The organism is Streptomyces sp. NPDC047515, assembly GCF_040643055.1.
Lineage (GTDB): Bacteria > Actinomycetota > Actinomycetes > Streptomycetales > Streptomycetaceae > Streptomyces.
In genome coordinates, this window is sequence record NZ_JBEYTM010000048.1 from 1 (window position 1) to 57,671 (window position 57,671).

At 70.8% G+C, this 57,671-nt stretch carries 43 protein-coding genes and 4 pseudogenes (1 of these 47 running past the window's edge); 21 read left to right on the forward strand and 26 right to left on the reverse strand.

All coding sequences use genetic code 11. The annotated features are described in order from the left end of the window. Positions 1-94 precede the first annotated feature (94 nt). The 9 genes and pseudogenes from ABZ826_RS29915 to ABZ826_RS29955 all read left to right on the forward strand — a co-directional run. Positions 95-418: pseudogene (locus tag ABZ826_RS29915) on the forward strand (nitroreductase family protein); the annotation flags it as partial. Positions 419-828: 410 nt separating this feature from the next. Further along, a pseudogene (locus ABZ826_RS29920) lies at positions 829-2,378 on the forward strand (N-acetylmuramoyl-L-alanine amidase). A gap of 462 nt (positions 2,379-2,840) precedes the next feature. Further along, positions 2,841-4,280, forward strand: coding sequence for an MFS transporter (locus ABZ826_RS29925; protein ID WP_361455015.1), 1,440 nt, complete (start codon positions 2,841-2,843; stop codon positions 4,278-4,280). A 92-nt stretch (positions 4,281-4,372) separates the two neighbouring features. Further along, complete coding sequence (locus ABZ826_RS29930) at positions 4,373-5,944, forward strand: FGGY family carbohydrate kinase (RefSeq protein WP_361455018.1); 1,572 nt, start codon at positions 4,373-4,375, stop codon at positions 5,942-5,944. 75 nt (positions 5,945-6,019) lie between these two features. Beyond that, positions 6,020-7,693 carry a glycerol-3-phosphate dehydrogenase/oxidase gene (locus ABZ826_RS29935; RefSeq protein WP_361455021.1) on the forward strand — a complete coding sequence of 558 codons (1,674 nt, stop codon included), beginning with the start codon at positions 6,020-6,022 and terminating at the stop codon, positions 7,691-7,693. After that, on the forward strand, positions 7,690-9,243 hold the full coding sequence (locus ABZ826_RS29940; protein ID WP_361455024.1) for an FAD-binding oxidoreductase: 1,554 nt from the start codon (positions 7,690-7,692) through the stop codon (positions 9,241-9,243). The genes ABZ826_RS29935 and ABZ826_RS29940 overlap by 4 nt, the downstream gene beginning before the upstream one ends. A gap of 43 nt (positions 9,244-9,286) precedes the next feature. Further along, on the forward strand, positions 9,287-9,949 hold the full coding sequence (locus ABZ826_RS29945; protein ID WP_361455027.1) for a glycerol-3-phosphate responsive antiterminator: 663 nt from the start codon (positions 9,287-9,289) through the stop codon (positions 9,947-9,949). A 6-nt stretch (positions 9,950-9,955) separates the two neighbouring features. Further along, positions 9,956-10,258 (forward strand): putative quinol monooxygenase, encoded by a 303-nt coding sequence (locus tag ABZ826_RS29950; protein ID WP_361455030.1) that lies wholly within the window; start codon positions 9,956-9,958, stop codon positions 10,256-10,258. Continuing rightward, complete coding sequence (locus tag ABZ826_RS29955) at positions 10,255-11,394, forward strand: zinc-binding dehydrogenase (protein WP_361455033.1); 1,140 nt, start codon at positions 10,255-10,257, stop codon at positions 11,392-11,394. The genes ABZ826_RS29950 and ABZ826_RS29955 overlap by 4 nt, the downstream gene beginning before the upstream one ends. A 162-nt stretch (positions 11,395-11,556) precedes the next feature. Here the strand turns inward: ABZ826_RS29955 and ABZ826_RS29960 are convergent, their stop codons facing one another. From ABZ826_RS29960 to ABZ826_RS29975, 4 genes are all read right to left on the reverse strand, one after another. After that, a complete protein-coding gene (locus ABZ826_RS29960; protein WP_361455036.1) occupies positions 11,557-11,973 on the reverse strand; it encodes a nuclear transport factor 2 family protein in 417 nt (138 codons plus the stop codon). A 128-nt stretch (positions 11,974-12,101) separates the two neighbouring features. After that, positions 12,102-12,680, reverse strand: coding sequence for a dihydrofolate reductase family protein (locus ABZ826_RS29965; protein WP_361455039.1), 579 nt, complete (start codon positions 12,678-12,680; stop codon positions 12,102-12,104). A gap of 57 nt (positions 12,681-12,737) precedes the next feature. Further along, a complete protein-coding gene (locus tag ABZ826_RS29970) occupies positions 12,738-13,406 on the reverse strand; it encodes a class I SAM-dependent methyltransferase (protein WP_361455042.1) in 669 nt (222 codons plus the stop codon). Between the two features lie 253 nt (positions 13,407-13,659). Continuing rightward, a complete protein-coding gene (locus ABZ826_RS29975) occupies positions 13,660-13,926 on the reverse strand; it encodes a DUF664 domain-containing protein (RefSeq protein WP_361455045.1) in 267 nt (88 codons plus the stop codon). A 146-nt stretch (positions 13,927-14,072) separates the two neighbouring features. Between ABZ826_RS29975 and ABZ826_RS29980 the strand changes: the two genes are divergently transcribed. Next, the gene (locus ABZ826_RS29980; protein ID WP_361455048.1) at positions 14,073-15,272 is read left to right on the forward strand and encodes an MFS transporter; all 1,200 of its coding nucleotides are present in this window, start codon (positions 14,073-14,075) and stop codon (positions 15,270-15,272) included. Positions 15,273-15,745: 473 nt separating this feature from the next. After that, positions 15,746-16,933 (forward strand): 4-hydroxybenzoate 3-monooxygenase, encoded by a 1,188-nt coding sequence (locus tag ABZ826_RS29985; RefSeq protein ID WP_361455051.1) that lies wholly within the window; start codon positions 15,746-15,748, stop codon positions 16,931-16,933. A 94-nt stretch (positions 16,934-17,027) separates the two neighbouring features. Here the strand turns inward: ABZ826_RS29985 and ABZ826_RS29990 are convergent, their stop codons facing one another. The 9 genes and pseudogenes from ABZ826_RS29990 to ABZ826_RS30030 form a co-directional block, all read right to left on the reverse strand. Continuing rightward, positions 17,028-17,774 carry an urease accessory protein UreD gene (locus tag ABZ826_RS29990; RefSeq protein ID WP_361455054.1) on the reverse strand — a complete coding sequence of 249 codons (747 nt, stop codon included), beginning with the start codon at positions 17,772-17,774 and terminating at the stop codon, positions 17,028-17,030. After that, positions 17,771-18,465 (reverse strand): annotated as a pseudogene (gene ureG / locus ABZ826_RS29995) (urease accessory protein UreG). The gene ABZ826_RS29990 and the pseudogene ureG overlap by 4 nt, the downstream one beginning before the upstream one ends. 25 nt (positions 18,466-18,490) lie before the next feature. Further along, positions 18,491-19,156 (reverse strand): urease accessory UreF family protein, encoded by a 666-nt coding sequence (locus ABZ826_RS30000; RefSeq protein ID WP_361455057.1) that lies wholly within the window; start codon positions 19,154-19,156, stop codon positions 18,491-18,493. Next, positions 19,156-22,309 (reverse strand): annotated as a pseudogene (locus ABZ826_RS30005) (urease subunit alpha). Before ABZ826_RS30005 ends, ABZ826_RS30000 begins: the two are co-directional and overlap by 1 nt. Before the next feature lie 105 nt (positions 22,310-22,414). Then, positions 22,415-23,566, reverse strand: coding sequence for an XdhC/CoxI family protein (locus ABZ826_RS30010; protein WP_361455060.1), 1,152 nt, complete (start codon positions 23,564-23,566; stop codon positions 22,415-22,417). Between the two features lie 44 nt (positions 23,567-23,610). After that, the gene (locus ABZ826_RS30015) at positions 23,611-25,068 is read right to left on the reverse strand and encodes an NCS2 family permease (RefSeq protein ID WP_361455063.1); all 1,458 of its coding nucleotides are present in this window, start codon (positions 25,066-25,068) and stop codon (positions 23,611-23,613) included. Between the two features lie 267 nt (positions 25,069-25,335). Next, positions 25,336-27,720 carry a molybdopterin cofactor-binding domain-containing protein gene (locus tag ABZ826_RS30020; RefSeq protein WP_361455066.1) on the reverse strand — a complete coding sequence of 795 codons (2,385 nt, stop codon included), beginning with the start codon at positions 27,718-27,720 and terminating at the stop codon, positions 25,336-25,338. Between the two features lie 2 nt (positions 27,721-27,722). After that, positions 27,723-28,316: a (2Fe-2S)-binding protein gene (locus tag ABZ826_RS30025; protein ID WP_361455069.1), complete on the reverse strand. Its 594-nt coding sequence runs from the start codon at positions 28,314-28,316 to the stop codon at positions 27,723-27,725. 2 nt (positions 28,317-28,318) lie between these two features. After that, the gene (locus ABZ826_RS30030) at positions 28,319-29,209 is read right to left on the reverse strand and encodes a xanthine dehydrogenase family protein subunit M (protein WP_361455072.1); all 891 of its coding nucleotides are present in this window, start codon (positions 29,207-29,209) and stop codon (positions 28,319-28,321) included. A gap of 259 nt (positions 29,210-29,468) precedes the next feature. Here ABZ826_RS30030 and ABZ826_RS30035 point away from each other — a divergent pair, with 259 nt between their 5' ends. The 3 genes from ABZ826_RS30035 to ABZ826_RS30045 all read left to right on the forward strand — a co-directional run bounded on the left by ABZ826_RS30035 (position 29,469) and on the right by ABZ826_RS30045 (position 32,694). Then, positions 29,469-31,214, forward strand: a complete 1,746-nt coding sequence (locus tag ABZ826_RS30035) for a PucR family transcriptional regulator ligand-binding domain-containing protein (protein ID WP_361455075.1) — start codon at positions 29,469-29,471, stop codon at positions 31,212-31,214. Positions 31,215-31,377: 163 nt separating this feature from the next. Then, entirely contained in the window at positions 31,378-32,163 is a 786-nt protein-coding gene (locus ABZ826_RS30040; protein ID WP_361455078.1) for a hypothetical protein, read from the forward strand. A 186-nt stretch (positions 32,164-32,349) separates the two neighbouring features. Beyond that, on the forward strand, positions 32,350-32,694 hold the full coding sequence (locus tag ABZ826_RS30045; protein ID WP_361455081.1) for a hypothetical protein: 345 nt from the start codon (positions 32,350-32,352) through the stop codon (positions 32,692-32,694). 62 nt (positions 32,695-32,756) lie between these two features. On the opposite strand, the gene ABZ826_RS30050 is transcribed toward ABZ826_RS30045, so the two are convergent. After that, the gene (locus ABZ826_RS30050; RefSeq protein ID WP_361455084.1) at positions 32,757-33,533 is read right to left on the reverse strand and encodes a GntR family transcriptional regulator; all 777 of its coding nucleotides are present in this window, start codon (positions 33,531-33,533) and stop codon (positions 32,757-32,759) included. 146 nt (positions 33,534-33,679) lie between these two features. On the opposite strand from ABZ826_RS30050, the gene ABZ826_RS30055 reads away from it, so the two are divergent. Continuing rightward, positions 33,680-34,528, forward strand: coding sequence for a (2Fe-2S)-binding protein (locus tag ABZ826_RS30055; RefSeq protein WP_361455087.1), 849 nt, complete (start codon positions 33,680-33,682; stop codon positions 34,526-34,528). A 191-nt stretch (positions 34,529-34,719) separates the two neighbouring features. Next, positions 34,720-35,793 (forward strand): DUF2637 domain-containing protein, encoded by a 1,074-nt coding sequence (locus ABZ826_RS30060; RefSeq protein ID WP_361455090.1) that lies wholly within the window; start codon positions 34,720-34,722, stop codon positions 35,791-35,793. Between the two features lie 45 nt (positions 35,794-35,838). On the opposite strand, the gene ABZ826_RS30065 is transcribed toward ABZ826_RS30060, so the two are convergent. Then, a complete protein-coding gene (locus ABZ826_RS30065; protein WP_361455141.1) occupies positions 35,839-36,201 on the reverse strand; it encodes an ATP-binding protein in 363 nt (120 codons plus the stop codon). A 510-nt stretch (positions 36,202-36,711) separates the two neighbouring features. Between ABZ826_RS30065 and ABZ826_RS30070 the strand changes: the two genes are divergently transcribed. Continuing rightward, on the forward strand, positions 36,712-37,104 hold the full coding sequence (locus tag ABZ826_RS30070; RefSeq protein ID WP_361455093.1) for a ribonuclease domain-containing protein: 393 nt from the start codon (positions 36,712-36,714) through the stop codon (positions 37,102-37,104). Between the two features lie 91 nt (positions 37,105-37,195). Beyond that, on the forward strand, positions 37,196-37,585 hold the full coding sequence (locus ABZ826_RS30075; RefSeq protein ID WP_361455096.1) for a barstar family protein: 390 nt from the start codon (positions 37,196-37,198) through the stop codon (positions 37,583-37,585). A gap of 78 nt (positions 37,586-37,663) precedes the next feature. On the opposite strand, the gene ABZ826_RS30080 is transcribed toward ABZ826_RS30075, so the two are convergent. After that, entirely contained in the window at positions 37,664-40,066 is a 2,403-nt protein-coding gene (locus tag ABZ826_RS30080; protein ID WP_361455099.1) for a collagenase, read from the reverse strand. A 359-nt stretch (positions 40,067-40,425) separates the two neighbouring features. Between ABZ826_RS30080 and ABZ826_RS30085 the strand changes: the two genes are divergently transcribed. Beyond that, the gene (locus ABZ826_RS30085; RefSeq protein ID WP_361455102.1) at positions 40,426-41,898 is read left to right on the forward strand and encodes an aminopeptidase P family protein; all 1,473 of its coding nucleotides are present in this window, start codon (positions 40,426-40,428) and stop codon (positions 41,896-41,898) included. Positions 41,899-41,986: 88 nt separating this feature from the next. Here the strand turns inward: ABZ826_RS30085 and ABZ826_RS30090 are convergent, their stop codons facing one another. The 3 genes from ABZ826_RS30090 to ABZ826_RS30100 form a co-directional block, all read right to left on the reverse strand. Beyond that, on the reverse strand, positions 41,987-42,712 hold the full coding sequence (locus ABZ826_RS30090) for a GntR family transcriptional regulator (RefSeq protein WP_361455105.1): 726 nt from the start codon (positions 42,710-42,712) through the stop codon (positions 41,987-41,989). An 88-nt stretch (positions 42,713-42,800) separates the two neighbouring features. Next, a complete protein-coding gene (locus ABZ826_RS30095) occupies positions 42,801-43,745 on the reverse strand; it encodes an ornithine cyclodeaminase family protein (RefSeq protein ID WP_361455108.1) in 945 nt (314 codons plus the stop codon). Then, positions 43,742-44,743 (reverse strand): proline racemase family protein, encoded by a 1,002-nt coding sequence (locus ABZ826_RS30100; protein ID WP_361455111.1) that lies wholly within the window; start codon positions 44,741-44,743, stop codon positions 43,742-43,744. The genes ABZ826_RS30095 and ABZ826_RS30100 overlap by 4 nt, the downstream gene beginning before the upstream one ends. Between ABZ826_RS30100 and ABZ826_RS30105 the strand changes: the two genes are divergently transcribed. Then, entirely contained in the window at positions 44,720-44,854 is a 135-nt protein-coding gene (locus tag ABZ826_RS30105; protein ID WP_361455144.1) for a hypothetical protein, read from the forward strand. The two genes, ABZ826_RS30100 and ABZ826_RS30105, sit on opposite strands and share 24 nt — an antisense overlap. Before the next feature lie 73 nt (positions 44,855-44,927). Here ABZ826_RS30105 and ABZ826_RS30110 read toward each other — a convergent pair whose 3' ends face one another. The 4 genes from ABZ826_RS30110 to ABZ826_RS30125 form a co-directional block, all read right to left on the reverse strand. After that, positions 44,928-45,836, reverse strand: a complete 909-nt coding sequence (locus ABZ826_RS30110) for a dihydrodipicolinate synthase family protein (protein WP_361455114.1) — start codon at positions 45,834-45,836, stop codon at positions 44,928-44,930. A gap of 127 nt (positions 45,837-45,963) precedes the next feature. Then, positions 45,964-47,442 carry an FAD/NAD(P)-binding oxidoreductase gene (locus ABZ826_RS30115; RefSeq protein WP_361455117.1) on the reverse strand — a complete coding sequence of 493 codons (1,479 nt, stop codon included), beginning with the start codon at positions 47,440-47,442 and terminating at the stop codon, positions 45,964-45,966. Next, positions 47,423-47,749: a (2Fe-2S)-binding protein gene (locus tag ABZ826_RS30120; RefSeq protein ID WP_361455120.1), complete on the reverse strand. Its 327-nt coding sequence runs from the start codon at positions 47,747-47,749 to the stop codon at positions 47,423-47,425. The genes ABZ826_RS30115 and ABZ826_RS30120 overlap by 20 nt, the downstream gene beginning before the upstream one ends. A gap of 163 nt (positions 47,750-47,912) precedes the next feature. After that, complete coding sequence (locus tag ABZ826_RS30125) at positions 47,913-49,073, reverse strand: FAD-binding oxidoreductase (protein ID WP_361455123.1); 1,161 nt, start codon at positions 49,071-49,073, stop codon at positions 47,913-47,915. Positions 49,074-49,235: 162 nt separating this feature from the next. Here ABZ826_RS30125 and ABZ826_RS30130 point away from each other — a divergent pair, with 162 nt between their 5' ends. Next, positions 49,236-52,397 (forward strand): glycoside hydrolase family 38 C-terminal domain-containing protein, encoded by a 3,162-nt coding sequence (locus ABZ826_RS30130; RefSeq protein ID WP_361455126.1) that lies wholly within the window; start codon positions 49,236-49,238, stop codon positions 52,395-52,397. 48 nt (positions 52,398-52,445) lie between these two features. Here the strand turns inward: ABZ826_RS30130 and ABZ826_RS30135 are convergent, their stop codons facing one another. The 3 genes from ABZ826_RS30135 to ABZ826_RS30145 form a co-directional block, all read right to left on the reverse strand. Then, positions 52,446-54,188 (reverse strand): pyruvate dehydrogenase, encoded by a 1,743-nt coding sequence (locus ABZ826_RS30135; protein ID WP_361455129.1) that lies wholly within the window; start codon positions 54,186-54,188, stop codon positions 52,446-52,448. 65 nt (positions 54,189-54,253) lie between these two features. Beyond that, positions 54,254-55,810 (reverse strand): protein phosphatase 2C domain-containing protein, encoded by a 1,557-nt coding sequence (locus tag ABZ826_RS30140; RefSeq protein WP_361455132.1) that lies wholly within the window; start codon positions 55,808-55,810, stop codon positions 54,254-54,256. Between the two features lie 126 nt (positions 55,811-55,936). Then, positions 55,937-57,671, reverse strand: partial view of a S8 family serine peptidase gene (locus tag ABZ826_RS30145; RefSeq protein WP_361455135.1) — the end only. It continues 2,030 nt past the right edge of the window; only the last 1,735 of its 3,765 coding nucleotides appear in the window; the start codon falls outside the window, past its right edge — the gene reads right to left on this strand; the stop codon is at positions 55,937-55,939.

Here is a 57,671-nt window from a genome sequence, read left to right on the forward strand (position 1 = left end):
CCTCCTCAGACAACACCAGCTCGGCCATCGGCCGCCCCATCTTCGCCATGGAAGCAGTCTACTTATTCAACGAATTCTCGGCGCAGGACACTAGGAGGGGCTGCTGGCCTCCGCGCAGGCGCTGGGTCCGGCCGGGACCGAGCACATGGCGAACACCCTGACACGCTTCCAGGCGCTCGCCGAGGGCTCCTGCGTCTACCCGGGTGTGCAGAACATCCTGCTCGCCGCCCGCGCGCTGGGGCTCGCGGCGAACATCACCATCTGGCACCTGATGCTGGAGCAGGAGTGGAAGGCGGCCCTCGGTATTCCCGAGGACATGCACACCTTCGCCGCCATTCCGGTCGGATGGCCGCAGGGCGACTTCGGTCCGGTCAGCCGCCGTCCGGTGGCGGACGTCATCCACCGCGACCACTGGTAGGACGGCGCCGCGCAGGCCCCGCCCCGGCGGTTCGGCGGGGTCCGGGCCGGTGGGTGTCGGCGGCCCGGCGCCCGGCCGCGACCACCAGGAGTTCGGTGGCGGGGGCCTCGGTCCGCCCGTACTCGAGCGGGCCGGGGACCTCGACGGCCGGGGCCGCTCCTGGCCGTGCGTGTCTGACGCCGGACACTCCCCGGCCCCTTCCCGGAGTCCGCCGAAGCGGTCGTCGGGCTGGGCCCCGCTCGCTGTTCCGGCCTACGGGCCAACCCCGTCCGAGTGAAAGGCAGTTCGACACACCGGCAGATCATTGTCATGCCCTGAACACGCCGTTACGCTGTGCGGGCTTCGGCCCCTCGGCCCGTCCCGCACGGGCCCGGGGGCCGTTCTTCTCCCCCCACAGAGCAGGAGCAGGTATGCCCAGACGAGCCGCCGTCCACACGAGGGCCCGCGCATCCGTCCTAGCGGCCCTCACCGTCACGGCGCTGGCCGCGGCCGGCACCCCGGCCTTCGCCGCTCAACCCGACGACCACCCCATGAACCGGGCGTTCGCACGCGCGGCTGCGAAATTCGACGTACCGCGCGATCTGCTCGCCGCCGTCGGATACGGCGAGACCCGTCTCGACGGCCACTCCGGGCGCCCCAGCCAGGCGAACGGCTACGGGGTGATGCATCTGGTGAGCAACCCCCTGAACCGGACGCTGGAGCGGGCGGCCGCTCTCACCGGCGAGCCCCTGGCCGACCTCCGCGGCGACACCGCGGCCAACATCCTGGGCGGCGCCGCGGTGCTGCGCGGCTACGCGGACACGTTGGGCCTCGACGCCCGGGAGCGCGACGACATCAACGCCTGGTACCCGGCCGTCGCCCGGTACAGCGGCACGCAGGGGTCGGCCGCGGCCCTGTACGCGGACACCGTCTACACCCTCCTGGCCGACGGGCTGAACGCCGTCGTCCCCGGCGGCGAGCGGATCTCGGTGACGGGCCGCCCCGTCTCGCCCCAGAAGGGTTCACTCACCGCCACCGAGGTGCGCACCCAGAGCCCCGACTATCCGTCGGCGCTGTGGGTGCCGGCCAACGCGAACAACTTCGCCGTCGGCCGCTCGGCGAAGATCGACAAGGTGATCATCCATGTCACGCAGGGCTCGTACGCGGGCTCGATCAGCTGGTTCCAGGACCCGGTGGCGGAGGTGAGCGCGCACTACGTGGTGCGCTCCTCCGACGGTCAGATCACCCAGATGGTGCGCGACAGCGACACCGCGTACCACGCGCGGAGCGCGAACGCCTCGGCGCTCGGCATCGAGCACGAGGGCTTCATCGACGACCCGTCCTGGTTCACGGACACGATGTACCGCTCGTCGGCGGGCCTGACCACGTACCTGTGCGACCGGTACGGGATCCCGAAGGACCGGGCACACATCATCGGGCACAGCGAGGCGCCGGGCAACGACCACACCGACCCCGGACCGTACTGGGACTGGACGCGCTACATGGAGCTGGTCGGCGGGAACACCGGCGGCGGCAGCAGGGACGGACTGAGCTTCGCCGCGTACGCGACCCAGCGCAGCGGCTCGACGGGCGCCCAGGTCAAGGCCGTTCAGCAGCTGCTGGGCGAGCAGGGACACCCGGCGGGCTCGGTGGACGGCAGCTTCGGCCCCGCCACGCAGAGCGCGGTGACGGCGTATCAGGCGGCCCGCGGGCTGGACGCCGACGGTGTCGTCGGAGCCAGGACCTGGACCGCGCTGCTGTCGGCCGGCGCGGCGACGACACTCCGGCAGGACGACTCGGCGAGGCGGTGAAGCGGCTCCAGCGCTCACTGACCGCAGCGTTCGGCTCGACGGTGGACATCGACGGGAGCTTCGGCCCGGCCACGGCGACGGCGCTGCGCGGCTACCAGACGAGCCGGGGACTCACGGCCGACGGCATCGCGGGGCCGGCCACCTGGGCGGCGCTGCAGGCGGGCCGCTGACGGACATCGTCGCGGCGGGGTGGTGCGGATCGCGCATCACCCCGCCTTCTCGCGTGCCGCCGTTCCCCGGGCGCCATGGACGCCTCCCGGGTGCCGGCCGCGGGATCCGCCGGGCATCACCCGCGGCTCCGTCCCGCGGCACCGCCCTGCCGGCGCTGGAGCACGCACCGGCACGTCGCCGGGGCCTCGCCGCGGGCTTCGCGACCATCAACGGGCCACCGGGGCATCACCCGTACCGCGGAGTCCCACGTCACGTTCAGGTAACCTGCCGGAAACCCTTGACGTTTCTCCTGACTCGTTCTTAACCTCACTGCGTAGTTCGCATTCTTTGCAGTTCACGTGCTGCGGCGCTTTCCGCAGTGTTTTGACAGGCACAGACATAGACCACCTGTCGGTGGTTTCGTCATGCCTGTTTTTTTGTGCTCCCCGTGCCGCCGATGGGTCTTCCTCGAAGGCGGATTCATGGCACAACGTCCGAGCGTCAAAGGCGTCGCCGACGTCGTTGCGCTCATCGATGGGCTGGGAAAGATCACCGGCCGGGCGCAAGTCATCTGGTTTCTCGTGTTCGGCGGGCTGTTTCTCGACGCCTATTCGAATGCCGCGCTGAGCGCCGGTCTGGGACCGATGACGTCCCAGATGGAGCTGACCAGCACCCAGGTCTCGATCCTCACGGCCACCGCTCCGGCCCTGGCGATCATCTTCAATCCGGTCGGCGGCTGGCTCGCCACCCGGATCGGCCGCGTTCCCCCGCTGCTCATCGCGAAGGTGTTCGCCATCGCGGGCGCCCTGCTCGCCGCCTTCGCCGGTGACTTCACCGTCGTCTGGCTCGGCCGGGTCCTGGTGGGTGTCGCGTACGGCATCGACTTCGCGGTCGCCATGGCGCTGCTCGCCGAGTACACGCCCGCGAAGCTGGGCGGCCGTCTGAACCTGTGGCAGGCCGTCTGGTACGTCGCCACCACCAGCAACCTCGCGCTCGCCCTGCTCTTCTTCAATCTGGACGTCGGCGCGGACATCTGGCGCTGGTCGGTCGGCTCGGCCGCGGTCGTCGCCGCCGCGCTGCTCCTGGGCCAGTGGCTGATGCTCAAGGAGAGCCCCACCTGGCTGGCCAGCAAGGGCCGGCTGGACGAGGCCGTCGTCAACCTGGACAAGATCTACCGGATCGAGGCCGTCGCCGGCCGGCCCGACGAGGCGACCCGCGCCGCCACCGAGGCACCCGCCATCGGCTTCCGCCAGGCCGGGCTGCTCTTCAAGGGCGAGTACCTGCCGCGCACGATCCTCTCCTCGGCGATCTCGCTCGGACAGTCGATGCAGTACTTCGCGGTCGGCTGGTACCTCCCGCTGATCAGCCTGACGATCTTCGGCGAGAGCTTCGAGAAGGCCACCATCGGCTCGATGGTCTTCAACGCCTTCGGTATCGCGGGCGGCCTGCTGTCCGCGTACTTCGGCCGCCGGCTCGGGCTGCGGCTCAGCTCCGCCGCCGGTTTCGCCGGGGTCTTCGTCGCCCTGCTCGCGATGGGGCTGACCTTCGAGAAGGTGCCCACGGCCGTGGCGTTCCTGCTGCCGGTCCTGTTCATCCTCTGCCACTCGGCGGGCCCCGGCGCCAACGGCAAGTCCATCGCCGCGCTCTCGTACAGCAGTGACGTGCGCGCACTCGGCACCGGGGTCACCGGGATGGTCGGCAGCTTCGGCAGTGTCGTCGGGCTCTATGTCTTCCCGCAGATCAAGGACTCGCTCGGACTCGCCGACACCTTCCTGGTGCTCTCCGTCGTACCACTGCTCGGACTGATCACCTGTCTGGCGATCAAGTGGGACCCGACGAAGGCCGCGTCCCCCGACGAGGCCGTCGGGCAGGACCGTGACGCCACCGCGACGCGATCCGCCCATTCCGCGACCGCGCGCTGACACGCCGCCGGACCTGTCGCACCACACGATGGTCCCCTCCCCCTGTCGTATCCCTCCGCACAGCTCGCGATGCTCGCGATGAAAGGGCTGCAATGACGCAGACGTTCCCCGGCGCCGCCCCACGGCGCGGCGTGCTGGCCATCGACGAGGGCACCACGGGCACCAGGGCCGGAGTCGTTCTCGACTCGGGCGCCGCGCACGAGGTGTTCTACCGGTCGATCAAGGTCAGCCATCCGGACGACCTCTCGGTCGAGCAGGACCCGATGGAGATCTGGACCGCCACCGTCGAGGTCGCGCGCCGGGCCGTCGGCCGGGCCCGCGAGGACGGCATCGAGATCACCGCGGTGGCGCTCTCCACCCAGCGGGCCACGGCGATGCTGTGGGACCGGGTCACCGGGCAGCCGCTGCTGCCCGCGGTGGTGTGGCAGGACCGGCGGTACGCGCACGAACTCATCTCGTACGAGGCGGAGTGGGACGCCGCCCTGCTGGCCCGCCAGGGCCGGCCGGTCGGCGCCCGCGCCCCGTTCCTCTGGGCCGCCCGGCAGATCGCCGGACACCCCGAGGTGGCCGCCGCGCACCGCGCCGGCCGACTGCTCTTCGGCACCGTCGACACCTGGCTGATCTGGCACCTCACCGGCGGCGCCGTGCACGCCACCACCCCGACCAACGCCGCTTCCACCGGCGGCTACCTGCTGGAGCGGCACGCCTGGGACGAGGAGTGGATCGGCCATCTCGGCTTCCCCCTCGACCTGCTGCCGGAACTCTGCTCCGACGACGCCGGATTCGGTACGACTGACCCGGCCGCCCTCGGCATCGCCGTCCCGCTGGCCGCCTCCATGGGCGACCAGCACGCCGCACTCGTCGCGCTCGGCGGCCTCGCCGCCGGGCAGGGCATGTGCGTGTACGGGACCGGCGCCTTCGTCGACGCGGCGACCGGCACCACGCCCGCCCTGCCCCGGCCGGACATCTCCGGGGTGCTCGCCCAGCCCGGCCGACGGCAGGGCGACATCAGCCACTACAGCCTGGAGGCCTACACCTCCACGGCGGGTTCGGCGCTGCGCTGGCTCTGTGACGACCTGGGGCTGTTCGCATCGCCGAAGGAGCTCGGTGAGGAAGCGGGCCGGGTCCCCACCCGGCCGGGCCGCACCCCGCGTTTCGTCCCGGCGCTCGCCGGGGTCCGTACGCCGGTCTGGCACCCGGAGGCCACCGCGTCCCTCACCGGGCTCACCCTCGCCACCACCCGCGCCGACCTCGCGCGCGCCGTGCTGGAGGGCATCGCGCACTCGGTGTGCGACCTGATCGATGGGGTCGCCGACACCATGGGCACGCCGTTCACCCGGCTCCGGGTCGGCGGTGGGGTCTCCGGCAGCGACCCCCTCATGCGGATCCAGGCCGACCTGACCGGCCTGCCGCTGGAGCGGGTCTCCGACTCCGCCACCGCCAGCCTGCGCGGCACCGCCTACCTGGCCGGGGTCGCCCAGGGCCTGTGGTCCTCGCTCGAAGAGGTCGTCGAGGCCCAACCGCACGGCCAGGTCTTCGAGCCGTCGATCACGGCGGCCGAGCGCGCCGGACAGCGGGCCGCCTGGCGCGACGTGCTGATCGCCCACCTGAACGACCCCGCGCTGCTTCCCCTGACGCACCCCGAACCCCGAACCCCCCACTGACGGCCCCCGACCGCCGCACTGGCGGCCCGTACCCGACCACGCGGCCGCCGCACCGAAACACCAGGAGTTGATGTTGTGATCACCATGCCCGCCCGGAAACCGCGGCGCAGCGCCGCGGCGACCCGCCGAACGCCCCTGCTGCTCGACCGGGCGGCCCTCAAGCGCCGGCTGGCCGACGACACGTACGACGTGCTCGTCATCGGCGGCGGCATCACCGGGGCGTACGCCGTGCTCGACGCGGCCTCGCGCGGGCTGCGCGCGGCGCTGATCGAGAAGGACGACTTCGCCTCCGGCACGTCGTCGAAGTCCTCGAAGATGGTGCACGGCGGCCTGCGCTACATCGAGCAGGGCAACGTCAACCTGGTCCGTCACTCGCTCCTGGAACGTCACCGCTTCCGCAAGAACGCCCCACACCTGGTGCACCGGCTGCCGTTCCTCTTCCCGATCCTGGAGAAGGAGGGCATCTTCGACGCCCGCCTCGCCAAGGGCTTCGAGGGCCTGCTGTGGACGTACGACCTGGTCGGCGGCTGGCGGATCGGCAAGCTGCACCAGCGGCTCACCGTCCCGGAGGTGCTCGCGCAGGCGCCGACGCTGCGCGCGGAGAACCTCAAGGGCGGGCTGATGTACTTCGACGCCCGTACCGATGACGCCCGGCTCGTGCTGACCATCGTCCGGACCGCCGCCGCGCTCGGTGCGACGATCCTCAACGGTGCCAAGGCCGAGGGTCTGCTGATGCAGAGGGGCAAGGTGTCCGGCGCCCGGGTCTCGGCGGACGGCGACACCATCGACATCCGCTCGCGGGCCGTCGTCAACGCGACCGGTGTGTGGACCGACGAGCTCGACGCGAAGGCCGACGACGGTCACCAGCCGCAGGTGCGGCCCGCCAAGGGCGTCCACATCGTGGTGCCGTGGGACAAGGTGCGGATCAACTGCACGGTCACCGTGCCGATCCCCGGCCGGGCCCGCCGCGCGACCTGCACCCGCTGGGGCAACAGCGTCGTGCTCGGCACCACCGACGAGGACTACCAGGGCTCCCCCGACGATGTGCACTGCACCCGCGAGGAGATGGACTTCCTGCTGGAGGGCGCCAACACCGCCTTCGAGGGGAAGCTCACCCCGGACGACGTGGTCGGCTCCATCGGCGGTCTGCGCCCGCTGGTCGGCGGTAAGGAGGGCGCGACCCTCGACATGCGCCGCGACCACCACATCACCGTCGGCCGCACCGGCATGGTGACGGTGACCGGCGGCAAGCTCACCACCAGCCGGCACATGGGCGAGCTCGTCATCGACAAGGTGATGACCGTCCTCGGCCGCAAGGGGAAGAGCCGCACCACCGACCTCCCGCTGCTCGGCGGTGCCGGTTACGACGCCGAGGCCGTCGCGGCCTCCGGTGGCATCGCCGCACACCTCGGCGAACGCTTCGGCACCGAGGCCCGGTTCGTCGGCGACCTGATCCAGGACGACCCGACGCTGGCCGAGCCGATCGTCGCGGGACTCCCGTACACCAGGGCCGAGGTCGTGTACGCGGCCCGCGCCGAACTGGCCCGCTCGGTCGACGACGTGCTCTCCCGGCGGCTGCGCGCCCGGCTGTTCGCCCGGGACGCCTCCGTCGACGCCGCCGGGGCCGTCGGCGCGATCCTCGGCCAGGAACTGAACCTCTCCCAGGCCGAGGTGGAGCGTTCGGTCTCCGAGTACCTCGCAGCCGTCCGTCACGAAAAGTCCGTACTCCTCGAAGGGGCAGCAGCATGATCAGCCGTCAGACCATCACCCACCCGTTCAACCGGGGCAACTACACGATCGGCGCCCCCAGCTTCGCCAAGTGGGCACAGAACACCCCGATCGGGGACGGCGAGGCCGCCCTCCAGACCGACCCGGTCGAGGTACCCGAGACCGTGATCGAGGCGCTGCGCGAGGCCGCGCACGCCGTGCACACCTCCCGCGAGGAGGTCGTCACCCGGACCCGCGACTGGTGGGCCGGCTCGATGATCGGCGAGACCGAGGGCCGGCCGGCGACCCCGGACGCCGTGATCGTCGAGGCGGCCGACGCCGACCAGGTCGCGGCCGTGCTGCGGATCTGCCACGAGGCCGGCATTCCGGTCACCCCGTCCGCCGGCCGCTCCAACGTCACGGGCGCGGCGCTCCCCGTCTTCGGCGGCGTCGTCCTGGACGTCTGCGGACTGAACGAGATCACCGGCTTCGACGCAGAGTCGAACATCGTGGACGTCCAGGCCGGCATGTTCGGCGACCTCTTCGAGAAGCAGCTCCAGGAGGAGTACGGCGTCACCACGGGCCACTGGCCGTCCGCGTTCGCCGTGTCCACGGTCGGCGGCTGGATCGCCTGCCGGGGCGCCGGTCAGCTCTCCACGCGTTACGGCAAGATCGAGGACATGGTCGTCGGCGTCGACGTCGTGCACGCGGACGGTACGCGTGCCACGTACGGCGACTACGCCCGAGCCGCGGTCGGCCCGGACCTGCGCCAGCTGTTCGTCGGCTCGGAGGGCACCCTCGGCGTCATCGTGTCGGCGCGGCTGCGGGTCCACCCGCTGCCCGAGTACGCGAACGCCGTCGCGTACGGCTTCAAGACCTTCGCCGAGGGCCTGGACGCCTGCCGCCGGATCATGCAGCGCGGCGCCACCCCGGCCGTACTCCGGCTGTACGACGCCCTGGAGTCGGGCACCCACTTCGGCCACCCGGAGACCAACCTCCTGCTGATCGCCGACGAGGGCGACCCGGCCATCGTCGACGCCTCGATCAAGGTCGCGAAGGAGGTCTGCGAGGCGTACGGCCCCGAGCTGGACAGCCAGGCCGTCTTCGAACGCTGGCTGGACGAGCGGATGCTGGTCGGCAAGTCTGCCGACGGCTTCAAGCCCGGTCCGGGCTTCGTCGCCGACACCCTGGAGATGGCCGCGTCCTGGACCGACCTCCCGGTGATCTACGACGAGGTGGTCGCCGCGATCCAGTCGGTGGACGGCACCCTGGCCGCCTCGGCCCACCAGTCCCACGCGTACACCGACGGCGCCTGCGTCTACTTCTCGCTCCGCGGAAACGTCGCCCCCGAGTCGCGCCGCGACTGGTACCGCGCGGTGTGGGACGCGGCCAACGCCGTGCTCATCAAGCACGCGGCGGCGCTCAGCCACCACCACGGCTGCGGTCTGCTGCGCGGCCCCTACCTGCAGGAATCCCTCGGGGCGGGCTTCGCGACCTTCGTCGCGGTGAAGAAGGCCCTGGACCCGGCGGGCATTCTCAACCCTGGCAAACTGGGCCTTCCCAGCCGATTCGGTACGTCCCCGCTGCACTGATCTCAGCAGCCGCGAACCCTCCTTCCATAGGCAGGTCCTTGCCATGACCCCCTCCCCTTCCCGGTCCGGTGCCGTGCTCGACCCCCGGCTCGCCTCGGCCTTCGCCGAGGTGCCGGTCGTCGCGTCGGTCGTCGGCACACAGCCGCTGCGGCAGTTCCTGACCGCACCGGCGAAGGTGTGCATCGTCGCCTCGCTCGCGGTGGGGCAGTTGCCCCAGGTCGTGCCGGCGCTGGGCCGGGCGGGGAAGACCGTGTTCGTGAACGTGGACAGCAGCCCCGGTCTGGCTCAGGACCGGGGCGCGCTGGAGTTCATCAAGAACATGGGCGCGCACGGCGTGGTCAGCACCCGGCTCTCCCTCATAGAGAAGGGCCGCCCGCTCGGCCTGCTGACAATGATGAAGGTGTTCGTCACCGACCGGTCCAATCTGCGCCGCTCCACGGACGCGATCGCGCGCGGGGCGCCGGACCTGGTCGAGATCATGCCCGCCCCGATCATCGCTCGGATGAGCGCGCAGGCACAGCGCGCGATGTCCCCGTCGGTCGCCGCGGGTTTCGTGGAGACCCCCGCGGACGTGGCGCTCGCACTGGCCCTCGGATCGGCCGCCGCCGCCACGTCCGACCCCCGCCTCTGGCATCTGCGCCGGGACCAGCTGCCGCCGGTCCCGCCCACCGCCCTGAAGAGGCCCGCCGCACCACCCCAGGAGTAAGCCCCCATGACATACGTCGTCGTCGCCCGCTACCGCACCAAGGAGGGCGAGGAGAGCACCGTCCTCCCCCTGCTCGACACGATGGCCACCGCCTCCCGCCAGGAGCCGGGCAACCTCGCCTACCGGGTCCACCAGGGCACCGAGGACCCGCGGGCGATCGTGCTGTACGAGGAGTACTCCTCCGAGGCCGACTTCACCGCGCACTGCGCCACCGCGCACTTCCAGGAGATCGTGCTCGGCAAGGTCGTCCCGCTGCTGGAGAGCCGCGACGTGCTGCGCTGCGCCCCGCGTCCGGGGGTGCCGGCGTGAAGACCCGTGCGGTGGTGCTGCGCGGGACATCGACGGCCCGCCCCTACTCCGAGACCCGCCCGGTCGAGGTGGAGGAGCTGGAGCTGGGCGCCCCGCGCGAGGGCGAGGTGCTGGTCCGTATCGCGGCCGCCTCGCTGTGCCACTCGGACCTGTCGGTGGTCAACGGCGACCGGATACGCCCGCTGCCGATGGCCCTGGGCCACGAGGCGGTGGGCGTCGTCCAGGAGACCGGACCGGGCGTCGGACGGGTCTCCCCCGGCGACCATGTGGCCCTGGTCTTCGTGCCGAGCTGCGGCTTCTGCGCCGACTGCGCGGCGGGCCGGCCGGCCCTGTGCGCCCAGGCGGCGGCGGCGAACGGATCCGGTGCGCTGCTGCACGGCCCTTCGCTGCTGACCGACGCCTCCGGCGCCCCGGTCCACCACCAGCTGGGCGTCTCCGCGTTCTCCGAACACGCGGTGCTGGCCCAGGAGTCGGTGGTGGTGATCCCCAAGGACATCCCGTTCACGGTGGCGTCGATGTTCGGCTGCGCGGTCCTGACGGGCGCGGGCGCCGTGATCAACACGGCGGCCCTGCGTCCCGGCCAGTCGACGGTGGTCTACGGCCTGGGCGGCGTGGGCCTGTCCGCGGTCCTGGGCGCCCGTGCCGCGGGGGCGTATCCGATCATCGCGGTCGACCCGGTCCGGGAGAAACGCGAGCTGGCCGTCCGGCTGGGTGCGACGCATGCGTACGCCCCCGGCGAGGCGATCGACGCGAGCCGCGAACTCACCCACGGTGGCACCGAGTTGGCAGTGGAGGCGGTCGGCAGCCCCAAGGTCATGGCCGAGTGCCTGACGGCCGTGGCCCGGGGCGGCAAGGTCGTCTCGGTGGGCCTGCCCGCCCCCGACCGGGTGCTTGAGGTCCCGGCCCTGGCGTTCGCGGGCGAGGGAAAGTCGCTGCTGGGCTCGTACATGGGTGACGCCGTCCCGCGCCGTGACATTCCCCGGTTCCTCGACCTGTGGCGGGCCGGTCTGATGCCGGTGGAGCAAATGCACACGGGCACGCTGCCGCTGACCGGCATCAACGCGGCGATGGAGGAACTGGCCTCCGGCCGGGCGATCCGTCAGGTCATCGACACGTCGGGGATGCTGCACGCCTGACGCGGCCCGACGCGCCGCCACCGGACCCGGCCGGCGGCGTCCCTTCCGGTCGACGGCGCCCCATCCGGTCAGGGGAGGGGCGCCGTCGGCGTCGGCGTCCGGGTCGGCCCGCGATGTTCGGGCACATGTCACATGTGCTCGGCGCCGAGCACATGTGACATGTCATGCGGGCCGCTGGTCCCCGTCGGACGGCGCACGGCGTGCGGCGACCTTGCGACGGCTGATGCGCCACCCCTTCGCACCACGCACGATCAGGTCCTCGTACGTCACGCTGCCGCACGTGCCGTCCGCCCTGGTCCCGATCCCCTTGGACCGGGCGCGCACCTGATCGTCACTCACCTCGGTGAGGATGATGTTGGTGACGTGGTGACCCACGGGGCCGTGCTCCCCCATCGCCCGCGCCGCGTCCCGGACGGCCGCCGGACCGTGCAGGGCCCCGTGCCCCAGATCGGTGGCGTCGTAGACGACATCGTCGGTGAACAGCTCCTCCAGCCGGTCGAGTTCACCGTCATCGACCAGGTGCCCGTGCAGGCCGATCAGTTCCGTGATGGCCATGCGGTCCTCGACACCAAGTGTCATCGCCAGTCCTTTCGCCGCTTCTTCGATTCTTCGGTTCCTCAGCTCCCCCGAAGGTGCGGCAGTTATACGGTGAGAACTCTGCTCAGGGCGCGGCGGAGCGACGGGGACGCCACAGCGACCCGTGGAGTTCATTCCGGTGGAGCAGCCGCGGGGCGCTCGTAGCGCAGGAGCACGACCCCGTTGCCGAAGGTCCGGCTCTCGGTCAGGCGGAGGTGGGTCCGGGCATCCGCTGCCGGGAAGAGGGGCTTGCCCCGTCCGATGAGGACGGGATGGACATAGAGGCGGTACTCGTCGATCAGGTCGTGCCGCATGAACGACGCGGCGAGACCGACACCCCCGACGACCAGGTCTCCGCCGGGCTGCGCCTTGAGGGCCTTGATCTCGTCCACGTCGACGTTCCGCATGATGGTGGTGTTCCAGTCGGCCCGCTCCAGCGTCCGGGAAAACACGATCTTGGGCATGTCCCGCCAGATGCCGGCGAACTCCGCCACGGGTCCGGCATGTGCGGGATCGGCGTCGGCGGTCGGCCAGAACTCCGCCATGAGCTCATAGGTCACCCGGCCGTCCAGAAAGCCGCCCATGACCTTGAGCTGCTGATTGAAGTGGTGGTGCAATTCGTCGTCGACCAGGTGCCAGTCGATCTCACGGTCCGGTCCCTCGATGAAGCCGTCGAGGGACACCGACATCATCAGGACGATCTTCCTCATCGCAGTCCGATCCCTCTCCTCGTCACGATGCGGCCCGGCTTCCGGCTGTCGTCACGGTCAGCTCTCGCCGGAGCCTTCGCGCCATACGAGTGTGTAGCGCCAGAACAGCCTGCGCCTCAGCCAGGCACCGGGCAACACCCGACGCGCCTCGCGAACGATGTCGGCGAAGGTCATCTCCGCCGGCCGGGTCACGGCGGTCATCGAGTCGGGGCGGGACGCCTTGCGCCCCTTGTTCTTGATCAGGGCCATGGCTGCGTTCAGCGGCACGGAAGCAAGGGCCAGCAAGTGGTCCCCCGGGGTCGACTCCCGGGAGAGGCCGACCACCACCAGGGTTCCGCCGGGTGCCAGATGCCCGCGGAAGCGGGTGAGCGCCTCGGTGAACGGCAGATGGTGGACCGTGGCGACGCAGGTGATGATGTCGTACGGGCCGGGTGGTATCCCGCTCGGCGCGTCCGCGACGGTGAAGGCGACCGGGGCGTCCGGGGCGGTCAGTTCACGCGCCTGGGCCACGATGCCCGGGTCCGAGTCGATTCCGTGCACCGCCTTCGCGCGCGTCGCCAGGAGCCGGGCCAGTTCTCCGCTGCCCGAGCCGACGTCGAGGGCCCTGTCGCAGCGCCTGGGCAACTGCCGCAGAATCCACCGGTGGTAGTGCGCGTTGTGGTCCCAGGGGCGGGCGGCGTGGAAGCGATCCAGTGCCCGCAGGACTGGGTGCGGCTGCTTTGTCATGCCGTGATTCCATCAGACCCGCGTTCCGGGCGGTCGGCCCTGTCGAGCGACGCCGGATGGATCGCTCGCGCCGGGACTCGGAGCGGAGTTCCAGAGCCGCCGCACCGCTTTCGATGCCTCGGCGCCGTGCCAGGAGCGGGTGACGGCAAGGCCGTTCCTGTTCGGCGGGGACCTCACCGCCGGGGCGCGCCCGCCAGGGATTACGGGACAGCCCTTGATCAGCGGCACGGGCGGGCGAGGCCGCCGAGCGCGGTCAGTAGTGACCCGTCTCGCCGTCCAGGATCTCCCTGATGGCGTCCAGGTGACCCGCGTGCCGGGCGGTCTCCTCGATCATGTGGAACATGATCCAGCGCAGGCTCGCGGCCGAGGCGTCGAAGTCCGGGTGTCGACCCACGTCGTCGAGCGACCGCGCCGCGATCATCTCGTTCGACGACGCGATCTGCCGGTCGTAGTCGTCGAGGAGCTCTGCGAGCGGGACGTCCTCGACCATCATGTCGCCGTCCTCGGGCCCGTCGAACACGGGCCCCTGGTACGTTGACCGGCATGTTCCTCTCTCGTGTATAGGACCCCGCACTGACCGCACCTCGTTCCACCGGGTGCGGCCCTTCGGTGTCCCCATATGCCCGCGGCGCGGTGCAGCGCGCTGCCCTCCCGAGGAATGTCCCCATGCTTTCTCCCGCGCCCTCGCGCGCCCCTTCGTACGCCGCCGTCCTGCGCACCCGTCATGCCTCCCGCACGTTCGGTTCCGCACTGCTGGGGCGGCTCTCGTACGGGATGGTCTCCCTCTCCCTGACGCTGGCGATGAAGGACACCACCGGCTCCTACTCCGTCGCGGGCGTGGTCATGGCCCTCTTCGGGGCGACCAGCGTCTTCTTGTCCCCCGCCCGTGCCGCCCTGATCGACCGGTACGGGCCGCGCCGAGCCCTGCCGCCGATGGCCGGTGGCTACGCAGCACTGCTCGCCGCCCTGGCGTACGCCACCTGGCGGCCGGGGGCCTCCTCGCTCCTGCTGGGGGTGCTCGCCGTGACCGCGGGCGGCTGCACACCGCCGCTGGGACCGGTGATGCGGACCCTGTGGAGCAGCCTCGTGCCGGAGCGCGAACTCTTGCAGCGCGCCTACAGTCTGGACGGCGTCGCGGAGGAACTTCTCTTCGTCACCGGGCCGTTGATGGTCGGCCTCGTGATGAGGTTCTCCGTTCCCGCTGCGGGTGTCGCGATCAGTGCAGCGCTCGTGCTGGTGGGCGCGCTGGCGCTGGTGTCCTCGCCCGCGGTGCGCGGTATCGGCGCTACACCGTCGACGCAGGAGTCTTCCGGGTCGCAGGAGACGCCCCACAAGCAGTGGCTGCTCGGCATCGTCGGGCTGCGGCACGCCGCGATGGTGGCGGCGGCCGTGGGGCTGTGTCTGGGGGCCCTGGATCTGCTGGTGGTGGCGTTCACCGAGCAGCACCACCAGGGCGCGGCGGTGGCGTGGGTGCTGGCCGCGCTCTCCGCCGGAAGCGCGGTGGGCGGGCTCGCCTACGGCGCCGTCTCCTGGCGCGCGTCGAACCGGGTACGGCTGCCGGTACCGGCCGTCGGCCTCGGGCTGACGATGGCCGTGGCCGGGCTGTCGCCCGATGTGTACGTGCTGGTCGCAGTGGTCGCGGCCGCCGGGGCGTTCGTCGCACCGGCCCTGACCACGGCGTATCTCGTCGCGGACGGGTCCGTGGGCGAGGGCAGTCGCACCCAGGCGGGTGCGTGGGTCAACACCGCGGTCAACGCGGGGTCCTCGGTGGGCGCCGCGGCGGTGGGCCTGCTGGTGGACCGCCTGCCGCCGGCCGCCTGTTTCGCGGTCGCGGCGGTGAGGAGGCCGCCACGACCGGTGGTGTGACGCAACGCCTCGGCACGTCGCCGAAGCCGCCGTGGGGTCGGTCCCTCGGCGGCCGTTACGCACCGGGGAGGGGTGCGCGCGGCAGGTTGGAGCGAGCCACAGGTCCAGCCCACCCAGCTCGGGCACAACCTCGACGAGCCTTTCGTCGGGGACGCACGCCGAACACGGCCGGCTCGACCTGCGGCATTCCTCCATTGCGAGGCCAGTGCCCCGGCAGGCAACGTCTGTCCTGTCGAGCTCGGTGCGTCGCAGCGCTTCGAAAGGCTCTGAGAGGCCCGCTTGCGGGCCTCGCGGCGCGCGGAGCCGTATCCGGCTCCCCTCATGCATGGCCGGCCATTGCTTCAACGGCTACATGTGCATCCATCCGGTTGACGCCAGGGGCGGTTCGCCGCACAGCAGCGATCCTGGCAACGGTCGTGCCCATGCCGTAAGTTGGTGGTCTTTCATGGGCCGTCCAGGCAGAGGGAGCCGACGTGACGCAGCCGGTGCAGGAGGAGACCTGCGTAGTGGTGGTGGGGGCGGGGCCGGCCGGTCTGACCGTGGCCAACCTGCTCCACGGCGCCGGAATTCCATGCATGGTGCTGGAACGGCAGGGCCGTGCATACGCGGAGCAGCGCCAGCGGGCCGGCATCGTCGAGACACGCGCCGTGCGCATGTTCCAGGACTGGGGGCTGGATGCCCGTGTCCTCGGCGGAGCTCCGTCCGACGACGTCCTGGAGGTCCGGGTGGACGGCCGGCACCGCCTGCTGCGGTTCGGCGCCGACGACGATGGCCCTCAGGCCCTGCTGTGCCCCCAGCAGGTACTCGTTGCCAATTTGATCGCGACATTCCTCGACGGCGGTGGCGACCTGCGCTTCGAATCGTCCGAAGTGACCTTGGACGGGCTCACCGGTCAGCGTCCGACTGTCCGCTACCGCAGCCCGGACGGGACCATGCACGAGATCGCATGCGATTTCGTAGCCGGGTGCGACGGCGACCACGGGGCCAGCCGAGCCGCCGTTCCCGAGGGTGAACTGACGGCCTACCCGTTCGATCACGGCATCTCCTGGCTGACCGTACTCGCCGAGGTACCGCCCCCGCCTCACCCCCTGATGGCGATAAGCCGCCATGGCTACGCCGGACACTTCGCGCGCGGTCCCCTCGCCAGCCGCTTCTACCTGCAGTGCGCGCCCACCGACCAGGCGGACGACTGGCCGGACGACCGGGTATGGCAGCACCTGCGGACCCGGCTGGACGAGGATGGCCTGGTGCCAGGCCCGATCACTGAGAAGGTTGTCTTTCCGCTGCGGAGCGTCGTCCACGAGCCGATGCGTTACGGCAGGCTGTACCTGGCCGGCGACGCGGCCCATGTGGTGTCCCCCGTGGGCGGCAAGGGAATGAACCTTGCCCTGTACGACGCCGAGGTGTTCGCCCGCGCCGTACGCGACTTCATCGCCCACGGAGACGAGTCCGGACTGAATTCCTACTCCCGCACCTGCCTGCACCGCACATGGAACTATCAGGAGTTCTCACGCTGGATGACCGAGATGCTCCACGACGCCGGCGACGACTCCCGCACCGGCCCCTTCCGCCGCAAACTGGCGCTGGCACGGCTGGATCGGCTCTGCCACTCCCGTGCCTCCGCCCTCGCCTTCGCCGAACTCATGGCAGGACTCGCCTGAACGTGCACCTGCCGAGAATCCACTACGGAAGCCGGATATCCCCGCTCCGCGGTGCCGTCGGCCGTGGTCGGCCGGCGGCACCGCGGTACGGCCCTCAGGCGGCGAGCCAGTCGTCCCAGACGAGCGCCGGTTCCGCCTCGATCGCCGGCGCCACCGCGTCCAGCAGCCGCACCTGCGCCCCCGGCCCCGCCAGCTCTGTGCGGTACGGGTGGGGCGGGCCCGCCGGCCCGGCGCCGAGCGAGGTGACCGAACCGATGATGCGATTGGGGCCCAGGATGCCGGGGAGTTCGCGCAGCTCCGGGTCCGTCAGGTCCAGGTCCTCGACCAGCAGGTCCTGACCGTCGTACGTGACCCGAGTGGTGGCCCGCACGCTGCCGCCGCGCTCGCCGGAGCGCTCCAGGACCAAGGTCTCCCGCCACAGCTTGCGTGCCCCGGCCGCCAGCGCGACCTCCATCGAGCGCGCCACGCGGGCGCCGTCGCAGACCACGAACGGCCTCCCGTTCCAGTGCAGTTCGCCGCCCTCGGCGATGTCGACCCGGGCCCGCCACGTCGATGTGCCGCCGCGGTGGTCGTACGCGACCAGGCCGGACGGCTCGACCAGTTCCAGGCGGGCCCCGGGGCCGAGCGAGACGCGCAGCCGCAGGTCGTCGCCCGCGAGCAGCCCGGCCCGGGTGCCGGCCAGGGCGATCCGCACCCGGTCGGGGGCGGGCAACAGCGGGCGGGGCGCGAGGAAGGCGCCGGGGCACAGCTCACGGACGACATGGCGGCCCGTGGCATCGCGCTCCACGGCGACGACCGTGGGGTCGGCCGGTTCGGCGGGGGCCGCCGTGGCACCGGTCACGAGTCGCGGCTGTGGCTGTGCGGTGCCATCTGTCCCGGGTCGGTGGGGACATGGGTGCCGTCGCGGTGACGTGCGAGCACCGACCGTACCCAGTCGGCGAGTTCGGTGATCGATGCCGGGTCGTGCTTGGACAGCGCGAGGACCGGCAGGCCGTCGCGGGCGCCGCGGGCGTCGGCGGCCATCGCCTCCACGTCGACCTCGACATGGGGTGCCAGGTCGGTCTTGTTGATGATCAGGAGGTCGGCGCCGGTGATGGCGGGCCCGCCCTTGCGGGCGACGTCGCCGCCGCCCGCCACGTCGATGCAGAAGAGCTGGGCGTCGGCGAGGGCCGGGCTGAAAGTGGCGGTGAGGTTGTCGCCGCCGCTCTCGATGAGCACCAGGTCGAGCGGTCCGTCGCCTCCTCCAGGTCCTCGACGGCGTCGAGGTTGGCGCTGACGTCGTCGCGGATCGCCGTGTGCGGGCAGGCGCCGGTCTCGACGGCGCGGATGCGCTCGGTGGGCAGGACTCCGGCCGAGCGCAGGAAGCGGGCGTTCTCGTCGGTGTAGATGTCGTTGGTGACGACGGCCATGGCGAGCTCACCGGCCAGTTCGCGGCAGAGGGTGGCGAGGATCGAGCTCTTGCCGGTCCCGACCGGGCCCGCGACGCCGAGGCGCAGGGCGCGCGGCCGGTGGTGGTGCTGGTGGGGGCCCAGGGCAGGGCGCGCGTCTCGCTGCTGGTCAGGCAAGGAAGAGTCTCCGTTCTCGTGGTGCGTGTTCGAGTGCCCACTGTTCGGTGAGCGGGGGCGTACGGGCGGGCAGTTCGGCCGGGGTCCGTACGGCGAGGGCCTCGGTCACCGCGGCGGTGGCGCCCGGTTCCGCGGCGAGGATCCAGGCGACGGTGTCGAGGGGGTCGCCGGGCAGCAGTTTGAGCGCGGCGGAGGCGATGGTCTGCAGTTCGTCGTAGACGACGCCGTACGCCAGTTCCGCCTCCGACACCTTCATGACGGCCCCGAGCGCGCCGAGCGTGACGGGTCGCAGCGGGCGCGGGTGGACGGCGGACAGCGCGGTGACCGCGGGATGGTCCGGGGCCAGCCGTCGCACCAGGCGGTGCACGCCGCGGCCGAGCGTCGCCGATGCCTCGCGCAGGGGCGCGACCGGGGTGCGGGCGGCGAGGGCCTGTTGTACGGGGCCGTAGTCCACCGGGTCCCGCCGGGCTGCCCGCAGGGCGAGTACCGCGGCTGCCACCTCGGTGACGGCCGCGGTGTGCAGCCTGGCCCGCAGCAGTGCGGGGACACGGTCGCGGGTGAGGCCCGCCGCGACGGCCGGTTCGAGTCCCGCGCTGCAGGTGTACGCGCCGACCGGGAGCCGGCCGTCGCCGAGCAGGAGGGGTGCGAGGCCCGCCATCAGAACATGGAGTACCGCTGGGCCAGCGGCAGTTCGGTGGCGGGGGCGGGTTCGACGAGCTCTCCGTCGATACGGATGGCGAAGGTCTCCGGGTCGACGTCGATGTCCGGGAGCGCCGTGTTGTTCGGCAGATCCGCCTTGGTGAGATGGCGGGTGGGCCGGACGGCGACCAGCTCCCGTACGAGGCCGAGCCGTTCGGCGAGTCCGTCCTCCAGGGCCGCCGGGGCGACGAAGCTCACCGAGAGATGCGGGGCCGCGGCGGCTGCGGCGGTGGGACGCAGCAGGACGGGCTGGGTGGTGGGGATCGCGGCGTTGGCGTCGCCCAGGGGCGCGTACACCACCATGCCTCCCTTGATCACGGCGGCGGGACGGATGCCGAAGAAGGCGGGGTCCCACAGCACCAGGTCGGCGAGCTTGCCTGGTTCCACGGAGCCGACGACATGGTCGATGCCATGGGCTACGGCGGGGCAGATCGTGTAATTGGCGACATAGCGGCGGGCGCGTTCGTTGTCGGCGGGCAGTTCGCCGCCGCGGTCGCCGAAGCGCTGCTTCATGGTGTGGGCGACCTGCCAGGTGCGGCAGACGACCTCGCCGATGCGGCCCATGGCCTGGGCGTCGGAAGAGGTGATGGACAGGGCGCCGATGTCGTGCAGGACGTCTTCGGCGGCGATCGTGGTGGCGCGGAGGCGGGACTCCGCGAAGGCGAGGTCCTCGGGGACGCGCGGGTTGAGGTGGTGACAGACCATCAGCATGTCGAGGTGTTCGGCGACGGTGTTGACGGTGTGCGGGAGCGTCGGATTGGTGGACGCCGGAAGGATGTTGGGATGGGAGGCGACGGTGATGATGTCGGGTGCGTGACCGCCGCCCGCGCCTTCCGCGTGGAAGACGTGGATGCCGCGTCCGGCGATGGCGTCGACGGTTCCTTCGACGTAGCCGACCTCGTTGAGGCTGTCGGCGTGCAGGGCGACCTGGAGACCGTACGCGTCGGCCGCCTTCAGCGCGGCGTCGATGGCGGCGGGGGTGGCGCCCCAGTCCTCATGGACCTTGTAGCCGCCGGCGCCGCCGAGCGCCGCCTCGCGCAGGGCGTCCTCACCGACGGTCGGCCCTTTTGCCGAACAGCATGATGTTGAGCGGGACGCCGTCCAGGGACCGGTGCATCATCGCGAGGTTCCAGGCACCGGGGGTGACCGTGGTGGCCTTGGATCCCTCGGTGGCGCCGGTGCCGCCGCCGATGACGGTGGTGGTGCCGGTGGCGAGGGCCTCGTGCAGGGTCTCCGGCATCAGGAAGTGGACATGGGTGTCGACGGCTCCGGCGGTGAGGATGCGCCCCTCGCCGGAGACCACGTCGGTGCCGGGGCCGATCACCAGGTCGGGGTGGACACCGTCGCCGATGTCGGGGTTGCCGGAGCGGCCGAGGGCGACGATCCTTCCGGCCCGGACGCCGACATCGGTCTTGACGATGCCCCAGTGGTCGAGGACGACGACATTGGTGATGACGAGGTCGAGGGCGCCGTCGGCGCGCGAGGTGGTGGCCTGGCCCATGGATTCGCGGATGGACTTGCCGCCGCCGAGCACGTCCTTGTCGCCGTAGAAGGTGTTCTCCACCTTCGCCAGCTGACGGACCGACGGGGCGAACTCCAGGGAACGGTCCGGGACGGTACCGTCGTGGCGGTCGACCAGGTCGTACACATAGCGGGCGAACTTGTGCTGGGCGACCGTCAGCTTCCGGCCGGCTTGCACGGTCTTGATCAGGTTCTCGCCCGCCAGGCGCTGGACCGAGGCGACCGGGATGGCATCCGTGGTCCCGTACGGGGTGCAGCTCTCCATCAGGACGCCGTCGCCGTCGTTGGCGACGAACAGTGCCTCGGCGCCCGCGGCCACGGCGTTGGCGAGCCGGTCCGCGGGGGCGACCGCGTCGCTGCGGCGGATCACGACGGTCTTGCCCTTGACGTTCAGGCCGTCGTAATCGGCCACGGCGCCGTTGCCCGCGAAGACACCGGCCGGCTTCTTCACGCTGTTCTCGGCGACGGGCGAACCGACCTGCACGGTGACCGGCACGTCCCGGCCGTCGGCCGTCAGGGCGATCTGCTTCTCGCCCTGCCGCCAGCGGGTCAGGAAGGAGAAGCTGCCCCGCGTGACCTTCTTGGTGGGGCTCGCCCACAGCTGGTCGTAGATCAACGGGATCTGGTACGCGTCGCGCTGGACGGTGCCGTCCGGTGCAGTACGTGCCATGTCATATCGCAGCTGCCGGGTCTCGGTCTCCTTCGGGGTCCGCACGCTGACCTTGTGGGCCTTGGACGCGTCGAGGGTGACCGTGGTCGCCTTGTCGAGGATGGTCTCCGGGGCCGCGAGGAAGGCCACGTCCGGGTGGGTGGCGTCGATACCGGTGTCCAGGACGGCGACCTTGGAGCCCTTGCCGTCATAGCCCTCGGCCCATGCCTGGGGGGCGTTGACCTGCGGAACGGAGTCCTTGAGCGCGGCCTCCACCCGGCCGTCGAGCCAGAGCCTGTCGATGCCGCTGTCCAGCGAACGGGCCGTGGAGGTACGGGTGATGTCGTTCCAGAAGGCCCGGACGGTGTCCTTGCCGGCCTTCAGCGCGGCACCGTGGACGCTGGCCAGGGTACGGATCCTCTTGGCGCCACGGGGGGTTGCGGGCAGTGAACGGCCCCGGCTCGCCGGATGGGTGGCGATCAGCGGGATGCCGCCCGACCTCTTGTCGTCGTACCCCATCTTGGCGAGGGCGGAGACATTGAACAGCCGACGGTCCGGCTTCCCCGCCGCTAGCAGGGAACCGGCCTCGTCGGGCAGGACGTAGAGATCGTCACCGGCCTGCTGGACGTGCACGCCACCGACCGCTCCGTCGGGGCGGTCCACGGTGACGGTGTCCTGCTTTCCGACGCCGTCCGTGTAGTGCACGACATCGCCCGTGAGCAGGGTGATGTCGTACTCCTTGACGGGGTTCTCGCGGGGTGCGGCGGCCTGGCGGCCGAGGGACTGGGGGCGGTCCGCGGAGGCGGGGACCGAGGCCGAGGCGGAACCCGCTGCGGGAAGCAGCACGCCGCTCACCGGAGCGACCGAAGCTATGAGCAGAGCCCGGCGACCCGCACGAGCGGGTCTCGCCCGACCGGAAGCGGAGGAGGGGGTAAATGTCATGCAGCTGATCTGCCGGCAAAAGCTCGGCCACGGATGAGTTCACACCTGGCGTGAAGCCGCCGTGGCGGCAACCCGCCCACGATCATTCGTGGTTCGTGGCACGGTTCAGGCCACGGACGTGATCACTCCGTTGGGCGGCCGGCCGCCTTCGCGGTGGATCGGGGTGTGCGCGCCCTTGAGCGGCACGCCGCTGCCGCCGCGCCGGTCGGCGACGATTTCGGCGGCGATCGACAGCGCGGTCTCCTCGGGGGTACGGGCGCCGAGGTCGAGGCCGATCGGCGAGTGCAGCCTGGCCAGTTCCAGCTCCGTGACGCCGATGTCGCGCAGCCGGTCGTTGCGCTCCAGGTGGGTACGGCGCGAGCCCATCGCGCCGACGTACGCCACCGGCAGTCTCAACGCCAGTTCCAGCAGCGGGACATCGAACTTGGCGTCATGGGTGAGGACGCACAGGACGGTGCGCGCGTCGACATCGGTGGTCGCGAGATAGCGGTGCGGCCAGTCGACGACCAGTTCGTCGGCCTCGGGGAAGCGGGCCTTCGTGGCGAAGACGGGGCGGGCGTCGCACAAGGTGACGTGGTACCCGAGGAACTTTCCCGCCCGGACCAGCGCAGAGGCGAAGTCGATGGCCCCGAAGACGATCATCCGGGGCGGTGGGACGCTCGATTCGACGAGCAGGGTGAGCGGTTGTCCGCAGCGCGAACCGTCGGCACCGATGGTGACGGAACCGGTGCGGCCGGCGTCCAGCATCGCGCGGGCATCGGCCGCCGCGGTGCGGTCCAGCTCCGGATGCCCGCCGAGCCCTCCCTCGTACGACCCGTCGGGGCGGACGAGCAGGGGGCGGCCGAGGAGTTCCGCGGGCCCCTCGGTGATCCTGGCCACCGCCGCCGTCTCCCCCCGTGCGGCGGCGGCGAGGGCGGCGGCGAACACAGCCCGTGCGGGGTCGTCCGCACGGACCGGTGTCACCAGGATGTCGATGATGCCGCCGCAGGTCAGACCGACCGCGAAGGCGTCCTCGTCGCTGTAGCCGAACTGCTCCCGGACGGTGTTGCCGTCGTCGAGGGCCTGCTCGCACAGCTCGTACACCGCGCCCTCCACACACCCGCCGGAGACCGATCCGATCACCGTGCCGTCGCGGTCGACGGCGAGGGCGGCTCCCGGTTGCCGGGGCGCGCTCCCGCCGACCGCCACGACGGTGGCCACGGCGAAGTCTCGTCCCTGCTTGACCCACCGGTTGAGCTCTACGGCGATGTCCAGCATCTGTCGGTCTCCTCAGCGGTTGTGTGAAGGGCTGGTGCGGCGCGTCAGTGGACGCCCAGCCACCCCTCGATCGGATGCAGCGCGAAGTACACGACGAAGATCACCGTCAGGCCCCACATGAAGGCCCCGATCTCCCGGGCCTTGCCCTGGGCGATCTTGATGGCGACCCAGGAGATGACGCCCGCGGCGACACCGGTGGTGATGGTGTAGGTGAAGGGCATCAGGACCACGGTCAGGAAGACCGGGATCGCGGTGGCGCGGTCCGCCCAGTCGACGTGCCGGGCGTTCATCATCATCATCGCTCCGATGACGACGAGCGCGGCGGACGCGACCTCCTGCGGGACGATCGCGGTGACCGGCGTGAAGAACAGGCAGGCCGCGAAGAACAGGCCCGTGACGGCCGAGGCGAGGCCGGTACGGGCGCCCTCGCCGACGCCGGTGGCCGACTCGACGAACACGGTCTGACCGGAGCCGCCCGCGATGCCGCCGATGGCTCCGCCGGCGCCGTCGATGAACAGGGCCTTGGACAGACCCGGCATGCGGCCCTTGTCGTCGGCGAGCTTGGCCTCGGTGCCGACGCCGATGATGGTGGCCATCGCGTCGAAGAACCCGGCGAGGACGAGCGTGAAGACGATCACGCCGACCGTCATGGCGCCGACGGAACCCCAGCCGCCGAACTCGACGTGCCCGAAGAGCGAGAAGTCGGGCGTCGAGACCGCGCTGCCGTGCAGTGCGGGGGCGCCGCTGGCCCATTGCTTGGGGTCGATCACGTCGAGCGCGTTCAAAATCATCGCGACGATCGTGCCGCCGATGATGCCGATCAGGATCGCGCCGGGGGTGTTGCGCGCCTGCAGCATGAAGATCAGGAGCAGGGTGCCCGCGAAGAGCAGGACCGGCCAGCCGGCGAGTTCACCGGTGGGGCCCAGGGCGAGCGGCGTGGCCTTGCCGGTGTGCACGAAGCCGGACTTGTAGAGGCCGATCAGGGCGATGAAGAGGCCGATGCCCATCGTGATGCCGTGCTTGAGTGCGAGCGGGATCGCGTTCATGATCATCTCACGGAGGCCCGTGACGACCAGAAGCATGATCACTACGCCGTACATCACGCACATGCCCATGGCCTGCGGCCATGTCATCGCCGGGGCGACCTGCGAGGAGATCACACCGGAGACCGACAGGCCCGCGGCGAGGGCCAGCGGCACCTTGCCCACGAAGCCCATCAGGAGCGTGGTGAGCGCGGCGGCGAACGCGGTGGCGGTGATCAGACCCTTCTGGCTGAGTGTGTCGCCCGCTACGTCCTTGCCGGACAGGATCAGCGGGTTGAGCAGAAGGATGTACGCCATGGCCATGAAGGTCGTGACGCCGCCGCGCACTTCGCGCGCGACGGTGGACCCTCGTTCGGATATGTGAAAGTACCGGTCGAGCCAAGATCTTCCGGCGGGGACGCGCGAGCCGTGGCCCGCATCCTCCGCGGTGGTCTCGGACTCCACTGACTGCTGGGTCATGATGCCTGACTCCCAAGGTTCACAGGGGCACCCGCGATGAAGAATCGAAATACGGGATTTGGGATCACTGCGCTGGCGGCACGACCCGGGGGACGGCCCGAGACGAACTGTTCATGCAGAGTGGAATGTGCTGGTACTGCGGTACTGCTCGGTGGGACAACGGCCGCGAGCGGTGCGGCACTGGGGTTCTCCGGGCGATGCGGGCGACGGAAGTGTGACGTTCCTGGGAGGCACGCATCGCCCGGAGAGTTCAGGTGGAGCTGTGACTCAGGTGCCCGTGAGGTGCTCGGGTCGTACCGGTGTCCTGTTGAGCTCCAGGCCCGTCGCGTTCCGGATCGCCGCGAGGACGGCCGGGGTCGACGACAGGGTGGGTGCCTCACCGATGCCACGGAGCCCGTACGGGGCGTGGTCGTCGGCGAGTTCGAGCACATCGACCGGGATGGTCGGGGTGTCGAGGATGGTGGGGAGCAGGTAGTCCGTGAAGGAGGGGTTGCGCACCTTCGCGGTCTTCGGGTCGACGACGATCTCCTCCATGACGGCGATACCCATTCCCTGGAGGGTGCCGCCCTGGATCTGGCCCACGACCGACAGCGGGTTGAGTGCCTTGCCGACGTCCTGGGCGCAGGCCAGTTCGATGACCTTGACCAGACCGAGTTCGGTGTCGACCTCGACGACCGCGCGGTGGGCGGCGAAGGAGTACTGGACGTGGCCGTTGCCCTGTCCGGTACGGAGGTCGAACGCCTCGGTGGGCCGGTGGCGCCACTCCAGCTCGATGTCGACCGTCTCGTCCTCCAGCACGTCGACCAGGTCGGCCAGCACCTCGCCGCCGTCGTTGACGACCTTGCCGCCCTCCAGGAGCAGTTCGGCGGTGGCCCACGCGGGGTGGTACGTACCGAACTTGCGGCGGCCGATCTCCAGGACCTTCTCGCGCACGGCCTCGCAGGAGTGCTTCACCGCGCCGCCGGTGACATACGTCTGCCGGGAGGCGGAGGTGGAGCCGGCCGAGCCGACCTGCGTGTCGGCCGGGTGGATGGTGACCTGGGCGACGCCGAGTTCGGTCCGGGCGATCTGGGCGTGGACGGTGACGCCGCCCTGCCCGACCTCGGCCATGGCGGTGTGCACGGTCGCGACGGGTTCGCCGCCGATGACCTCCATGCGCACGCGGGCGGTGGAGTAGTCGTCGAAGCCCTCGGAGAAGCCGACGTTCTTCAGGCCGACCGCGTAGCCGACGCCGCGTACGACGCCTTCGCCGTGGGTGGTGTTGGACAGCCCGCCGGGCAGGGCCCGTACGTCGGCCTGCTCGCCGGCCACCTCCCACTGGCGCTCGGGCGGCAGCGGCCTGGCCTTGACCCGGCGCAGCAGCTCGGCGACCGGTGCGGGCGAGTCGACGACCTGCCCGGTCGGCAGGAGGGTGCCCTGCTCCATGGCGTTGAGCTGCCTGAACTCGACCGGGTCCATGCCCAGTTCGGCGGCGAGCTTGTCCATCTGCGCCTCGTAGGCGAAGCACGCCTGGACCGCACCGAAGCCGCGCATGGCGCCGCACGGCGGGTTGTTGCTGTAGAGCGCGATCGCCTCGATGTCCACGTCGTCGATGACGTACGGGCCGACGGCGAGCGAGGAGGCGTTGCCGACCACGGCCGGGGAGGCGGATGCGTAGGCGCCGCCGTCCAGCACGATGCGGCACTTCATGTGGGTGATCTTGCCGTCGCGGGTGGCGCCGTGCTCGTACCAGAGCTTCGCCGGGTGCCGGTGGACATGCCCGAAGAAGGACTCGAACCGGTTGTAGACGATCTTGACCGGTTTGCCGGTGCGCAGGGCGAGCAGGCAGGCGTGGATCTGCATCGACAGGTCCTCGCGGCCACCGAAGGCCCCGCCCACCCCGGAGAGCGTCATGCGGACCTTGTCCTCGGGCAGGCCGAGGACGGGTGCGATCTGGCGCAGGTCGGAGTGGAGCCACTGGGTGGCGACGTACAGGTCGACGCCGCCGTCCTCGGCGGGCACGGCCAGGCCGGACTCGGGGCCGAGGAAGGCCTGGTCCTGCATGCCGAAGACGTATTCGCCGCTGACCACGACATCGGCACGGGCCGCCGCCGCGTCCGCGTCGCCGCGGATGATGGGCTGGCGGTGGACGATGTTGGGGTGCGGTACGTGCCCCGCGTGATGGTCGTCGCGTCCCTCGTGGATGAGGGGCGCGTCGGGGGCGGTGGCGGAGGCCTCGTCGGTGATGACGGGCAGTTCGCGGTAGTCGATCTTGATCTTCGCAGCGGCGCGGCGGGCCGTCTCCGGGTGGTCGGCGGCGACGAGCGCCACCGGTTCGCCGTGGTGACGGACCTTGCCGTGGGCGAGAACGGGGGTGTCCTGGATCTCCAGGCCGTAGTTCTTCACCGAGGTCGGCAGGTCGTCATAGGTGAGTACGGCGTAGACGCCGGACGTGGCGAGTGCCTCCGATGTGTCGATGGAGACGATCTCGGCGTGCGCGACCGTGGAGCGCAGTGTGTGCCCCCAGAGCATGTCCTCGTGCCACATGTCGGAGGAGTACGCGAACTCGCCGGTGACCTTGAGGATGCCGTCGGGGCGCAGCGTGGACTCGCCGATGCCGCCCTTGGTGCGGGTGCCCTGGTTGATGCTGGTGGGGTTGCCGGTAACGCCCATCGTCAGACCGTTTCTTCCGCGCGGGCGGCCGCGAGGCGGACCGCGTCGAGGATCTTCTCGTAGCCGGTGCAGCGGCAGAGGTTGCCGGAGAGCGCCTCGCGGATGTCCGCGTCGGACGGCTCCGGGTTGCGTTCCAGGAGCTCGTCGGCGGCGACCAGCAGGCCGGGGGTGCAGAAGCCGCACTGGACGGCTCCGGCGTCGATGAACGCCTGCTGGATCGGCGAGAGCTCACCGGTGTCCCGGCTCTCCTCGCCGGTCGGCTCGGCCTCCCACCGCCGCGCCTTGTCGAGTGCGGTGCCACAGGCGCCGGAGGCGCAGCCACTGCCGGGGTGTTCCTGGGAACGGTGGGCTGCGAAGTCGGCGAGGCCCTCTACGGTGACGACCTCGCGGCCCTCCACCTGTCCCGCGGCGACCAGGCAGGAGCAGACCGGGACACCGTCCAGACGGACCGTGCACGATCCGCACTCGCCCTGCTCGCAGGCGTTCTTCGAGCCCGGCAGGCCCATCCGCTCACGCAGCACGTAGAGGAGGGACTCGCCCTCCCAGACGTCGTCCGCCTCGTGCCTGCGGCCGTTGACCGTGAAATTGACGCGCATGATCAGGCAGCTCCTTCGGTGCTGCGGCCGTTGCCGCGGTACGACTCCCAGGTCCAGCCGAGGGTGCGGCGGGCCATGATCCCTACCGCGTGCCTGCGATAGCTCGCGGTGCCGCGCACATCGTCGATCGGGTTGCAGGCGCCGGCGGCGAGGTCGGCGAACTGCTTGGCGATGGACGGGGTGATGATCGTGCGGCTGTCCCAGAATCCGCCCTCTTCGAGTGCGGCGTTCAGGAATTCCTCGGCCTCCGTCGCCCGTACGGGTGTGGGGGCGGCCGATCCGATGCCGGTGCGGACCGTGCGGGTCTCGGGGTGCAGGGCCAGGCCGAAGGCGCAGACCGCGATGACCATCGCGTTGCGGGTGCCGACCTTGGAGAACTGCTGCGGCCCGTCGGCCTTCTTGATGTGCACGGCCCGGATCAGCTCGTCCGGCGCGAGGGCGTTGCGCTTGACACCGGTGTAGAAGGCGTCGATCGGGATCATCCTCGTCCCGCGTACGGATTCGGCCTCGACCTCGGCGCCCGCGGCGAGCAGCGCCGGATGGGCGTCACCGGCGGGCGACGCGGTCCCCAGGTTGCCGCCGACGCCGCCGCGGTTGCGGATCTGCGGCGAGGCGACGGTGTGCGAGGCGAGCGCGAGTCCGGGCAGCTCGGCGCGCAGGTGCTCCATGATCTGGCTGTACGGTACGGAGGCGCCGAGCCGTACGCTCTCCTGGCCGACCTCCCATTCGGACAGTTCTCCGATGCGGTTCAGGTCCAGGAGGTACTCGGGCCGCCGGTGGTCGAAGTTGATCTCGACCATCACATCGGTGCCACCCGCAATGGGCACAGCCGTGGGGTGCTCGGCCTTGGCGGCGAGCGCCTCCTCCCAGCTGGCGGGGCGAAGGAAGTCCATGAGTGGCTCTCTTCTTCTCAATCGGTCGTTCGCTGGGGGCTGGGGACGGCCGGCCCTCGACTGGTCGTTCATGTGTTGTTAACGCGGTGTGGGGCCAAGTACACAAGCCGTGCTCCACCCGGTGCAGTCACCGAAACCATGAAGGAGTTGGCTGGCCGCTCTCTCCGTCTTGTAGATTCGAACGAATGGCGGGGATCAGTAACCTCACCGCAATACCCAGTTTTCACCCGCACCAACGAAAGAGATCGGCGGCGACGAGATGCGGCTGCGCGCACTGCTGGAGACCGACGCGCTGGGCCTGCGGCTGCTCGGCGGCGAGGACGAGCTGGACCGCTCCGTCCGTGGCGTGATGACCACTGACCTGCGGGATCCCAGCCGCTACCTGTCGGGCGGCGAGCTGGTCCTGACGGGGCTGGCCTGGCGCCGGGACGCGGCGGACTCGGAGCCGTTCGTACGCATCCTGGCAGGCGCCGGGGTCGCCGGGCTGGCGGCCGGCGAGGCGGAGCTCGGCGACATCCCCGGCGATCTGGTGGAGGCCTGTGGGCGGCACCGGCTGCCGCTCTTCGCCGTCCATGAGACCGTCGCGTTCGCAACGATCACCGAGCATGTGGTCCGCCAGGTGTCGGGCGAGCGTGCGGGCGATCTCGCCGCGGTCGTGGATCGCCACCGCAGGCTGATGACCTCGGGCCCGGCGGGCGGCGGCCCCGAGGTGGTGCTGGATCTGCTCGGCTCCGACCTCGACCTGCACGCCTGGGTGCTCTCCCCCACCGGGCGGCAGATCGCGGGCGCCGGAGACGCGCCGCTGGCCGGGCCGGTCGGCGCGGCGCTCGCCGGCCACCATCTGGCCGCCACCCGCAGCGGCCGCCGGGCCCCGCACCGCACCACGGTCGACGGCATCACGTATTCGCTCTTCCCGATCCGGAACACCGGGCGGGGCGCGGTGCCGGCCTCGCGGGATGCGCGCGAGTCGGTGCTCTCCGACTGGCTGCTCGCGGTCGAGGCGGACGCGAGCGACTGGCCGCCCGCCCGGCTGGACCTGCTCCAGGGCGTCACCCAGCTGATCGCGGTCGAACGGGACCGGCGCGACGCGGCCCGTACGGTACGCCGCAGACTGGCCCAGGAAGTCCTGGAGCTGGTCCAGACGGGCGCGCCGCCGGCCGAGATCGCCGCCAGGCTGCGGGTCGCCGCTCCGGTGCTGCTCCCCGGGCTCGGGGCGGCCCCGCACTGGCAGGTCGTGGTGGCACGCGTCGAATGGGGTGACGCGGAGACCGCCACGGGCGGCCAGGCCGCCTCCGGCCCCGCCGTGGCGGGCGGCCCGGTGGCCCAGGCGCTGCTGGAGGAGATCCTGGTCGACCCCGCGGTCACCGGCCCGGACTCCGCGGACCGGATCGCGGTCGCCCACACGGACGACGAGGCCGTGGCGCTCGTACCGCTGCCCGCCGTCACCGTGCCCGCACCGGGCGGCGAGGCCGACGCGGCGCCGTCCGGGGCGGTCGCCGAGGCCGACCCCGCGCTGCACGCCGGTGTGCTGCTCGCCGCCGTCCGCGAACCGCTCTCCGCGGGCCTCGCCAACGACGGGCGGCTGACACTGGGTGTCAGCGCGGCCGTGCATTCGCCCGAAGGACTGCGCGGCGCCCTGGAGGAGGCCCGGCACGCCCGCCGCGTCGCGGCGGCACGCCCCGGCCGGGTCTGCGCGGCCGGGCACCACGAGCTGGCCTCACACGTGCTGCTGCTGCCGTTCGTCCCCGACGACGTGCGCCGCGCGTTCACCGCACGGCTGCTCGACCCGCTGCGCGACTACGACCGGCGTCACCGCGCGGAGCTGATCCCGACGCTGGAGGCGTTCCTGGACTGCGACGGTTCCTGGACGCGCTGCGCCTCCCGGCTCCATCTGCACGTCAACACATTGCGCTACCGGGTCGGGCGAATCGAGCAGTTGACGGGGCGTGACCTTTCGCGCCTGGAGGACAAGCTCGATTTCTTCCTCGCCCTGCGTATGAGCTGACTTCCGGGCGCCACCACCCCTGCGGGCGGGTCCATTCGTTTGTGAAATCTTTCACCTGACATTGACCCGACCCCTTGGCCCGGCGTGCCATTCCGTGCTGAGATGCGGCCAGACTCAACAGCTCGATGGCGCGCTCGGGGAGGGCAATGTGGCGCATACCGCCATGTCTGGTTCCGGAACGACAGCCGATGACGATCCGCCGCTCCAGACAGCGGTATGGCGGCTGCGGTCACGCGCCTGCTGGACGGACGCCGCCGCACTGCTCGAACACGACGCCGCCACCGATCCGGCGGCGGCACTCCAGCGGACCGCGCTGCTCACCGAACGGTGTCTGTACACCGGGCAGGGCTGGACCGACGCCGAGGACGCCCTGCGCACCGCCGAGGCGCTGGCCCATGACGACGCCGAACGCGGCGCGGCGGCCTGCGAACGCGGCCATCTGGCGTACGCGTCGACACTTCTGGGCGTCCGGGACCGGGCGGACGAAGCCAGCGTCGCCCTGAGCCGCGCCGCCGCGCTGCTCGCCCCGTCCGCGCCGGGCCGCCCGCTGCTGGACTTCCGCCGAGGTCTGATCGCGCAGAACATCGCCGACTCGCCGCAGGCCGCGCGGGCCGCCTACCGCAGGGCCCACGCCGGTGCCACCGCCCAGGGGGACGCGCTGCTGCTCTCCTCGACCTGGCGCCATCTCGCCCTGCTCGCCCTGCGCGAGGGCGAACTGGCGGAGGCGCGTCACGGCTTCGCCGAGTGTCTGCGGATCAGGGAGGAGCTGGGCTATCTGATCGGGACGGCTCCGGCCCTCATCGCCCTCGCGGACTCCGAGCCCGAGCCCGAGGCGGCGACCCGGCTTCGCGCCGAGGCGGGCCGGCTCTTCCGGCTGCTCGGGGGCGTACCGACCTGGCTTGCTCCGCACCTGGACCCGCCGCCCCCGGAGACGGCCGAGGCGAACTGACCCCCTGGCACCACCCGGACGAGGGGCGGGAGCGGCCCCGGACCCACCGCCGCACGTCAGGTGAGGTCCACGACCGGATCACCGGGCTTCCAGTCGGCGTCGCTCCACTCCGGAGTCGGCGACGGGCGGTCCGGGGCGGGCGGCGGATGGGGACCCCGGTTGGGGTTCTGCGGTACGGCGGGAGGCTTGTCCCGCGATCCGCCGCTGTCCCGTCGTGGAGGCGGGACGGGGGATTTGGGCGGCGCCGCCTTTTGCGGCGGTGGCACCACGACGGCGACGGGGTGCGAGGCGTCCGGGGCCGGCCCGGACGGCTTCACGGCAGGGGCGCGCGTCGGTGTCGCCGCGGGGCTGTCCGTGGGCATCCGCGACGGTGTCACGGACGGCTGTGCGGTCGTGGCCGCCGGGCTCTCGCTCGCCGGGACGGACGCACCGGGGCCGGCCGCGCCCAGTACCACCGCCGCCATCACCAGCCCGGACACCGGTCTCGACGCCCGGCTTCCCGCCATTTTCGCCCCCAGAATGATCATGTGATCAGAGGCGTAGCGTAACCCGTTCCGAGGGCGGGGCCGACGGAGCCCGCCGCACCGTCCGGTTCAGCTCTCGGCGCCGGTGAAGTGTTCGCGCACGAGCGACTGCACGACGGTCAGGTCCTGGGCGATGAGCGCGTCGAGCAGGGCGGTGTGCTCGGCGGCGTCGGCGAGCAGGTCGGCGCGGCGGGTGGCGGGGTCGTTCCCCAGCGGCCACTGGGAGCGGCGGTGCAGATCGTCGGCGACCATCACCAACTGCTCGTTGCCGCACAGCGCGAGGACGGCGCCGTGGAAGGCCCGGTCGGACTCGGCGTAGCTCGCCCGGTCGCCCACGGCGGCGGCCGCCACGGTGGCGTCGGCCAGCGGACGCAGGGCGCACCAGCGGGCCGGCGGCACGGTGCGGGCCAACCGCAGCATGACGGGGACCTCGATCAGGGCCCGCACCTCCGCCAGCTCGGCCAGCTCGCGCGGGCCCCGCTGGGATACGCGGAAACCGCGGTTCGGTACGACCTCGACGGCACCCTCGATGGCCAGCTGCTGCATCGCCTCGCGCACCGGCGTCGCGGAGACCCCGAAGCGGGCGCCCAGAGCCGGGGCGGAGTACACCTGTCCCGGGACCAGCTGACCGTCCACCAGCGCGGCACGCAGGGCGTCCAGGATCTGGCCGCGTACGGAGTGCCGCTGCACCACCGGCCGCGGGGGGGACGGCTCACCGTGCGTGTGTTCGCCGCGTGCCTGCTCGGGCACCCGCACATCGGGCACCCGTACGGACGAAGGGGTGGTCGCGGACGCGGCGGACGTGCACGACGGCCGTGCCTGCTCACGCGCTCTGCCCTGCTCCACTCGGACCTCCTCGGCCTGCCGCGGGCGCGGCTCGCGTGCGCCATGCCCCTTGTGAACGATAGGCGGAGCAGGCCGCAGTTCAAACATCGATCCGTTCGGGTAAGGTAAGGCTTGCCTGCAAACGATCGTGATTCGGTGGTCCCTGCATGACACTCCCCGCCCTTCTTCCCGGCACCACCGCGTCCGCCGTGACGGGCGCGTACGCGCGCCTGACCGAGGTGTTCCCCGGCTTGCGCGCAAAGGTGCTGACGGACGACGAGGCCGCTCCCCGCGGGGCCGGCTGGGTGGGTGCGGACGAACTCGCGGCGGGCGGCGCCGCGCTGGACGCCTTCCTCGCCCGGGACCACGCGCAGGTGCTGCGGGACTACGGGCAACAGCCCCGCCCCGATGTGGTCGCCGGCTTCGGACTGCACCGGTACGCCTGGCCCGCCTGCCTGTTGGTGACGGTGCCGTGGTTCCTGCACCGGCGGGTTCCCCGGATCCCCGTCGAGGATGTGGCGTTCCAGCGTGCGCTGGGCCATCTCACGGTGCGCCTGAGGGAGTTCGCCTGCCTTCCCGACGATCCGGCGGCCGGACTGCCGGGCGCCCGGGTCGTTCCCGACGAGGCGGCGCTGCGGGCCGAGGTGCTGGCGTCGGTGGCCGAGCACATCGGCCCGGTGCTGGACGGCTTCGGTCCGCGGATGCGGCGCGGCAGAAGGGCACTGTGGGGGATGGCGACGGACGAGGTCGTCGAGGGCCTGTGGTACATCGCCCATCTGCTCGGCGAGGAGCGACGGGCGATGGCCGAGCTGGAGGTACTCCTGCCCGGCACCACCAGGCCGTACGTCGGCTCGGCCGGCTTCCGTGAACTGACCGGTCCGAACGGTGAATCGCTGCCCACCCGCGACCGGACGAGCTGCTGCCTCTTCTACACGCTGCGCCCCGAGGACACCTGCGTCACCTGCCCCCGCACCTGTGACGCGGACCGGGTAAGGAAACTGACGCCCGCTCACTGATCCACCTCCCTCATACGGGTAGTAGTATTCGAACGCAGATCACTGGCCGCGTACGGATATTCGATCAGATCTCGGTTATCCGTATGCCCTGCCAACCCAATGGCGTTCTCTTGCCCCGAAACCCCCTGAGCATGACGGGGTTTCGGCAATCATGGCGCCCGAAATGCCCTACGCGACGCAAGGGACCGCGCATGAGACTGACCGACATATCGCTGAATTGGCTGCTTCCGGGCGCCGTGCTGCTCGTGGGGGTCCTGGCGGCGGTGGCGGTGGTCGTACGCGGCAAGCGTGCCGCTGACAATTCCGCTGCCGACGACAGCTGGGAACGCAGCGAGGAGCGTCGCAGACGCAAGGAGGCGCTGTATGCCACCGCCTCGTACGTCCTGCTGTTCTGCTGCGCGGCGGTCGCCGCGGCGCTCTCCTTCCACGGGCTCGTCGGTTTCGGCGAGCAGAACCTCGGCCTCTCCGGTGGCTGGGAGTATCTCGTTCCGTTCGGCCTGGACGGGGCCGCCATGTTCTGTTCCGTGCTCGCGGTGCGCGAGGCCAGTCACGGTGACGCGGCGCTCGGCTCTCGGCTGCTGGTATGGCTGTTCGCCGGTGCGGCCGCCTGGTTCAACTGGGTGCACGCGCCGCGCGGCATCGACCACGCCGGCGCGCCGCAGTTCTTCGCGGGGATGTCGCTCTCGGCGGCCGTGCTCTTCGACCGGGCACTCAAGCAGACCCGCCGGGCCGCGCTGCGCGAGCAGGGCCTGGTGCCCCGTCCACTGCCGCAGATCCGGATCGTACGGTGGCTGCGCGCCCCCCGGGAGACCTTCGGCGCCTGGTCGCTGATGCTGCTGGAGGGCGTACGCACTCTGGACGAGGCGGTCGAGGAGGTACGTGAGGACCGGCGGGAGAAGGAGCAGAACCGTCTGCGCAGGAAGGACCAGGTCAAGCTGGACCGGGCCCACATCAAGGCACTGAACCGGCAGAACCGGGCCTGGCGCCGGGTCGGCCGGGGTGGGACCCAGGTGGACGTCCAGGCCATCGCCCCGGCGACGGCCTCTCAGTCCACCGTGGAGCCTGCCCTATCCGAGCCGGGACAACTGCCCTTGCGTTCACGGCCCTCCCTGCAGGCCGTGACGGGTCCGGCCCGAGAGGCATCGGACCGAAACCCCGGTGAACCGATCACCGTCGACCTCACCGCCGAGGACGACACCCAGGCACTGCCCCGGCTCGATTCGCTGGAGCGGAAACTGAAGGATCTGGAGCAGCAGTTCGGCTGATCCGTCCACCGCACAAGGCCCTGACGGCCCGGTCTTCCCGGGCTCTCAGGGCCTTTCGCCGTCCAGCTCGAACCAGACGACCTTGCCCAGCGCCTGCGCGCCCACCCCCCAGGCATCCGCGAGACCACGCACCAGGACCAGCCCTCGGCCGTGCGTACCGTCGTCGGCGTTCGGTACGTACGACGAGGGCGGACCGGATACGAAGTCGCGCACCTCCACCCGTAGCCTGGCGGGCGTCACACTCGCCGTGACGACCGCGCCGTGACGCGTATGGACCAGGGCATTGGTCACCAGCTCGCTGAGCAGCAGTTCCGCCACCTCGGCCGACTCCGGCCGCCATCGGTAGCGCAGGAACTCCCTTAGCGTGCCGCGCACTTCGCTCACGCCCGCCAGATCGGTGTGGGCCAGTCTGCGATGCAGCCGGACCGGCTGCCACCCCTGCTCCCCCGGCTCGCGCGCCGACCCGCCCCTCACGGAATCGGCCTTGCCTCGACGCTCCATCGTTTCCCCCGCACGCACAGTGAATCCCCCTGCTCGCCGTCTCGTGTTCCCGCGCCCTTGCCGTGTCCTGTTGCCGTGTCCTGTCGTCGCGTCCCGTTCTCGCGCCCTGTTGTCGCGCCCTTTGCCGTCTCGCGGCTTCCCGTGTTCCGCTCGTTCCTTCTCGATCCTTCTCGATCCTTCTGGTTCCTTCTCGATCCATCTCGCCGAACGGCTACGCGGAACGCTTCCACGGGAATGCATGCCCCACAGACCGGCCGCCACGCTTGTCGACTCATCAATAAATGAACACCGCACCCGAGTGACCCGCGAGCAGTCGGACACATCGGCGTCACATTTCCTTCTCTCCGGTTAACTTCCAAAAAATTCACAACGGTTGGCGTTGACGGCACCATGTCTACGCGCGTCATCATGGTGGCTATGCGAATCCCCCCACGGATCACCACGCTCGGTGGCTCTGCCGCCCTTCTGTCCGTTCTCCTCGTCGGCGGCCCGGTCGCCTCCCCGGCCACGGCCGCCACCGCCTCGGTCGGCAGCATCTGTTACTCGGCGCTGCCGGCCCAGGCGCACGACACCCTCGACCTGATCGACGCCGGCGGGCCCTTCCCGTACTCGCAGGACGGTGCCGTCTTCCAGAACCGCGAAGGCGTCCTGCCCGGTCAGAACACCGGCTACTACCACGAGTACACGGTCATCACCCCCGGTTCCCCGACCCGCGGCGCCCGTCGGATCGTCACGGGCGAAAAGATGCGGGAGGACTACTACACCGGCGACCACTACACCACGTTCGACCTGATCAACCAGGGCTGCTGAAGGCTCAACCCCCAGGCATCCGCGCCGTAGCCCCCCACCTGCGGCGCGGATCACGAACCGGCCGGAGCAGCCGGGCTTGTACTCTCCACCCATGACCGTGACCTATGTGATCGACGGCTCCCGGGTCACCGGCCTGGAGCAGTTCTGGAAAGTGATCGGCGAGGCGGTGAACGGCCCCGGCGGATACTTCGGCTGCAACCTCGACGCCCTCGCCGACTGCCTCGGTGGCGGGATGGGCACTCCGGACGACGGCGACTTCGTCTTCGAATGGCGGGACCACGCCCTCTCGGCACAGTCCCTGGCGCACGAGGAGACGGCGCGCTATCTGCGGCACAGCCTGAGCAGGGTGCACCCCACCAACAGGCCCTCGGTCCAGAAGCGACTGGACGACGCCCTGGCCGGTCGGGGACCGACACTGTTCGACCTGCTCGTGGAGACCCTGACCAGCAGAACGGCGCCAGGCACGCTGCAGCTTCTGTGAGCCGGTGAGGTTCGCCAGGGCCGACCCGCGGAGGAGGATCCCTCCGCGGGCCGGCCGTTGTCGTGCCTGCGAAGGTGCTCAGTACTTGGTGGAGACGGTCACGCCGTCGAAGTTCTCAACGGCGTACAGGCTGATGAAGTGGGGTCCGGCCGCCGGGCGGTCGATGGTCAGCGTGTGCTCGTTACCGGCACCGCTGTCACGGCTGGTGTAGTGGTCGGTCATCGCCCAGCCGTCCGCGCTGTAGTAGAGGTCGGCGTCGCCCGAGCCGCCCGTTGCCGTGATCTCCAACTTGGCGGCACCGGCCGGTACGTACAGGTACATATAGGCGTAGTTGCCCTTGGTGGCCGCCAGGCCGCTGCGCTTGCAGTTCTTGCCCATCTCCCTCGCGTCGCTTCCGGTGCACTCGGCCGGGGGGTCGGTGGGCGGGTTGGTGCCGGTGCCGCAACTGCCGGCCGCGCAGGCGGTCAGCCAGGTGTTCCAGTCGGTTTCGTAACGGTCGCCGATGGTCGATGTGAGCAGGGTGCGGGCACCGTCCCAGTCACCCTTGCGGTAGAGGCCGAGGAGCGTGTCGATGTCCGCGCGGTGGGACTCCAGCATGTAACGGACGGCCAGATAACCCCAGTTGTAGATTCGGGTCTGGTCGGCGTTCTCGTAGGTGGTGTCGTACAGGGTCCGCAGGGTGTAGGTGTGGTTCGCGGCCTGGGCGGCGGCGGCGTCGTAGTCGGCCTTGCGGTACGAGTAGGAGACGTACTCCGCAAAGCCCTCGACCCACCAGACGGTCGGCGTGGTCAGTCCGTCCGCGAAGTCGCCGTACATGTTGAAGCGGCCGTCGAGGTAGTGCGTGTATTCGTGGTTCAGGTTCCAGATCTGGAACTCGGGGCGGGCCCACTCGGCCTCGTACGCGATGAACCGGGGCTGATTGCCTTCCGCAGCGGGGTCGCCTTCCAGGTACATGCCGCCGTTGTTCGTGTTGATGCCGTAGATCGCGCCGGCGTAGGTCTGGTAGTCCGTGCTGGAGTCGAAGACCACGACCTCGATGGTGGCGTTGCGGTCGCCGTCGACCGGACCGTTGTCCCGGGCGACGCCATGGAAGTAGGCATCCTGGTTGCGCAGACTGCTGCAGCTCGCGTCGAGGTCCGCGGTGGACATCTGCTGCGCCAGGATGCGAATGCTGTCGCTGCATGTGTAGCTGACGGGGAGGACCGCACTCTTCAGGCGCTGGGCGAGGTCACAGGTACCGTAGTACGAGCAGTTCGCCTTGTCGTAGGCCTCGACCATCTGCGCCACGCCGACCCAGAGCGGGGCGGTGGGGCCGGTGATGGAACTCTTGCCGAGCACCCCGGCGGCCAACGGGCTTGCCTTGGGGCGCAGGGAGTCTTCCTGAAGGAAGCGGCCCAGCTCAAGTCCCGCGTTGGAAGCGAGGAACGACTGCTTGGTGCCCAGCAGGTCGAGATGGCGCGAGGCGAAGTCGCTGAGGGCGTCCAGCAGGCTGGGGTCGGCCTCCACCGCGGCGACGAACTCCGGCACCTGGTGACCGCGGAAGGTCACCGTGTACACGCTGTTCACGGCATTGACCATGTACCAGGAGCTGTTGTACGAGGAGTCGTAGTTGGCCAGCAGCCGCTTGACGACAGACAGGTAGCGGGCGTTCTCCACGGCACTGTCGATCAATATGACTGCCTCGGACAGAGTCTCCCCGTTGGCGTCGGTGACGTCGAAGGCGTGCGAGGAGGCGAAGAACGCGTCGAGCGCGCCCTGGATGGCCGTACGCAGCTCCGGCCCGTAGCTGCCCACGGTGTCGGGATCGTAGTACTGCACGTAGTACCCGGCTCGGAGATAGAGGACCAGCTGAGGCATGCCGGTACTGCTGTCGCCGGGGTAGGCGGCCGATCCCTCGCGCATGGCATGGGCGACGGTGACCATCTGCGCCTCACGGAAGGCCAGATTGCCGTCGTTGCCCTTGACACGGAACAGCGTGTTGACGCAGTCGGTCGTCGATGACTTGATCTGCTGGACCAGGTCGCTTCCGGTGCGGCTGGTGAAGTCGCTGACATTGCACTCGGCCGCGGTCCGGGGCTTGGAGCCGGCCTTGGCCTTGACCTTGGAGCCGGCCTTCATCGAAGGCGCCAGGTGGCTCGGAAGCGTGGCGCCGGGGTCGTCGTAGTCCCGCCGCAGTGCGTCCTTGGATGCGGACAACGGCGGGCGGTCGGCGGCCTTGAGGGCTTTGCGGCCGAAGTGGTCGGCGTCGTCCGCAGGTGCGGTCGGCGACTCGGCGGAGGGGCCGCCCGGCTCGGCGGGCCCGCTTCCCGTCCGCGCCGGACCTGCCTCGGCGGACCGGCTGTGACCGGACGCCGTCGTCGCCGCGGCGGGGCGCTGCTCGACGGCCTGGCTCGGTGCGGAGAGCAGGCCCACGCCCAGGCATGCTGCCAGGACCACAGTGGACAGTCCGGTGAATCTCTGTCGAACCGTTCGGTTCTTCACGTGCCGCCTCCCAGCGGAGTGGTGACCGCGCAACGGTGCGCGGCTGTGGGGGAATGCGCGGGGATGAGGGTGCGGCCGGACCGGGTTCGTCCGGATTCACTCCGTGGCATGAACACGACCCTCCCCCCTCTGCGCGCTGTACAATGGCACATGTCACATGTCCTTCGGAAGCCCTCTCGCGCACATTCATCTCCGCGACAACTCACCGTCACAGCAGTCAGGTTCAGCCCCGGCCCGCGTGCACGACGGCCGTCCCGGAATCACTGAGCGCCCACCTGCTGTCCGGACCGGGACCGATGTCCCGAGCATGAGCCCGAGCCCGTTCCCGTGCCCGAGTCCCGACAGAGCCCTGAGGAGCAATGCCCGTGTCCCATTCGCTCTCCGCGCCCCGCGCCGGCAGCCACGACCTGCCGGTGTCGCCCGCGCTGGACGCCTTCATGAGCACGGCGTGGGCGGACACCCCGCTGCCCGCCGACATCCGCGTCCCCTCGTACGACGTCACGCCTGCCCGCCGCGCCCGGCTGGCCGCCCGCTTCCCCGGCGAACGCCTGATCGTCCCGGCAGGCACGCTCGCGGTCCGCTCCAACGACACCGACCACCGCTTCCGTCCGCACACCGGCTACGCCTGGCTCACCGGTCTCACCGGCGAGGACCAGGCCGGCCATGTCCTCGTCCTGGAACCGGACGGCGACGAGCGCCACGAAGCGGTGCTGTATCTGCGGCCGAGATCACCGCGCACCGGGCAGGAGTTCTACCGTGACCGCAGATACGGGGAGTTCTGGGTCGGACGCAGACCCGACCTGGCGGAGGCCACCCGGATGACCGGCATCCGCTGCGCGCACCTGGATGCCTGGGAGAAACTGCTGACCGGCCCGCAGCCACCGGTAAGGGTGCTGGGCGGGGTGGACCGGTCCGTCGACGAACTCCTGCGGTCCCGCGGCTCGTTCCCGGCGGGACGGACGGCTCCGGCTGGACTGGAGACGGTGCTCAGCGAGCTCCGCCTCGTCAAGGACCCGTGGGAGACCGGCCAGTTGCAGCATGCCGTCGATGCGACGGTGACCGGCTTCGAGGATGTGGTGCGGAGCCTTCCACAGGCGCTGCGACACCCGAGAGGGGAACGCTGGATCGAGGGCGTCTTCGACCTGCGGGCCCGGCTGGAGGGGAACGGTCCGGGCTACTCCACGATCGCCGCGGCCGGTGCGCACGCCTGCGTCCTGCACTGGATCCGCAATGACGGGCCGCTGGACCGCGACCGGCTGCTTCTCCTGGACGCCGGAGTGGAGACCGATTCGCTCTACACGGCCGACATCACCCGTACCCTGCCGCTGTCCGGCCGTTTCTCCCCCGTGCAGCGCAGCGTCTACGAACTGGTGCTGGCCGCTCAGGAAGCCGGCATCGCGGCCCTGCGCCCCGGCGCACGGTTCCGTGACTTCCACCTGGCCGCCATGCGGGTCATCGCCGAAGGGCTGCACGAGTGGGGCGTGCTGCCGATGTCCGCCGACGAGGCACTCGACGCCGACAACGGCCTCTACCGCCGGTACACGCTCTGCAGCAGCGGCCACATGCTCGGCATGGACCTTCACGACTGCGCCCAGGCGCGGGCCGACAGCTATCTGGACGGATGCCTCGAAGCCGGCCAGGTACTGACCGTGGAACCCGGGCTCTATCTCCAGCCCGACGACGAGACCCTGCCCCCGTCGCTGCGCGGAATCGGGGTGCGGATCGAGGACGACCTCGTGATGACGGCCGACGGCGCCCGGCTCATGTCGTCCGCGCTCCCGCGCACCGCCGACGGTATCGAGGAGTGGATGGGCGCCCTGCTCGACGGTTGAGCCGGATGCTTCCCTTCAACGGCCGCCCCTGTCCTGGGGCGGCCGACGGAGGGCGGCGAGACCCGGGGCCCCGGAGCCGGGCGGCGGATCAGGCCTCGGCGACCGGCAGCGAGACCCTGGTGATCCGGATACCGCCCGCCGTATCGCCACCCTCCTCCTCGGCCCAGAGCGATCTGACATGTGACATATGGGTCAGCATGCAGGTCTCGGCTCGCTGGGCATCGCCGGCGATCATGAGGTCGAGCAGTTGGACGTGCTCCTCGGCCGATACGGTCAACTGGCCCGTCTCGGCCAGCCGGTTCAACCCGAAGAGGCGCGATCGCTTGCGCAGACTGCTGACTTCCTCCACCAGCCTGCGGTTGCCGGCCAGCCCGAGCAGTTCGAGATGGAAGCGACGGTCCGCCTCCAGGTAGCCGATGATGTCGTGGTCGGCGGCCGCGTCGACGATCGCCAGGGCGAGCGGCCGTAGCGCCTTCAGCTCCCTGGTCTTGCCCATCCTGGCGATGCGGCCGACGGTGGGGACCTCGATCATGGCTCGGAGTTCGGTGAAATCGTCCAGGTCCTGTTCGGTCAACTCGGTGATCCGAAAGCCCTTGTTACGGACGGCTTCGACCAGGCCCTCACGTGCCAGGTCGAGCATGGCCTCGCGCACCGGGGTGGCGGACACCCCGAACTCGGCGGCGAGCGCGGGAGCGGAGTAGATCAGGCCCGGACGGAGGTCCCCGGCGATCAGGGCCGCTCTGAGGGCGTTCGCCACTCGGTCGCGCAAGTGCTCTTGCGCCGAGATGGCGTTGAGCGTCGTCAGGCGGGCCATATGTGTTCCTCCAGCGCCGTACGGGCCCTCAGAATACAATGTCACGTTTCCGCTCGGGCCCGTCGTTCCCCGCCTGTGGACAACTCGGTCAGGGCGCCGGCCTCCCGTGCACCGCGGCAGCGACCGCGAGGTCTTCCCAGCCCATGCCGACGCTCTTGAAGAACCGGGGGCCCGCGAACCCGGCCGGTCGTCCGCCGGGGCCGCCCCCGGTCACCAGCTCGGCGAGGTTGGCGGCGATGTCTTCGGCGCTGAAAGCCCCCTCCGCCATCGGGATCAGCAGGTCCCCCGCCTCCGACAGGGCTGCCGCCCTCGATTCCACGATCACGGCGGAGCGTGACACCAGAGCGGTGTCGACCTCCCTGGCATCCGGGCTGTGCGAGCCGACCGCGACGACCGTCGCCCCGTCCGGCACGAGGCTGCCGTCGAACAGCGGGGTTGCGGACGTGGTGCAGCAGAGCACCAGATCGGCCGTGGTCACCTCCTGAGCCCCGTGCGCCTCCCCCGCACGGGCATCCACGCCGAGTCGGCGGGCATGCTCGACCAGTGCGGCGACCCGCTCCGGGGTACGGCCGATCACGGAGACCCGTTCGACCTGCCGTTCGGCGAGCAACGCGGCAAGGTGTCCGTACGCCTGGGGGCCGGTTCCGAAGAGCACCACGTGACGCAGCACGGGCCCGGTGAGGTGCCGGATCGCGAGTGCGGAGACGGCCGGTGTACGCAGCGTGGTGAGCGCGGCCCCGTCGAGCAGGGCGATCGGCATCAGGGTGGGACCGTCGAGCAGCAGATAGCTTCCGGTGATCCGGGGCAGGTCGCGTACCGGGTTGCCGGGAGCGACCCCGGCGATCTTCACCCCGGTCACCTGCTGAGTGGCGGCAGGCATGATCAGCAGTTCACCGCCGGGCACGGTGACATGGTGCCGGGTCGGGGACGTCTCCGGATCGAGTCCCCCGCTCAGCGCCGCCTCCAGGGCGTTCACGGCTCCGGCCGGTCCCAGGGCCTCGATGTCGTCGGCGCCGAGCAGGGGCAGTTTCACAGCAGGAATCCTTCTGGGAACGGATCGAACGGGTTCAGGAAGAATTGTGCGGTACCGGTGATCCAGGCGCGGCCCGTGACAGTCGGGACGACGGCCGGCAGACCGCCCACGGTGGTCTGCTCGACCAGACGCCCGGTGAACGAGGTTCCGATGAAGGACTCGTTCACGAAGTCGCTGTCCAGGGGCAGTTCGCCGCGTGCGTGCAGCTGTGCCATGCGTGCCGAGGTGCCCGTTCCGCAGGGCGACCGGTCGAACCAGCCGGGGTGGATCGCCATCGCGTGCCGGGAGTGGCGCGCGTCGGAACCGGGGGCGATGAACTGCACGTGCTTGAGGCCGTGAATCCCGGGGTCCTCCGGGTGGACGGGCCGATCAGCGGCGTTGACCGCGTCCATCAGGGCGAGTCCGGCCGACAGGATGTCGTCCTTGCACGCCCGGTCGAAAGGCAGCCCGAGGTCGGAGAGTTGCACCATCGCGTAGAAGTTGCCGCCATAGGCGAGGTCGTACCGCACCGTTCCGTGACCGGGTACGTCCACCGTCCGGTCGAGACCGACACTGAACGCGGGGACGTTGGTCAGGGTGACAGCCGTCGCCGCGCCGTCCCGCACGTGCACGTCGACGCTGACGAGTCCGGCCGGGGTGTCCAGCCGCACGGTCGTGACGGGTTCGGTGACCTCGACCATGCCGGTCTCCACCAGAACGGTCGCGACCCCTATGGTTCCGTGCCCGCACATCGGCAGAAAGCCGGAGACCTCTATATAGAGGACACCGAAGTCCGCGTCGGGCCTGGTGGGCGGCTGAAGGATCGCACCGCTCATGGCTGCGTGACCGCGCGGTTCGTACATGAGCAGGGTGCGCACGGCGTCCCGGTGCTCCTGGAAGTACCTGCGTCGTTCGGCCATCGTGGCGCCGGGAATGGTGCCGATGCCGCCGGTGATGACGCGCGTGGGCATGCCCTCGGTGTGTGAGTCGACCGCATGGAAAATGTGACGTGTCTGCAAGGCTCCCCCTGGTTCGTCACGGTGAACACGATGGACAAGAAGTACGCGGAGTACGCGGAGTACGCGGAGATCGGAGAGAACGGGGCCGGGTCGAGCGCCGGCCCGACGTAGGCGTACGGAACGGGGCCGGGTCGAGCGCCGGCCCCATGTACACGTACGGAACGGCGGTCAGGCGGTCAGGCCGTCAGGCAAGGCCTGCGGCCAGTGCCTTTTCCGTCGCGGCACGAACGGCGGCCGCGTCGTCGTCGGGCAGGGGAAGGCGCGGCGGACGGGTGCGCCCACCATGTCGTCCGGCGACATCCATGGATGCCTTGATGGCCTGGACGAACTCCGGCTTCGAGTCCCACCGCAGCAGGGAGTGCAGTTCCCGGTACAGCGGCAGCGCGGTTGCCATGTCACCCGTCACAGCGGCTCGGTACAGTTCGACGCAGCAGGACGGCAGCATGTTCGGGCAGCCCGCGATCCAGCCGACGGCCCCGGCGAGTGCCAGTTCCAGCAGGACGTCGTCGGCACCCACGAGCAGATCGAGACCGGGTGCCTGTTCGGCGATCTCGTACGCCCGCCGGACGTCACCGCTGAACTCCTTGACCGCCACGATGCTGCCGTCCTGGTGGAGCGCGGCGAGCAGGCCAGGGGTCAGATCCACCTTGGTGTCGTAGGGGTTGTTGTACGCCACGACCGGAACCCCGACTCGGGCGACCTCCGTGTAGTGGGCGCGGACCGCCGCGTCCTCGCAGCGGTAGCCATTGGGCGGCAGGAGCAGCACGGAACCGGCGCCCGCCTCCGCGGCCTGTTCCGTCCAGCGACGTGACTCCGCGCTGCCGTAGGCGGAGACGCCCGGCATGACGCGGCTGCCGTCGCCTGCCGCTTCGACGGCTACCCGGACCACCTGCTCGCGCTCGCCGTCGGTCAGGGTCTGGTACTCCCCCAGTGACCCGTTGGGCACCACACCGTCGCAACCCGCCGCGATGAGCTGTTGGACGTGCTCGGCATAGGCGTCGTAGTCGATCGTGCAGTCGTCGCGCAGGGTGAGCGGGGTGGCGACCATGACGCCGTGCCAGGGTCGGGTGCGCGAGTGGGCGTTCGTCTGCATCGTGGCTCCTTGAAAGGTGTGACATGTCACGGTGTGATGGATGAGTGGGCAGCGTTCGGCGGCGCGCGGCGACGAGGAGCGGCAGAGGCGTGTCGGCGGCGCCGGGGAAGTCAGGGTGGCAGCGGGCCTATCCGGGGTCGGCCGGGTCGGCGAGTGCGGACAGCTTCACGGGGCAGGCCAGCGGGCGCCGGTCGGGGCCATCCGGCTCTCCTCCGGCACCACGTCCGGTGCCGTGTGCACCGGCGAGTTCTCGGACGGCGAATCCGCAGGTCCGGCCCTGGCACCACCCCATTCCGGCACGGGTGAGCAATTTGACGGTCCTGGCGTCACCGGCCCCGAGCTCCTCGCACGCGGTACGGATCCGGCCCGCCGTGACCTCTTCGCAACGGCATACCTCCGTGTCGTCGGCCGGCCACTCGTTCCACCCCTCCCCCGGCCGGTGCACAGCGCCCATCAACGCGGCGAAGGCCCGCAGACGTCTCCGGGACCGGCGCAGAGCAATCGCCCTGCGCGCCGCCTCCCTCCGCACCCCACCCCGTACTTCGCGAACAACCGACAGTGCCGCCAGCTCTCCTTCGCACAGGGCGAGTTCCACGCCACCGATGCCGCCGGTCTCGCCGGCCGCCCACACCCCCGGCACGGTGGTCCTGAGCTGTTCGTCGAGAGCGACCGCATGCGTACCGTCGGCACAGCCACGCGTACCACAGCCCGCCGCCACGGCGAGTTCCAGCTGAGGAACGAGCCCGTGTCCCACGGCCAGCACGTCACAGGGGATCTCGTGTCCGGTTCCCGGCACGGGACGCCAGCGACGGTCCACCCGGCTGACGGTCACCGCCTCCACCTGTGTGTCGCCGTGCACTTCGGTGACCGCCCGGTGCGTCAGGACTCGGACTCCGGCGCGGGCCAGCGCCGCGCCGTACCGGACTCCTTCCGCCGCCTTGCCGGGATTGGCGGCCAGTACACGCGGAGCGCGCGCGTAGGCCCCGTAGCCGGACGCCTCGATCAGTGCCGGAACGCTCGCACCGGCACGCGTCAGCGACAGTGCGACGGCCTGCAGGAGCGGCCCGCTCCCCGCGACCACGATCCGGCGGCCCGGCAGTGCCAGGCCGGATTTGAGCATGGCCTGGGCGCCGGCCGCACTGACGACGCCCGGAAGTGTCCACCCGGGAAAGGGGAGTTGGCGTTCATGGGCGCCCGTCGCGAGCAGCAGCCGACGTCCCCGGACGGCGTGGCGGCGCTCCCCCTCGGCTCCGGTGACCGCATGCAGGATCCAGTCGCCGTCACGCGCTCGTTCGACCGACCACACCTGGTGGCCGGCGAGATGCCTGATCGCCCCCGATTCGCGGTGCGCCGCGAGCCGCGCGGAGAGTCCGGCGAAGACGGACCAGCCGTGGTGCAGGGCTTCGGGCCGAGTGGCGCCGAGACCGTCGGCCGGGCTGCGGTAGTACTGACCGCCGGGCATGACGGCGGCGTCCAGCAGAAGCACGTCCAAGCCGTGGTCGGCCGCCGTGACGGCTGCCGCCAGGCCGGCCGGTCCCGCACCCACCACGGCGAGTTCGGCACGGTCCGCGCCCCGTGGCCGGCGTTCACCCGTCGATCGAGGCATGGCCGTCCCCCTCCTGCGTGGTGATGGCGTCGCCGGGGCGGGCGGGAAGCAGGCAGGCGCGCTGGTTGGGCCTGCCGTTGACGGTGGCGAGACAGTCGTAGCAGGCACCGATGCCGCAGAAGGCGCCCCTCGGCCGACCGTGGACCCGGGTGGTGCGCCAGGTCAGGATGCCTGCCGACCACAGTGCGGCCGCGATGCTCTGCCCCGGCAGTCCCCGGATCGGGCGCCCGTCGAAGGTCAGCTGGAATTCCGGTTCGGGCTCGGCCCCGACGAGTTCGGCAGGGGTACGCGCTCGGGTGCGTCTCACAGGGTCCTCTCCTGGGGCACGATGCTTCTCTTCCTGGGGCACACGGGGATTCCTCCGGCGCACAACGGGCTGCCCCGTGCACCGGGGACCCTCCCTTGCACCGCACGGGTGCTCGCGCAGGACGCGGCGCTCCCCTCCCGGAGCGCTCGCACCCGCTCCGCCGTCATGTGACATGGCATGCGGTGTCGAACCGGTCGGGTGCGAACGGACCGAGATCGAGTACGGGCTGCCGCCCGAGGATCGCGTCGGCGATCAGCCGACCGGTCGCGGGGGCCAGCCCGATCCCGGCCCCTTCGTGGCCGCAGGCGTGGAAGAGGCCGGGCACCCTGGGGTCCGGGCCGATCGCGGGCAGGTGATCGGGCAGATAGGGGCGGAACCCGTGGTAGGCGCGCAACACCCGCACGTCCGCGAGCACCGGGAACAGGGCGGCGGCTTGCGCGGCGAGCCGGGCGACCACCGGCACGGACAGCGTCCGGTCGAAGCCGACTCGCTCGCGGCTGGCGCCGATCAGGACCGGCCCCGAGGGCGTCCCCTCCACCACGGGCGAGGTCTGCAGCGCAGCGGACCCGCTCGACACATCGCCCACGTACTCCGCCGCATAGACCTTGTGCCGGATCAGCCGGGGCAACGGCTCGGTGACGAGCACGAACCCCCTGCGCGGCAGGACCGGCAGGTCCACCCCGGCCAGTGCGGCGAGGTCACCGCCCCAGGTGCCCGCTGCGTTGACGACGGCGGGGGCGATCAGTTCGCCCTGCGCGGTGCGCACCCCCCGTACCGCCCCGCCCCGGCCCCTAAGCAACCCGACGACCTCCTGCCCCGGACACAGGCGTGCCCCGGACCGACCGGCCGCCCGCAACAACTCGGCCGTCGCCAGAGCGGGTTGGACCTGAGCGTCCTGCGGGTAGTGGCAGCCTCCGGCAAGGCGCGGTGCGAGGTGGGGCTCGACATCGCGAAGCCGTTCGGATGTGACGTGGTACGCCTCGACTCCCGCCCCCCGTTGGCCGGCCGCCGTCGCGGACAGGGCGGTCAGGGACTCCTCGGAAGCCGCCACGACCAGGCCGCCCTTGGGTTCGTACTCGATGTGCGGCGGCAGGTCCTCTGCCAGTCGGCCCCACAACGCGGCGGAGAGCAGGGCAAGTTCGAGCTCGGGCCCCGGCAATTTGTCGGAGACCAGGAGGTTGCCCTCCCCGGCTCCGGTGGTGCCTCCGGCGACCGGCCCGCGGTCGACGACGGCTACGGACAGTCCGGACCGGGAGGCGTAGTAGGCGCAGGCAGCACCGACCACTCCGGCCCCGACGATGACGACATCCAGGGGCTGTCTCATGAACACGGCAGTAATATGTCACATTGCTTGCGAGGCGCCAAGGGTGTGTGCGGCGGCAGTTGATCAGACGTCACCCCGTCGCGCACCTCGCAGGGGTGCCTGCTTGGCCGCCGGGGAAGTGGAGCCATGGACACCCCAAGGCGCCGACCCCGAGGAACCGTGATGCACGACGACCGCCCCCAGGTGGAGGACCGGCTCGAACGGGCCCTGCACCAGTTCATCCGCCCCGCCCAGTACCCGGCCCTGACCCCGCTCGCGCTCTCCGTGCGGCACATCCCCGGCGAGCCCGTACCGGCGGATCAGGCGCTGGCGGGAAGGTTCGAACCGTTCAGCACAGGCACGGAGTGGGGAGAGCCATGGTCCACCAGCTGGTTCCGGCTGGAGGGAACCGTGCCCCGGGAATGGGCGGGGCGGCGGGTCGAGGTGGTAGTCGACCCGGGCTTCTCCGGCCAGGGGCCCGGATTCCAGGCCGAGGGGATGCTCTACGACGCGGCGGGTGTCCCGCTCAAGGGCGTCCATCCGCGCAATCGGCATCTGACGGTCGCGTCCCCGGCGACGGGCGGCGAACCGGTCTCGCTGCTGCTGGAGGCCGCGGCCAACCCGTCGGTGCTGGAGCACGGCTTCGTGCCGACACCGCTGGGGGACGTGACGACGGCGGGTGACCGGCCCCTGTACCGGTTCGCCTCCGCGGACCTCGCCGTGCTGGACGAGGAGGTCTGGCATCTCGTGCTGGACATCGAGGTGCTCAGCGAGCTGATGCGGGAACTTCCCGTGGACCGTTCCCGGCGGCACGAGATCCTGCGGGCCCTCGAACGCATGCTTGATGCGCTGGATCTGCACGACGTGACGGGCACGGCGGCGGCCGGCCGGGCGGCACTGGCCGAGACGCTGTCCCGTCCGGCGGCGGCGAGCGCGCACCGAATCTCGGCCATCGGTCATGCGCACATCGACTCGGCCTGGCTGTGGCCGCTGCGCGAGACGGTGCGCAAGGCATCGCGCACCTTCGCCAATGTCACCGCGTTGACCCAGGACTACCCGGAGCTCGTCTTCGCCGCGTCGCAGGCCCAGCAGTACGCATGGGTGAAGGAACATCAGCCGCATATCTGGGAACGCATCAAGCAGGCCGTGGCGGGCGGTCAGTGGACACCCGTGGGATCGATGTGGGTGGAGTCCGACGCGAACATGCCGGGCGGCGAGGCACTGGCCAGGCAGCTCGTGCACGGCAAGCGGTTCTTCGAACAGGAGCTGGGGGTGGATGCCGAGGAAATCTGGCTGCCGGACTCGTTCGGCTACACCGGCGCGTTCCCTCAGCTCGCGCGACTGGCGGGGGTGAAGTGGTTCCTGACCCAGAAGCTGTCCTGGAACCAGAGCAATAAAATGCCACATCACACCTTCTGGTGGGAGGGCATCGACGGGACCAGGGTCTTCACCCACTTCCCGCCCGTGGACACCTACAACGCACAGCTCCACGGCCACGAACTCTCCCACGCCGAAGAGAACTTCGCGGAGAAGGGCCTCGCGACCCGCTCCCTCGTGCCGTTCGGCTGGGGCGACGGCGGGGGCGGTCCCACGCGCGAGATGCTGGAGAAGGCGCGCAGGCTGAGGGATCTGGAGGGTTCACCCCGGGTCAGGATCGAGAGTCCGTCGACGTTCTTCGCGGCGGCCGAGGCCGAGTACGGAGCGCACGCGCCGGTCTGGTCGGGCGAGCTGTACCTGGAGCTGCACCGGGCCACGTACACCACCCAGGCCAAGACCAAACAGGGCAATCGTCGCAGCGAACACCTCCTGCGTGAGGCGGAGTTGTGGGCCACAGCGGCAACGCTGCGTTCTCCCGGCCACTCCTACCCGTACGACGCACTGGACCGGCTGTGGAAGACGGTACTGCTCCATCAGTTCCATGACATCCTGCCCGGCTCGTCGATCGCCTGGGTGCACCGCGAGGCGCGTGAGACCTATGAAGTGGTGCGAAGGGAACTGGCCGATGTGATGGCGGAAGCGGTGGCGGCACTGGGCGGGGCAAGGGGCCTGGTGGCACTCAACTCCTCTCCGTATCCGCGAAGTCAGGTGATGGAGCTGGACGCGGAGGCGAGTGCGGTGCTCCCCTCGGGCGCGCACGCGCAGCCACTGGGCGACGGACGCACAGCGGTGCTGGTGCAGGCCCCCGGCCTGGGCGCGGGCCTGCTGGACGGCTCGCGGGTCCCTGAGCACACGGTCACGGCGACCCTGTACACGGGCGGGCCGACGGACGGGGCGGCGGACGGTCCGACGAACATGCCGGCAAGCGAGGGCTTCGTGCTCGACAACGGACTGCTCCGTGTCGTCGTCGACGGCGACGGGCTGATCGCCGCCGTGCGCGATCTCGGCGCGAGGCGGGACGTGCTCGCTCCCGGCCATCGGGCCAACCTCCTCCAACTGCACCCGGATCACCCCAATCACTGGGACGCCTGGGACATCGACCGGCACTACCGCCGCACTCGCACCGATCTCACCGAGGCCGACTCCGTCGAACTGGTCGAGGAAGGGCCGTTGCGGGCCGCCGTCCGCGTGATGCGGTCGTTCGGGGCGTCGCACCTCGTGCAGGAGATCCGGCTGACCGCGGGCAGCCGGCGGATCGACATCGACACGGAGGTGGACTGGCAGGAGTCGGAGAAGGTCCTCAAGGCGTCGTTCCCGCTCGATGTGCACGCCGAACGGTCCACGGCCGAGATCCAGTTCGGGCACATCCACCGGCCCACGCACGACAACACCGGCTGGGACGCGGCCCGTTTCGAGATCTGCGCCCATCGCTGGCTCCGGGTAGCCGAGCCGGGGTACGGCATCACCCTGCTCAACGACTCCACGTACGGACACGAGGTGACCCGGACCCCGCACGCTTCGGGCCTCGGCACGACCGTACGGCTGACGCTGCTCCGCGCCCCGCACAGTCCGGACCCGGAGGCCGATCTCGGCAGGCACCGGTTCGGATACGCGCTGACCCCGGGCAGCGAGGTCACGGATGCGGTACAGGAGGGGCTCGCGCTCAATCTGCCCCTGCGAGCGGCGGTGGCGCCGGCCCTGCCATCTCTGATCAGCACCGGGCATCCGGCGGTCACGGTGGAGTCGGTGAAGCTCGCCGAGGACCGCAGCGGCGACGTCGTCGTGAGACTGTACGAGTCGGCGGGCGGGCGCGCCGACACGACGATGCGGGTCGGATTCCCCGTCGTACGGGCCCGGATCACCGACCTGCTGGAACGGCCGCTGCACGAGGCGGTCACCGATGAGCGCGGTCTCGTACTGTCGCTGCGGCCGTTCCAGATCCTGACGGTGCGGCTGACCCCTGCATGAGGTGGGAGATCCCGGACCGTCCCGGCACTTCCCGGTCCGCGGGTTCGCTCAGGGGCGGGGCACGTTCCGCAGATTGGAGCGGGCCATCTGGACCATCCGGCCCACTCCGCCGTCCAGCACGATCTTGCTGGCGGAGAGCGCGAAGCCGGTCACCATCTCCGCGCTGATCTTCGGCGGGATGGAGAGCGCGTTGGGGTCGGTGACGACATCGACGAGTGCCGGACCCTTGTGCTTGAAGGCGTCCTTGAGGGCGCCTTCGAGCTGCTTGGGCTTCTCCACCCGTACGCCATACGCCCCGGCGGCGCGGGCGATCGCCGCGAAGTCCGGGTTCTTGTTGGTCGTGCCGAACGAGGGCAGGCCGGCGACCAGCATCTCCAACTCGACCATGCTCAGGGAGGAGTTGTTGAACAGCACGACCTTCACCGGGAGGTCGTACTGCACCAGGGTGAGGAAGTCCCCCATCAGCATGGTGAATCCACCGTCGCCGGACATCGACACCACCTGCCGGTTCCGGTCGATGAACTGGGCTCCGATGGCCTGTGGCAGGGCGTTGGCCATCGAGCCATGACTGAACGAACCGATGACGCGGCGCTTGCCGTTCGGTGAGAGATAACGCGCGGCCCACACGTTGCACATGCCGGTGTCGACGGTGAACACGGCGTCGTCGTCGGCCAGATCGTCCAGCACCGATGCGACGTACTCCGGATGGATCGGGATGTGCTTCTCGACCTTGCGGGTGTACGCCTTGACGACGCCCTCCAGGGCGTCGGCGTGCTTCTTCAGCATCCGGTCGAGGAATTTGCGGTCGCTCTTGGCCTGCACCCGCGGGGTCAGACAGCGCAGGGTTTCGCGGACGTCGCCCCAGACCGCCAGATCCAGCTTGGAGCGGCGGCCGAGGTGCTCGGGGCGCACATCCACCTGGACGATCTTCACATCGGTGGGAAGGAAGGCGTTGTAAGGGAAGTCGGTGCCGAGCAGGATGAGGAGATCGCACTCGTTCGTCGCCTCGTACGCGGCGCCGTAGCCGAGCAGGCCGCTCATTCCGACGTCGTACGGGTTGTCGTACTGGATCCACTCCTTGCCGCGCAGCGCGTGCCCGACCGGAGCCTTCACCCGCTCGGCGAACTCCATCACCTCGGCGTGGGCGCCCGCCGTGCCGCTGCCGCAGAACAATGTCACACGTTTTGCCTCGTCGACCATCCGGCGGAGCTTCTCGATCTCCTCGTCGCCGGGCCGTACCGTCGGCCGCGAGGTGACCAGGGCGTGCTCGATCGACTTCTCCGGGGCCGGCTGCGATGCGATGTCACCCGGCATGGTGACGACGCTGACCCCGCCTCGTCCGATCGCGTGCTGAACGGCGGTCTGGAGCAGCCGGGGCATCTGCTGCGGATTGGAGATCATCTCGTTGTAGTGACTGCACTCCCGGAAGAGCAGCTCCGGGTGGGTCTCCTGGAAGTAGCCGAGACCGATCTCGCTCGAAGGGATGTGCGAGGCGAGGGCGAGCACCGGTGCCATGGAGCGGTGGGCGTCGTAGAGGCCGTTGATGAGGTGCAGATTTCCGGGACCGCAGGATCCGGCACAGGCCGCCAGGGAGCCGGTGATCTGGGCTTCGGCCCCGGCGGCGAACGCGGCGGTCTCCTCGTGCCTGACCTGGATCCAGTCGATGGCCGAGTTGCGACGGATGGCGTCGACGACCGGGTTGAGGCTGTCGCCGACGACGCCGTACATACGCTTGACGCCCGCCCGGACGAGGATGTCGACGAACTGCTCCGACACGTTCTGCTTGGCCATGGGTGTCTACCCTTTCCGCGCTTCGGCTTCCGGATTCCGCATCCATCAACCCATGACGCGGGCGGTTACGCCTCCCAGACGCCGACACTCGTACGGTCGTCGGAGTACCCCTTCACCCTGAGCTGGGCGTCCGCGAGGAAGGTCGCGAGCCCGGGCGCCTGGTCGCCGCTCCAGCGTTCGGCGAGCTCCCGGGCCAGCGCGGGCTCGCCGCGCAGCGGCTCGGCCAGGCCAGTGCTGCACAGCAGCAGAGTGTCGCCCGGCCGGGCCACCGAGGCCCGGAACCGGAACGGTTCCCCGGGCGACGGCAGCGGGCTCTCGGCGTACGTCGGGTGTGCGGTGGTCTCCGGATCCATGGTGAGACCCTCACCACCGGGATCACCGCCGCGGACGCCCCCGGGACCGCTCCCGGAACCCCACCGGGGGCCGCTTACGGAGGGCAGGGGTCCGAGCCCGACCATGGCTTCACCGGCGACGCCCCCGGCACCACCGGAGTCCGGAACCTCCGGTTCGAGGTCCTGCCAGACGCCGTCACGCAGCCGGAAGAGCCCGCCGGCGCCGATACCGAAGAAAATCCTCGTACGACAGTCGGGATCGGCCGGGAGCAGGAGGCAGCGCAGGTCCGCCGTGTACTCCCGCGGTTCGAGCCCGAGCTCGGCGGCGCGGGCGCGCAGTTTCCCGTAGCCACGGTCGGTGAGACGGTGCAGGCCGGACTTGAGGTCATCGCGGCGGCCCGCCCTTATGTCCTCGGAGAGCCTGGAATGGCTGCGGCCCACAGCACCGCCGATCCAGCGGCAGGCATCGGCCGCCGCCAGATGCGCCCGCCCGGTGCCCCGAGCCCCGGTGGCGACGGCGACCAGGACGAGCGCGTTCCTGTCCGTGCCGAAGCGCACGGTGAGCAGAGCGTCGCGGCGGGGGTCGCCCCGGAACCGCGCGGAGTCCCCGCGCACGGAGGCGGCGCGCAGGGTGTACGTCCCGTACCGGGCACCGTCGAGCACGGTGTCGGCGACGAGACCGTCCAGTTCCTGGGGGACGGCGACGGGCAGCGCGGTGGGCTCGGCGTCGTAGGTCGGCGGCCGGTCACCCACATGGCCGATCACGGGGCGTGGGGCGGGCACCGGTTCGCGGTCGGGCTCGGACTCGGGCCCGCGAGCCGGCGAGGGTGCCTGCGCCGGCGCGGTGACGGTGGTGGCGGGGGTCCGTGGAGCGATGCGGCCCTGAGGGACGACGGAGGCTTGAGGGGCGACCGGTCCTTGAGGGACGACGGAGGCTTGAGGAACGTCAGTGGTCCGGGGAGTGACGGGCCTCTCGGCGACCGACCGCCTGGACGGGGACGGCACCGTCACGGAAGCCCCCTCGGCAGCGGAAGCCCCCTCGGTGGCGGACGCCCCTGGCGGTAGGTCCGGGGACGGCAACAGCTCCGAGGACGGTGTCGCCTCCGGCTCCCCCGCCCCCGCGCCGTTCCCTCCGTGCCCGCCCGAACCCACCGCGCCCGACGCCGAGTCGAAGCGGTCGTCGAGGCTGTCGCCCGCATCGCTCGCCCCGGCATCCCGGGCGGTCTCGTCGTACAGCCTGCGCCACCAGTCGTCCTCATGGGCGGCGGCCGTCTCCCCCTGCTGACTCATGCCCATATTGTCCACCGCACGGCCCGTACGAAAACGGGGCATCCGGAAAAACCGGCCATGCGAAAGGTCCGCCGGGCGGCCCCACCCCCCACGGGAAGGACGCCCGGCGGACCGGTCAGGACGTGATCAACGCACGGCGTAGGCGTCGTTCACGGTCTGGACGACGGAGTTGCCGTTGGCGTCCGTCAGTTCGGTCTTCAGGGTGACCGGCTTGCCGGCCGCGCCCGCGTGGTTCACGGTCGCGGTCCAGTGGCCGTTGCGCTGTGCGGTGGTGGCCTCGGTCCAGGTCTCGCCGCCGTCGTACGAGTACGAGATCTTGGCCGCGACCAGCTTGCCGGGCGTGTAGCCGGCGTGCCCGGTGACGCTCAGGCCGATCGTCTGACCGTCCTTCGCCGCAAGGGTCTTGAGCCCGTCGGTCTCCAGGTCGTAGCCCGGGAAGAGCAGGGGGATGCCCTGGGAGTAGACGTTCTCGTCCCGCTTCGAGCGGAACTTCCAGGTGGTCTCGGTCTGGGTGGACCGCCTCCACACGGCAGCGGGCTGGCCGAACTTCGCGGTCGTCATGGTGAGTTCGTACGCGGCGTCCCCGGCCGGGACGGTGAACACCCCGGACGGCCAGCCGGAATCGCCCAGCACTTCACCGCCGCTGGTCAGCCGCATGTTGCCGATGTCTCCGAAGGAGCCCTGGAGGCCCTCGTGCTCGGTGTCGCTCCAGAAGCCGGGAGAGACACCGATCACGTTGTCCTGCCGTTCGCCGGCGAGCACGGCCTTGCCCTGGGCGTCACGCGGAGCGGTCGGGACCGGGATGCCCCGGTACCAGTTCTCCGTACGCGTGGTGCCTGCCGTGTACGTACGGGGCTGGTCGACCATGTACTCGCCCCAGGGGAAGCTGGAGGAGAGGTACCGCTGCCAGGCGGTGTCGCCGGCCGAGTAGTACTCGGTGCGCTTGCCGGGGACGGCGACGGTGTCGAAGCCGCCGGAGTAGCTTCCGCCGTAGGGCCGGGTGAAGATCATCGTGTCGATGTAGTCGGCCGCGACGCCCATCGCCTCGTATTGCGCGGTGGACTTGCCGAGCTTGCTGTCACGGACCTTGTAGGTGCGGTCCGAGGTGACCGGGCCGGTCTCGGGGAAGGCGAGGTTGTAGACGAACGGGCTGGCGGCGGTGGCCTTCCAGCTCAGCTTCACCGTGCCCCGGGCCAGGGCGGCCTTCAGGGCGTCGGCCTCGCCCGCCTCGATGCCGAGCGTGGGCAGCGGCGCGGAGCCGTAGCCGACGGACGGCTGCCACGGGCCGGCGGACGGACGGTGGGCGACGATCGCCTTTGCGCCCGCGGCCTTGGCGTTCCGTGCCGGGGTCAGCAGGGAGCCGTCGTCGGCGACCGCGACCAGGGCGATCTTGCCCTGGACATCGGCGGCCTTCAGCTCGTCGGGAGTGCCGCTGCCCGCGTCGACGAGTGCGGCCTCACCCGTGCCGTCGAGGCCGACGGAGCCGGTGCCGGCCACCACCGGGTGCAGTTCGGTGCCGCCGACGACCGACAGCTTCTCGACCTGGGGGGCGTACGCGCGCCAGAAGCTGGCGAACTCGAAGTCGCCGTCGCTCGCCCTGCCCTGCACGTCGGCCAGGTAGTTCTTGACGACGGGTCCGCCGGTGAGGGAGCCGGAGTGCAGCCAGACGCCGTCCCAGCTGCGGCCGAAGGAGAGCGTCGTGGAGCGGTTCTCGGACGTGCGGTCCTCCGTCTTCACCTGCAGGCGATGGGCCTTGCGGGCGTCCAGCACCAGGGTGGTGTCCTTGGTGACGTCCAGCTGCGGCCTGGCGAGGAAGCCGACGGACTCGGCCATCCTGCCGGTGGCGTCCTTGGTGTCCGGC

Excerpts from the sequence above, each read along its gene's own strand:
- ABZ826_RS29925 (WP_361455015.1), top strand. The coding sequence starts at position 2,841 with ATGGCACAACGTCCGAGCGTCAAAGGCGTCGCCGACGTCGTTGCGCTC.
- ABZ826_RS29930 (WP_361455018.1), top strand. The coding sequence starts at position 4,373 with ATGACGCAGACGTTCCCCGGCGCCGCCCCACGGCGCGGCGTGCTGGCC.
- ABZ826_RS29940 (WP_361455024.1), top strand. The coding sequence starts at position 7,690 with ATGATCAGCCGTCAGACCATCACCCACCCGTTCAACCGGGGCAACTAC.
- ABZ826_RS29945 (WP_361455027.1), top strand. The coding sequence starts at position 9,287 with ATGACCCCCTCCCCTTCCCGGTCCGGTGCCGTGCTCGACCCCCGGCTC.
- ABZ826_RS29950 (WP_361455030.1), top strand. The coding sequence starts at position 9,956 with ATGACATACGTCGTCGTCGCCCGCTACCGCACCAAGGAGGGCGAGGAG.
- ABZ826_RS29960 (WP_361455036.1), bottom strand. The coding sequence starts at position 11,973 with ATGACACTTGGTGTCGAGGACCGCATGGCCATCACGGAACTGATCGGC.
- ABZ826_RS29965 (WP_361455039.1), bottom strand. The coding sequence starts at position 12,680 with ATGAGGAAGATCGTCCTGATGATGTCGGTGTCCCTCGACGGCTTCATC.
- ABZ826_RS29970 (WP_361455042.1), bottom strand. The coding sequence starts at position 13,406 with ATGACAAAGCAGCCGCACCCAGTCCTGCGGGCACTGGATCGCTTCCAC.
- ABZ826_RS29980 (WP_361455048.1), top strand. The coding sequence starts at position 14,073 with ATGCTTTCTCCCGCGCCCTCGCGCGCCCCTTCGTACGCCGCCGTCCTG.
- ABZ826_RS30000 (WP_361455057.1), bottom strand. The coding sequence starts at position 19,156 with ATGGCGGGCCTCGCACCCCTCCTGCTCGGCGACGGCCGGCTCCCGGTC.
- ABZ826_RS30010 (WP_361455060.1), bottom strand. The coding sequence starts at position 23,566 with ATGCTGGACATCGCCGTAGAGCTCAACCGGTGGGTCAAGCAGGGACGA.
- ABZ826_RS30015 (WP_361455063.1), bottom strand. The coding sequence starts at position 25,068 with ATGACCCAGCAGTCAGTGGAGTCCGAGACCACCGCGGAGGATGCGGGC.
- ABZ826_RS30020 (WP_361455066.1), bottom strand. The coding sequence starts at position 27,720 with ATGGGCGTTACCGGCAACCCCACCAGCATCAACCAGGGCACCCGCACC.
- ABZ826_RS30025 (WP_361455069.1), bottom strand. The coding sequence starts at position 28,316 with ATGCGCGTCAATTTCACGGTCAACGGCCGCAGGCACGAGGCGGACGAC.
- ABZ826_RS30030 (WP_361455072.1), bottom strand. The coding sequence starts at position 29,209 with ATGGACTTCCTTCGCCCCGCCAGCTGGGAGGAGGCGCTCGCCGCCAAG.
- ABZ826_RS30035 (WP_361455075.1), top strand. The coding sequence starts at position 29,469 with ATGCGGCTGCGCGCACTGCTGGAGACCGACGCGCTGGGCCTGCGGCTG.
- ABZ826_RS30040 (WP_361455078.1), top strand. The coding sequence starts at position 31,378 with ATGTCTGGTTCCGGAACGACAGCCGATGACGATCCGCCGCTCCAGACA.
- ABZ826_RS30055 (WP_361455087.1), top strand. The coding sequence starts at position 33,680 with ATGACACTCCCCGCCCTTCTTCCCGGCACCACCGCGTCCGCCGTGACG.
- ABZ826_RS30060 (WP_361455090.1), top strand. The coding sequence starts at position 34,720 with ATGAGACTGACCGACATATCGCTGAATTGGCTGCTTCCGGGCGCCGTG.
- ABZ826_RS30070 (WP_361455093.1), top strand. The coding sequence starts at position 36,712 with ATGCGAATCCCCCCACGGATCACCACGCTCGGTGGCTCTGCCGCCCTT.
- ABZ826_RS30075 (WP_361455096.1), top strand. The coding sequence starts at position 37,196 with ATGACCGTGACCTATGTGATCGACGGCTCCCGGGTCACCGGCCTGGAG.
- ABZ826_RS30085 (WP_361455102.1), top strand. The coding sequence starts at position 40,426 with ATGCCCGTGTCCCATTCGCTCTCCGCGCCCCGCGCCGGCAGCCACGAC.
- ABZ826_RS30090 (WP_361455105.1), bottom strand. The coding sequence starts at position 42,712 with ATGGCCCGCCTGACGACGCTCAACGCCATCTCGGCGCAAGAGCACTTG.
- ABZ826_RS30105 (WP_361455144.1), top strand. The coding sequence starts at position 44,720 with ATGGAAAATGTGACGTGTCTGCAAGGCTCCCCCTGGTTCGTCACGGTG.
- ABZ826_RS30110 (WP_361455114.1), bottom strand. The coding sequence starts at position 45,836 with ATGCAGACGAACGCCCACTCGCGCACCCGACCCTGGCACGGCGTCATG.
- ABZ826_RS30115 (WP_361455117.1), bottom strand. The coding sequence starts at position 47,442 with ATGCCTCGATCGACGGGTGAACGCCGGCCACGGGGCGCGGACCGTGCC.
- ABZ826_RS30125 (WP_361455123.1), bottom strand. The coding sequence starts at position 49,073 with ATGAGACAGCCCCTGGATGTCGTCATCGTCGGGGCCGGAGTGGTCGGT.
- ABZ826_RS30130 (WP_361455126.1), top strand. The coding sequence starts at position 49,236 with ATGCACGACGACCGCCCCCAGGTGGAGGACCGGCTCGAACGGGCCCTG.
- ABZ826_RS30135 (WP_361455129.1), bottom strand. The coding sequence starts at position 54,188 with ATGGCCAAGCAGAACGTGTCGGAGCAGTTCGTCGACATCCTCGTCCGG.
- ABZ826_RS30140 (WP_361455132.1), bottom strand. The coding sequence starts at position 55,810 with ATGAGTCAGCAGGGGGAGACGGCCGCCGCCCATGAGGACGACTGGTGG.